Annotated in this window: 43 protein-coding genes and 1 pseudogene (1 of these 44 running past the window's edge); 18 read left to right on the forward strand and 26 right to left on the reverse strand. The window is 72.3% G+C overall.

Annotation, left to right across the window (positions count from 1 at the left end):
- The 3 genes from RB614_RS21365 to RB614_RS21375 all read right to left on the reverse strand — a co-directional run.
- Positions 1-74: the 5' portion of a phosphoribosyltransferase gene (locus RB614_RS21365; RefSeq protein WP_308714335.1), read on the reverse strand. 616 nt of this gene lie to the left of the window's left edge; only the first 74 of its 690 coding nucleotides appear in the window; it begins with the start codon at positions 72-74; the stop codon falls past the left edge of the window.
- 264 nt (positions 75-338) lie between these two features.
- The gene (locus RB614_RS21370) at positions 339-1,541 is read right to left on the reverse strand and encodes a glycosyltransferase family 87 protein (RefSeq protein ID WP_308714336.1); all 1,203 of its coding nucleotides are present in this window, start codon (positions 1,539-1,541) and stop codon (positions 339-341) included.
- Entirely contained in the window at positions 1,538-4,060 is a 2,523-nt protein-coding gene (locus tag RB614_RS21375) for a putative bifunctional diguanylate cyclase/phosphodiesterase (RefSeq protein WP_308714337.1), read from the reverse strand. Before RB614_RS21375 ends, RB614_RS21370 begins: the two co-directional genes overlap by 4 nt.
- Positions 4,061-4,813: 753 nt before the next feature.
- Here RB614_RS21375 and RB614_RS21380 point away from each other — a divergent pair.
- The 6 genes from RB614_RS21380 to RB614_RS21405 all read left to right on the forward strand — a co-directional run bounded on the left by RB614_RS21380 (position 4,814) and on the right by RB614_RS21405 (position 11,999).
- Complete coding sequence (locus RB614_RS21380; protein WP_346434204.1) at positions 4,814-7,726, forward strand: AfsR/SARP family transcriptional regulator; 2,913 nt, start codon at positions 4,814-4,816, stop codon at positions 7,724-7,726.
- Between the two features lie 132 nt (positions 7,727-7,858).
- Positions 7,859-9,208, forward strand: a complete 1,350-nt coding sequence (locus RB614_RS21385; protein WP_308714339.1) for an ATP-binding protein — start codon at positions 7,859-7,861, stop codon at positions 9,206-9,208.
- Between the two features lie 138 nt (positions 9,209-9,346).
- Entirely contained in the window at positions 9,347-9,838 is a 492-nt protein-coding gene (moaC, locus tag RB614_RS21390) for a cyclic pyranopterin monophosphate synthase MoaC (RefSeq protein ID WP_308714340.1), read from the forward strand.
- Positions 9,835-10,323: a MogA/MoaB family molybdenum cofactor biosynthesis protein gene (locus tag RB614_RS21395; protein WP_308714341.1), complete on the forward strand. Its 489-nt coding sequence runs from the start codon at positions 9,835-9,837 to the stop codon at positions 10,321-10,323. The genes moaC and RB614_RS21395 overlap by 4 nt, the downstream gene beginning before the upstream one ends.
- A gap of 9 nt (positions 10,324-10,332) precedes the next feature.
- Complete coding sequence (locus RB614_RS21400; protein WP_308714342.1) at positions 10,333-11,553, forward strand: molybdopterin molybdotransferase MoeA; 1,221 nt, start codon at positions 10,333-10,335, stop codon at positions 11,551-11,553.
- Positions 11,554-11,573: 20 nt separating this feature from the next.
- On the forward strand, positions 11,574-11,999 hold the full coding sequence (locus RB614_RS21405; RefSeq protein ID WP_308714386.1) for a molybdenum cofactor biosynthesis protein MoaE: 426 nt from the start codon (positions 11,574-11,576) through the stop codon (positions 11,997-11,999).
- On the opposite strand, the gene RB614_RS21410 is transcribed toward RB614_RS21405, so the two are convergent.
- The 9 genes from RB614_RS21410 to RB614_RS21450 all read right to left on the reverse strand — a co-directional run bounded on the left by RB614_RS21410 (position 11,986) and on the right by RB614_RS21450 (position 23,106).
- Positions 11,986-13,506 carry a glycosyltransferase 87 family protein gene (locus tag RB614_RS21410; RefSeq protein ID WP_308714343.1) on the reverse strand — a complete coding sequence of 507 codons (1,521 nt, stop codon included), beginning with the start codon at positions 13,504-13,506 and terminating at the stop codon, positions 11,986-11,988. The two genes, RB614_RS21405 and RB614_RS21410, sit on opposite strands and share 14 nt — an antisense overlap.
- 174 nt (positions 13,507-13,680) lie before the next feature.
- Positions 13,681-14,226, reverse strand: a complete 546-nt coding sequence (locus RB614_RS21415) for a DoxX family protein (protein ID WP_308714344.1) — start codon at positions 14,224-14,226, stop codon at positions 13,681-13,683.
- A 29-nt stretch (positions 14,227-14,255) separates the two neighbouring features.
- Positions 14,256-15,476: an ATP-binding protein gene (locus RB614_RS21420; RefSeq protein ID WP_308714345.1), complete on the reverse strand. Its 1,221-nt coding sequence runs from the start codon at positions 15,474-15,476 to the stop codon at positions 14,256-14,258.
- Positions 15,477-15,614: 138 nt separating this feature from the next.
- Positions 15,615-16,394 (reverse strand): LppU/SCO3897 family protein, encoded by a 780-nt coding sequence (locus RB614_RS21425; protein WP_308714346.1) that lies wholly within the window; start codon positions 16,392-16,394, stop codon positions 15,615-15,617.
- Between the two features lie 100 nt (positions 16,395-16,494).
- Complete coding sequence (locus tag RB614_RS21430; protein ID WP_428983078.1) at positions 16,495-19,671, reverse strand: UvrD-helicase domain-containing protein; 3,177 nt, start codon at positions 19,669-19,671, stop codon at positions 16,495-16,497.
- Positions 19,672-19,730: 59 nt separating this feature from the next.
- On the reverse strand, positions 19,731-20,921 hold the full coding sequence (locus RB614_RS21435; protein WP_308714348.1) for a metallophosphoesterase: 1,191 nt from the start codon (positions 20,919-20,921) through the stop codon (positions 19,731-19,733).
- A gap of 7 nt (positions 20,922-20,928) precedes the next feature.
- A complete protein-coding gene (locus tag RB614_RS21440) occupies positions 20,929-21,183 on the reverse strand; it encodes a MoaD/ThiS family protein (protein WP_308714349.1) in 255 nt (84 codons plus the stop codon).
- Position 21,184: 1 nt separating this feature from the next.
- Positions 21,185-22,201, reverse strand: a complete 1,017-nt coding sequence (gene moaA / locus RB614_RS21445) for a GTP 3',8-cyclase MoaA (RefSeq protein ID WP_308714350.1) — start codon at positions 22,199-22,201, stop codon at positions 21,185-21,187.
- Positions 22,202-22,218: 17 nt separating this feature from the next.
- Positions 22,219-23,106 (reverse strand): fructosamine kinase family protein, encoded by an 888-nt coding sequence (locus RB614_RS21450; protein WP_308714351.1) that lies wholly within the window; start codon positions 23,104-23,106, stop codon positions 22,219-22,221.
- Positions 23,107-23,165: 59 nt separating this feature from the next.
- On the opposite strand from RB614_RS21450, the gene RB614_RS21455 reads away from it, so the two are divergent.
- Together RB614_RS21455 and RB614_RS21460 are read left to right on the forward strand one after the other, a co-directional pair.
- Positions 23,166-23,672: a GNAT family N-acetyltransferase gene (locus RB614_RS21455; protein ID WP_308714352.1), complete on the forward strand. Its 507-nt coding sequence runs from the start codon at positions 23,166-23,168 to the stop codon at positions 23,670-23,672.
- A 67-nt stretch (positions 23,673-23,739) separates the two neighbouring features.
- On the forward strand, positions 23,740-24,780 hold the full coding sequence (locus RB614_RS21460; RefSeq protein WP_428983080.1) for a DUF4192 domain-containing protein: 1,041 nt from the start codon (positions 23,740-23,742) through the stop codon (positions 24,778-24,780).
- Positions 24,781-24,962: 182 nt separating this feature from the next.
- Here RB614_RS21460 and fdhD read toward each other — a convergent pair whose 3' ends face one another.
- Positions 24,963-25,805 (reverse strand): formate dehydrogenase accessory sulfurtransferase FdhD, encoded by an 843-nt coding sequence (gene fdhD / locus RB614_RS21465; RefSeq protein WP_308714354.1) that lies wholly within the window; start codon positions 25,803-25,805, stop codon positions 24,963-24,965.
- Positions 25,806-26,121: 316 nt separating this feature from the next.
- Between fdhD and RB614_RS21470 the strand changes: the two genes are divergently transcribed.
- Complete coding sequence (locus RB614_RS21470) at positions 26,122-27,789, forward strand: DUF4394 domain-containing protein (RefSeq protein ID WP_308714355.1); 1,668 nt, start codon at positions 26,122-26,124, stop codon at positions 27,787-27,789.
- 59 nt (positions 27,790-27,848) lie between these two features.
- On the opposite strand, the gene RB614_RS21475 is transcribed toward RB614_RS21470, so the two are convergent.
- On the reverse strand, positions 27,849-28,022 hold the full coding sequence (locus RB614_RS21475) for a hypothetical protein (protein ID WP_308714356.1): 174 nt from the start codon (positions 28,020-28,022) through the stop codon (positions 27,849-27,851).
- Positions 28,023-28,192: 170 nt separating this feature from the next.
- Here RB614_RS21475 and mobA point away from each other — a divergent pair, with 170 nt between their 5' ends.
- Together mobA and RB614_RS21485 are read left to right on the forward strand one after the other, a co-directional pair.
- Positions 28,193-28,783, forward strand: a complete 591-nt coding sequence (gene mobA / locus RB614_RS21480) for a molybdenum cofactor guanylyltransferase (RefSeq protein ID WP_308714357.1) — start codon at positions 28,193-28,195, stop codon at positions 28,781-28,783.
- On the forward strand, positions 28,780-29,013 hold the full coding sequence (locus tag RB614_RS21485) for a DUF6457 domain-containing protein (protein ID WP_308714358.1): 234 nt from the start codon (positions 28,780-28,782) through the stop codon (positions 29,011-29,013). The genes mobA and RB614_RS21485 overlap by 4 nt, the downstream gene beginning before the upstream one ends.
- A gap of 46 nt (positions 29,014-29,059) precedes the next feature.
- Here RB614_RS21485 and RB614_RS21490 read toward each other — a convergent pair whose 3' ends face one another.
- Complete coding sequence (locus RB614_RS21490) at positions 29,060-31,330, reverse strand: FdhF/YdeP family oxidoreductase (protein WP_308714359.1); 2,271 nt, start codon at positions 31,328-31,330, stop codon at positions 29,060-29,062.
- Between the two features lie 92 nt (positions 31,331-31,422).
- On the opposite strand from RB614_RS21490, the gene RB614_RS21495 reads away from it, so the two are divergent.
- Positions 31,423-32,502, forward strand: a complete 1,080-nt coding sequence (locus RB614_RS21495) for a T3SS (YopN, CesT) and YbjN peptide-binding chaperone 1 (RefSeq protein WP_308714360.1) — start codon at positions 31,423-31,425, stop codon at positions 32,500-32,502.
- A 63-nt stretch (positions 32,503-32,565) separates the two neighbouring features.
- Here RB614_RS21495 and RB614_RS21500 read toward each other — a convergent pair whose 3' ends face one another.
- Genes RB614_RS21500 through RB614_RS21510 form a run of 3 tightly spaced genes read right to left on the reverse strand, consistent with a single transcriptional unit; the run spans position 32,566 to position 35,175 of the window.
- Positions 32,566-32,718, reverse strand: a complete 153-nt coding sequence (locus RB614_RS21500) for a hypothetical protein (protein ID WP_308714361.1) — start codon at positions 32,716-32,718, stop codon at positions 32,566-32,568.
- Between the two features lie 2 nt (positions 32,719-32,720).
- Positions 32,721-34,658, reverse strand: coding sequence for a beta-propeller domain-containing protein (locus RB614_RS21505; RefSeq protein WP_308714363.1), 1,938 nt, complete (start codon positions 34,656-34,658; stop codon positions 32,721-32,723).
- A 58-nt stretch (positions 34,659-34,716) separates the two neighbouring features.
- Entirely contained in the window at positions 34,717-35,175 is a 459-nt protein-coding gene (locus RB614_RS21510; RefSeq protein WP_308714364.1) for an Lrp/AsnC family transcriptional regulator, read from the reverse strand.
- A gap of 66 nt (positions 35,176-35,241) precedes the next feature.
- Between RB614_RS21510 and ddaH the strand changes: the two genes are divergently transcribed.
- Entirely contained in the window at positions 35,242-36,078 is an 837-nt protein-coding gene (gene ddaH, locus RB614_RS21515) for a dimethylargininase (protein WP_346434205.1), read from the forward strand.
- Between the two features lie 6 nt (positions 36,079-36,084).
- Here ddaH and RB614_RS21520 read toward each other — a convergent pair whose 3' ends face one another.
- Both RB614_RS21520 and RB614_RS21525 read right to left on the reverse strand, forming a co-directional pair.
- A complete protein-coding gene (locus tag RB614_RS21520) occupies positions 36,085-37,278 on the reverse strand; it encodes an ABC transporter substrate-binding protein (RefSeq protein WP_308714365.1) in 1,194 nt (397 codons plus the stop codon).
- A 138-nt stretch (positions 37,279-37,416) separates the two neighbouring features.
- Positions 37,417-38,190 carry an alpha/beta hydrolase family protein gene (locus RB614_RS21525; RefSeq protein WP_308714366.1) on the reverse strand — a complete coding sequence of 258 codons (774 nt, stop codon included), beginning with the start codon at positions 38,188-38,190 and terminating at the stop codon, positions 37,417-37,419.
- A gap of 85 nt (positions 38,191-38,275) precedes the next feature.
- On the opposite strand from RB614_RS21525, the gene RB614_RS21530 reads away from it, so the two are divergent.
- Entirely contained in the window at positions 38,276-38,863 is a 588-nt protein-coding gene (locus RB614_RS21530; protein WP_308714367.1) for a bacterial proteasome activator family protein, read from the forward strand.
- A 160-nt stretch (positions 38,864-39,023) separates the two neighbouring features.
- Here the strand turns inward: RB614_RS21530 and RB614_RS21535 are convergent, their stop codons facing one another.
- From RB614_RS21535 to RB614_RS21560, 6 genes are all read right to left on the reverse strand, one after another.
- The gene (locus tag RB614_RS21535; RefSeq protein ID WP_308714368.1) at positions 39,024-39,839 is read right to left on the reverse strand and encodes an HAD family hydrolase; all 816 of its coding nucleotides are present in this window, start codon (positions 39,837-39,839) and stop codon (positions 39,024-39,026) included.
- A complete protein-coding gene (locus tag RB614_RS21540) occupies positions 39,839-40,660 on the reverse strand; it encodes an HAD family hydrolase (protein WP_308714369.1) in 822 nt (273 codons plus the stop codon). The genes RB614_RS21535 and RB614_RS21540 overlap by 1 nt, the downstream gene beginning before the upstream one ends.
- Before the next feature lie 114 nt (positions 40,661-40,774).
- Entirely contained in the window at positions 40,775-42,031 is a 1,257-nt protein-coding gene (gene serS, locus RB614_RS21545) for a serine--tRNA ligase (protein ID WP_308714370.1), read from the reverse strand.
- An 11-nt stretch (positions 42,032-42,042) separates the two neighbouring features.
- Positions 42,043-42,927 (reverse strand): hypothetical protein, encoded by an 885-nt coding sequence (locus RB614_RS21550; protein WP_308714371.1) that lies wholly within the window; start codon positions 42,925-42,927, stop codon positions 42,043-42,045.
- Between the two features lie 2 nt (positions 42,928-42,929).
- Positions 42,930-43,451 carry a Uma2 family endonuclease gene (locus RB614_RS21555; protein ID WP_308714373.1) on the reverse strand — a complete coding sequence of 174 codons (522 nt, stop codon included), beginning with the start codon at positions 43,449-43,451 and terminating at the stop codon, positions 42,930-42,932.
- A 37-nt stretch (positions 43,452-43,488) separates the two neighbouring features.
- Positions 43,489-43,965 carry a hypothetical protein gene (locus tag RB614_RS21560; protein WP_308714374.1) on the reverse strand — a complete coding sequence of 159 codons (477 nt, stop codon included), beginning with the start codon at positions 43,963-43,965 and terminating at the stop codon, positions 43,489-43,491.
- Between the two features lie 46 nt (positions 43,966-44,011).
- Here RB614_RS21560 and RB614_RS21565 point away from each other — a divergent pair, with 46 nt between their 5' ends.
- The 4 genes and pseudogenes from RB614_RS21565 to RB614_RS21580 form a co-directional block, all read left to right on the forward strand.
- Entirely contained in the window at positions 44,012-44,440 is a 429-nt protein-coding gene (locus RB614_RS21565; protein WP_308714375.1) for an OsmC family protein, read from the forward strand.
- 67 nt (positions 44,441-44,507) lie between these two features.
- On the forward strand, positions 44,508-44,870 hold the full coding sequence (locus RB614_RS21570; RefSeq protein ID WP_308714377.1) for a metallopeptidase family protein: 363 nt from the start codon (positions 44,508-44,510) through the stop codon (positions 44,868-44,870).
- 50 nt (positions 44,871-44,920) lie between these two features.
- Positions 44,921-45,643 (forward strand): AIM24 family protein, encoded by a 723-nt coding sequence (locus RB614_RS21575; protein ID WP_308714378.1) that lies wholly within the window; start codon positions 44,921-44,923, stop codon positions 45,641-45,643.
- Positions 45,644-45,898: 255 nt separating this feature from the next.
- Positions 45,899-46,072 (forward strand): annotated as a pseudogene (locus RB614_RS21580) (NF041680 family putative transposase); the annotation flags it as partial.

Below are 46,072 nucleotides of genomic sequence, written 5' to 3' on the forward strand. Positions count from 1 at the left end.
CGGCCGGCGTAGAGCCGCAGCCGGTCGGCGAGCACCGCACCGGCCGCCTGCCGGTCGCGGAAGGCGGCTCCCACACCTCCAAGGTGTACGCCGGTCCCGGCCGCCGCGCCAGGAAAGACCCCGGGCGCGGTGCGGGCGCCGGACGCGAGGAAGGCGCCAGGACCTGGGGGCGGGCGCGCCCGGCGCCAGGGAAGTGGGCCGCCGCGTCAGGTAAAGAGCCCAAAGTCGCGCAAGCGCCCGGCGCCGGGAAGGACCCCAGGCCGTGGAGGCGAGCGCCCGGGAAAGTGAGCCGCCGCGCCCAGAAAGGGCTGGGGTGCGAGGGAAGCGGGCGGCCCGCGCTAGGAAGGGGCCGGGCGGCGGAACGCGGGCGCCCATGCCAGAAAGGCGACCGGATAGAGCAGGTAGCCGAACCGGGTCGAGGGCATGAGCAGGATCGCGGCCAGTAGGCCGTACCCGCAGATGATGGCGGCCGCGGCGGCCGTGCGGGGTGGGCGGCGGGCGAGCCAGACGGCGATCGCGATCGCGGCGGCGGCGAGCAGCGCGCCCGCGATGGCGCGGCCGGCGGGGAGGTTGTCGGCGATCAGGTGGCCGGGAAACGGGGATTGCGCCGGGCTCGTCACCACGCCCTCCCCCAGCGGGAAGCGGATCACGTTGTCGACGAACGCGGTCGCGTCCACCAGGATCGCGGGCAGCAGCGCCGCCGTGGGCAGCCCGATCGCGCCGGCGGCCAGGCGCGCGGCCGGTCGCCGCCCGGCGGTGAGGCCGTGGACCAGCAGCACGGCCGCGACCGGCCAGGCGAAGAGCTTGAGGGCGGCGGCCAGCCCGACCGCGATGCCCGCCGCGCCGTGCCGCCGCGCGGCGCAAAAAGCCAGAGCCAGAAGACAAAGCGCGAGTACGGGTACGTCGTCGCCACCCGTCGCCAGCGTGAGCGGTACGAGCGGGATCACGGTGCTGAGCTGGAGTGCGCGCAGCAGCGCGGGTCCCCGCTCCAGCAGCCGGATCGCGAGTCCCAGCCCGGCGATCGTGGCCAGCGCGAACCAGATCCGCGCGTCCGTCCACCAGGCGTCGCCGGCGATCGCGCGAGGCAGGCCGAAGAGGGCCATCCCCGGCTGGTACGGCAGGTAGCCGAGCAGCTGCTCCCCCGGCGGCAGGGTGGCGATGGTGTCGCTGGAGAGGTAGGGCGTGCCGTGGTCGAGCAGGCGCTGGCCGCCCTGCTCGATGACGATCACTTCCTCCTGTGCCCGGTCGGTGCGCCCATCCGCCCGCTGCACGGCCTGGATCACCATCGGCAGGAGCGCGGTAGTGGCGAAGGCGAAGGCGGCGACGAGCGCGCGTTCCCGGGTACCCGGCCGGTGTGCGACAAGCTGGACCACGACGGCGATGGCCGCGACCGCGTAGCCGGCGGTGGCGACCGCGCCCCAGGCCCGGTGTGGCAGCAGCGTCGAGGTGGCGGCGGTGATCGCGGCGAAGGCCGCGGAGAGGGTGTAGAGGGCGAGGTCGGCGGTGAGCGTTCGGGTTTGGGTGCCTTCCGCGACGCTCACGCGGGCAAGTGTGGCAGGCGATCACCCCGCCCGCGGCTGCCGGGGCGGCGGTTGGGCGAGAGGCGGATGACCGATCCCTCGTCGTGCAGGGCCGGGGCGAGCGTGCCGGGGCGGCCGCCGGAGCCGCGGTGCAGCGCGGCGAGCAGGCGGGCGGAGGGCATCGGGCGGGCGAAGAGGTGGCCCTGGCCGGCGGTGCAGCCCATCTCCCACAGCGCCCGGCGCTGCGGCTCGCTCTCCACGCCCTCGGCGACGACCACGAGGTCGAGGCTGCGCCCGAGGTCTAATGTGGAGCGAATCACGGCGGTGGCCTCGGGCGAGGTCTCCATCTCGTGGACGAAGCCGCGGTCGATCTTCAGCTCGTGTACCGGGATGCGGGAGAGCACCGACAGCGACGAGTAGCCGGTGCCGAAGTCGTCGAGCGCGAGCCGCACACCCGCGTCGCGCAGCTGGCCCAGTACCTGGTCGACGACCTCGAGCTGGCTGATCGTGAGCGTCTCGGTCAGCTCCAGGAAGAGGCGGTCGGGTGGCAGGTCGTGGGCGCGCAGCCGGGCCACGACCGAGCTGGGAAAGCGCGGGTCGAGCAGGCTGCGCGGCGAGACGTTGACGGCGACCGGCAGGTCGAACCCGGCGTCGCGCCAGGCGCCCGCCGCGATCAGCGACTGGTCGAGCACCGCGTCGGCGAACGCCGGGAGCAGGCCGGAGCGCTCGACCGTCTCCAGGAAGCGGCGCGGGTCGAGGCTGCCCCGGTCGGGGTGGTGCCAGCGGGCCAGCGCCTCCGCGCCCACCACCTCGCCGCTGCCCAGGTCGACGATCGGCTGGAAGGTCACGCTGAACTCGTGCTGGGTCAGCGCCCGCGGCAGGTCGCCGCCGAGCGCGAGGCGGCCGACGTCGGCGGTGTCGCGGGCCCGCACGTACGTGGCGGTGCGCTGGCCGGAGCGCTTGGCCTGGTACATGGCGACGTCGGCGCGGCGCAGCAGCTCGGACATCCCGCCGCTGCCCGGCGCGACCGCGATGCCGCCGCTGGCCTCGACGCTGATCCGCATGCCGTCGAGCGACATCGGCTCGTGCAGCGCGGCGAGCAGCCCTTCGGCCCGGTGGGCCGCGATCGCGGGCGCGGGCAGCCCGGTGATCAGCACCGCGAACTCGTCGCCGCCCAGCCGTGCGACCAGGTCGTCGGTGCGGGCCTCCCGGCGCAGGCGGGACGCCACCTCGACCAGTACGCGGTCGCCGGCGGCGTGGCCGAGCGTGTCGTTGATCTCCTTGAAGTGGTTGAGGTCGATCAGTACCAGCGCGGTGACCCCGTCGACGTGGCGGTTGGCGAACAGCTCGGTGCCGTGCTCCAGCAGCTGCCGCCGGTTGGCCAGCCCGGTGAGCGCGTCGTGTGCCGCGGCCCGGGCGTGCTCGGCGGCGACCCGGGTCAGCTCCTCGTATGCCGAGGCGTTGCGGACGGCGGTGCAGAGGGCGGAGGCGAAGGTGCGCAGCGTGTAGCTCTCGCGCTCGGAGAGCTTTACGGCGCCGTGGACGCGCAGCCGCAGCTCGCCGACGTCGGCGCTGCCCTCGTGCCCTTCCAGCGCGCGCGGGATGACCGTGCCGCTGGTGGCCGGCGCGTCCGGCGCGGGTCCGTCGTACGTGATGCCGCCGGCGTTGCCCCGCACCAGCCGCGGCCGGTCGTGCAGCTCCACCTCGACCTCGTCGACCGAGAAGAGCTCGGCGGCACGGATGACCGCGCTGCTCAGTACGGCGTCGAGGTCGACGTCGTTGAGCGCGTCGGTGGCCTGGGCGAGCCGCTGCCACGCATGCCGCTCCTCCCGGCTGCGCACCCGGGCGGAGTAGGCGAGGTGGAGGCTGAGCACCACCGGCGGGATGACGATGAGCAGGCGGCTGTTGACCTGAAGCAGCGCCAGTGTCGCCACGGCGACGACGAAACGGGCGAGGCTGCCGCCGAGGCGAAGGTCCCAGTTTGTGCGGAATCGCTGCTTGACCGAGGTGCGTGAGGCGAGCGCGAGGATCGGGATCGTGAGCAGCTCGTCGAGGATGATCGCCGCGACGTAGCCGACCGCCAAGGCTCCGATCATCTCGGTGGGGCGCTCGGCGGGCTCGTGCCAGTTGAAAGCCAGCACGGAGAGTCCGATGGTGCCGGCGACCAGCGTCTCCTTGCCGACGCCGAACGCCACGCGCAGCGGCGGCACCTTCGTGATGATCCGGATTACCGCTACACCCAGCGCGGTCGCCAGGATCACCCACGGCACCGGCACTACGGCGAAACCGACGATCATGGCGGTCTCGGTCCAGGACACGCCGTGGTTGTTTGCCCGGACCCGGATTCGGACCATCGCGGTGCACGCCAACACCACGAGCAGCAGCACGGCGGCGAGCGTGGTCGGGGAGGCGGTGATGTCGTTGGTGACGATCGCGAACACCGAGATCGATCCGACGGCTCCCGCGACCAGCGCGACGAGACCGACAAGCAGCAACAGCCGCCGATCGGTCTCATTGTCGCGTTGCTCTGTGCGGGTCACGCTCGGTCCCTCGATAAGCCCGCTCATCGTCACCGATGCTCGCCCGCTAGCCTACGGTTGGTCGCCCTATAGCGACAGTGATTCACACCCAGTCGTTGCCGCGCATGACGTCTCCTTCGGCATACACGCACAAGTAGCGAAACTGTTTTAGCCGCTATGTGCCGGTCCAGCCCTCGTCTTACCGAGAAGGAGCCTAAGGGAAGCGTCGCGCAGTTAGCACTAATAAGTGCCTTAATGCGCAGTATCAGCAAGTATGGCCCGGATTGTCACGCCCTGTCCTTAAGCGTGAACGGAGTGCAATCGTCGTCCTATCAGAAGCGTTTCCGCTCCATCTACAGTTACTCGTTTTGTAGTCTTACGGAAGAGTCGATCTTGTAGATCGCCTGATCACGTGCTGTGGTGCAAAGCGCCATAACCTTAGCGGCTCGTCCGATACGTACGTTGTGGCCAGGGTCTCATATGCGGATGCAAGGTCGCTTCGCCCGCCTATTTGATCAGATCGATTAGCCCTTCATCCGCTATATGGCAAGAGCCTGTCAAAGGCCCGACTGCAACCGGACGGAAACGCAACCCGCCGCTTCGGGACCGTTCCTGAGGCCGGTTACCCTGCATGGTCGGTGGTCCGACACTATATCGATCCTTCTCTCTGGGAGACAAACGGTGTTGGAGGTGCGGGTCCTAGGGCCGTTGGAGGTCCGAGTCAACGGTGTGGCATTGCCGTTGGGCACGCGGAAGCAGCAGACGGTTCTGGCGATGTTGGCGGTCCAATCCGGGCGGGTGGTGGGTCTCGATGAGCTGATCGACGAGCTGTGGCCGGCCGATCCGCCAGCGTCCGCCGTACCCAACGCGCGCACGTACGCGGCCAACCTCCGCCGCCTCTTCGACGCCGCCGAGCCGACCCGCGGCCTGATCAGCCGGCAGGGCGACGGCTACCTGTTGCAGGCGGATCGGTCCGACATCGACCTGCCCGCCTTCCTCGACGACTGCCAGGGCGCCCGCGAGCTGCGCGCCAGCGGCGAACCGGCCAAGGCGGCCACCCTGCTCGCCGGCGCGCTCGCCCGGTGGCGCGGTCCGATGCTCGCCGGAGTGACGCAGGGCCCGGTGCTCGCCGGCCGCGCGGCGGCGCTGGAGGAGGAGCGGCTGGTCGCCACCGAGGACCTCGCCGAGCTCTACCTGGAGCTGGGCCAGCCGGCCGAAGCGGCCCGGCTCATGCGCGACCACACCCACGCGCACCCGCTGCGCGAGCGGGCGTACGGGCTGCTCATGCGCGCCCGGGTGGCGATGGACGACGTTGCCGGCGCGCTGAGCGCCTACGCCGCGGCCCGCCGGACGCTCGGCGAGGAACTCGGCATCGAGCCCGGCCCGGAGCTGCGCCGGCTGCACCGGGCCGCGCTGAAGCCCGCCGCCGAGCCGGCCCCGGCCGTCCCCGCCGAGGCACCGCCGCCGGTGCCGCGCTGGTTGCCCCGCCGGGTCGCCGACTTCACCGGCCGGGCGGACCTGGTGGCCCGCCTGCTGCGCGCCGGGCGGGAGGCGGGTGCCGACCCGGTCATCAAAGTGATCGACGGGATGGCCGGCAGCGGAAAGACGACGCTGGCCGTACACGTCGCGCACCAGCTCGCCGAGCACTACCCGGACGCGCAGCTCTTCATCGACCTGCAGGGCCACGGCGAGAGCAGCCCGGTCGAGCCCGCCGCGGCGCTGGGCACCCTGCTCCGGCAGCTCGGCGTGCCGGCCGAGCGGATTCCGGCCGACGTCTACGACCGGGTCGCGCTCTGGCGCAACGAGCTGGCCCGGCGCCGCGCGGTCGTCGTACTCGACAACGCGGCCAGCACCGACCAGGTCACCCCGCTGCTGCCCACGGCGCCGGCGGCGGTGGTCCTGGTGACCAGCCGGCGACGCCTCGCCGCGATGGAGGGCGGGCATCCGGAGTCGCTTCCGGTGCTCTCGCCGGACGAGGCCATCGACCTGCTGGCCAACGTGGTGGGGCCGGAGCGGGTCCGGGCCGAGCCCGAGGCGGCCGGCCGGGTGGCGGCGCGCTGCGGCTACCTGCCGCTCGCGATCCGGCTGGCCGGCGCGCGGCTCGCCCACCGGACCGGCTGGCGCCTGGCCGACCTCGCCGAGCGGCTCGGGCACCAGGCGTCCGTGCTCGACGAGCTGACCGCGGAGAACCGCTCGATCGCCAGCGCGTTCGGCCTCTCCTACACTCCCCTGCGCGAGCCGACAAAGCGGATGTTTCGGCTCCTCGGCCTCTGGCCGGGCGAGCACTTTCCGGTCGAAGCGGCGGCGGCGCTGAGCGGGCTCCCCCTCCCGGAGGCCGTGCTGGCGATCGACGAGCTGGTCGACCGCCACCTCGTGGAGGAGCCGGACGCGGGCCGCTTTCGCCTGCACGACCTGATGGCCGAGTACGCACACGCGCTGGCGGTGGCCGTCGACCCTCCTGCCGAGCGCGAAGCCGCCATCCGTGGCCTGCTCGACCACTACCTGTACTCCGTCGCGGCGGTGACGGAGCCGATGGAGCCGGCCGCGCTCCGCCGCCACCTCGCGCTGGGCCGGCCCGCGCGCCCGGACCTCATCGAGGGGCAGGGACCGGTGGACAGCGACTGGCTGGAGCGTGAGAACGCTAACGTCCGGGCCCTGGTGCGCCACGCCGCGCAAGCCGGGCACGACGGGTACGCCTGGCGGCTGGCCCGCGCGCCCTGGCGCTTCCACTACCTGCGGGGCTACCTGGACGACATCGTCGAGCTGCACGAGTGCGGTCTGCGCGCTGCCGAGCGGCTCGAAGACGACACCGCCATCGCCTCGATGCACAACTACCTCGCCTCCGGCTACCAGCGGGTCGGCCGTTCCCAGGAGGCGGTGCACCACCTCGAGATCGCCATCAGGCTCCGCGAGCAGGCCGGCGACCTGGGCGGTGCCGGCCAGAGCCGGGTGAACGCGGCGAGCGTCTACTGGCTGCTCGGGCGGTTCGAGGAGGCCGCCTCGATCAACCTCAAGGCGCTGGCCGAGAGCCGGCGGTCCGGCGGGCTCTCCGTCCTGCTCCTCCTGCCCAACCTCGGCATACCGCTGATGTACCTCGGGCGGCTGGACGAGGCGCTCCGGGCGCACCGCTGGCACCTGTTCATGGCCCGGCAGAGCGGCGACTACTACCACCTGGCGCAGGCGCTCGGCCACATCGGCGCGGTACGCGTGCGCATGGGCGAGCCGCGCGCCGCAATCCGGGTCGTCAACGCGTCGGTCGCACTCAAGAAGCGGATCGGCATCCGGCTAGGGGTCGCCGAGTCCCTCAACGACCTGGGCTGCGCGTACCGGCATCTCGGGCACCTGGCCGAGGCGGAGCGGCTGCACCGGCTGGCGCTGGCCGAGTCGGCGGCGGTGGGACACCGGAGCATCGACGTCGTCGCCCTGAACGACCTTGGCGCGACGCTCGCGCTCGCCGGCCGGCCCGACGCGGCGATCCAGACGCACGAGCAGGCGCTGGCGCTGGCCACCCGGATCGCCAACCCGTACGAGCAGGCGCGGGCGCTCGCCGGTATCGCCGCCCAGCGGGTGGAGGACGACCCGGCCGAGGCGCGGCGGCTGTGGGAGCGGGCGCTGGTCCTGTTTCGCCAGATGAACGTGCCGGAGCGGTACGAGGTGGCGGAGCGCCTCGTCGAGCTGCTGCCCTGACCGGCAAGCACGTATCGCCGTTTTATCGATTCCTTGTCGATCTCCTGCGCGCCGCCCCCGTACGGTCCGCTGGTGCCCGTGGCAAAGGCGCACAGCTCGTGCCCGTTTTGGGCACACAGGGAGGCGTAAGAGATGGGGCGGCCAGAGCGCGGGCTCGACACTGTCGACGGGCCCGTGGAGCGTTTCGTCGCCGAGCTTCGTGACCTGCGCAGGAGCGCGGGCAACCCGAGCTACCGCGAGTTGGCCAAGCGGGCACACTACGCACCGACGACGTTCTCCTCGGCGGTGTCCGGCTACCGGCTGCCGACCCTTGAGGTGACGCTCGCGTTCGTCACCGCGTGCGAGGGCGACGTGGGCCGGTGGGAGGAGCGCTGGCGGCAGGCGGACAGCCAGGCGCGGGCCACGTCCACCCGCTCCACCGAGGGGGTGGGCCGCGCGCCGTACCGCGGGCTCGGCCCCTACCAGCCGCACCACGCGGAGTGGTTCTTCGGCCGCGACCGCCTGGTCAACCGCCTGACCGCGATGCTGGCCGTGCGCCGGGTGGTGGTCGTCTCCGGCCCCAGCGGCACCGGCAAGTCGTCGCTGCTGCGGGCGGGTCTGATCCCGCGCCTGGCCGCCGGGCCGGCGCGACCGGCGTGGCTGCCGATCCTCATGACCCCGGGCCGCCGCCCGGCCGCCGAGCTGGCGCGCCGCCTGGCTGAGGTCGCCGCCCGTACCCCGCACGAGGTGGCCCTGGCGGTCGTCGTCGACCAGTTCGACGAGCTCTTCACCCGCGGGGTCGGCGAGGCGGAGCAGGCGGAGTTCCTCGCCAGGCTGCGGGCGCTCGTCCGGGCGCCGGACAGCCGGCACCGGGCGGTCGTGGGGGTGCGCGCCGAGTACAGCGCGCGCACCGCCGACCTGCTCTGCGGCGTGGCGAACGGGGTGGGCCGGCTCGGCGTCGAGGAGATGACCGGGCCGGAGCTGCGGGAGTCCATCGTCCGGGCGGCGCGGCAGGCCGGGCTCGCCGTCGAGCGTTCGCTGGTCGCCCGCATCGCGGCCGGCGCGCCGGGTACCCCACACGCGCTTCCGCGCATCTCGCACGCGCTCCTGGAGGCCTGGCGCCGCCGCCGCGGCGTGATCGTCACGCTCGCCGGGTACGAGGCCGCCGGCGGGATCTCCGGCGCGGTCGAGCAGACGGCCGAGAGCGTGCACGCCGCCCTCAGCGCGTCCGAGCGGCAGGCCCTGCGCTCGACGCTGCAACGGCTGGCGCGGCTGGACAGCGCGGGCAACGTGTCGCTGCTGGAGCGCGTACCGATCGGCGGTCACGCCGCCGCGGTCGGTCGCATGGCCGCCGCCGGCCTGCTCGCGACCACATCGGACACCGTGGAGATCCCGCACGCGGCGCTGGTGACGGCCTGGCCCCGGCTGCGGGCGTGGCTCCGCGACGACCCGTCCAAGCCGCGTATCGCGGACTTGTCGAGTTCGTATCGACCAGCCTCCTAACATCGGCCGCCGCGAGGAGCCGGCCACCGGCGGCCCCCGCCTGAGAAAGGAGCGCCACGGGGGCGCTCCCTTCTCCAGGCCCTGCTTCGAGAGGGCCTGTTTGGAAGCAGGGCCCGGGCCGGCGCATAAGCTCGCCTGGTGACGGACTCCACCCATCTCACCCACGTCGACGCCGCCGGCGCGGCCCGCATGGTGGACGTGTCGGCCAAGACGGTCTCCGTGCGCCGCGCTGTCGCCGCCGGCCGCCTGCACACCACCGCCGAGGTCGTCGACCTGCTCCGCCGCGACGGCCTGCCGAAGGGCGACGCGCTCGCCGTGGCCCGGGTCGCCGGGATCATGGGCGCCAAGCGCACGCCCGACATCGTCCCGCTCTGCCACCCGATCGCGCTGCACGGCGTCACGGTCGACTTCGAGCTGACCGGCGAGACCGTGGAGATCACCGCGAGCGCCAAGACCGCCGACCGCACGGGCGTGGAGATGGAGGCGTTGACCGCCGTGGCCGCCGCCGGGCTCGCCCTGGTCGACATGGTCAAGGCCGTCGACCCGGCCGCCTCCATCGAGGGGGTACGGGTGCTGAGCAAGGAGGGCGGCAAGACCGGCGACTGGATCCGCCCCGGGGACCGGTCGTGATCAGGGCGCGCGTGGTGGTCGCCTCCAACCGGGCGGCCGCCGGCGTGTACGCGGACACGAGCGGCCCCCTGCTCGTCGAGGGCCTGCGCGGGCTCGGCTGCGAGGTGGATGGGCCGGTGGTCGTACCGGATGGCGAACCGGTCGCGGCGGAGCTGCGCCGCGCGGTGGCCGACGGGCTCGACGTCGTACTGACCAGTGGAGGCACCGGCATCACGCCGACCGACCGCACCCCCGACGTGACCCGTGAGCTGCTCGACTACGAGGTGCCGGGCATCGCCGAGGCGATCCGCGCGTACGGGCGGGACAAGGTGCCCACCGCGGCGCTCTCCCGCGGGCTGGCCGGCGTCGCCGGGCGTACCCTCGTGGTCAACCTGCCGGGCTCGAAGGGTGGGGCGCGCGACGGCCTGGCCGTGCTCGGGCCGTTGCTGGCGCACGCCGTCGATCAGCTGCGCGGTGGCGACCACGCCAGCCCGGCGCGGGGATAGGCTCGCCTGGTGAGCACTGAGACAGCGCCGGTCTCGTGGGCCCGGGCGCGGTCGCTGGTCTACTCGGCCGGCCTGGCCGCCGCCCATCCGGCGGAGCGCGTGCCGCTGGCCGAGGCCGACGGGCACACGCTCGCCGAGCCGCTGACCACGCTGACCGACCTGCCCGCGTTTCCGACCTCCAGTGTGGACGGCTGGGCCGTGCGCGGCGCCGGGCCGTGGCGGGTGGTCGGCCGGGTGCTCGCCGGCAGCAGCCCGGCGCCGCTCGACACCGACGGCACCACGGTCGAGATCGCCACCGGCGCGATGCTCCCGGAGGGCACCACGGCCGTGCTCCGCGTCGAAGACTCGACGCAGGCACCCGACGGCAAGGTGACCGGCACACCCCGGGCCCAGCCCGAGTGGCGGATGCCAGGCGACGAGGCGCACCGGGGCGAGGTGCTGCTCCCCGCCGGCGCCGCGGTCAACCCCGGTGTGATCGGCCTCGCCGCCTCCTGCGGATACGACACGCTTCCGGTGCGCCGGCCACCCCGCGCCGCCCTGCTGGTCTTCGGCGACGAGCTGCTCACCACCGGCCTGCCGGGCGCCGGCCGGGTGCGTGATGCGCTCGGCGCGCCGGTGCCGGCCTGGCTCCGGCGGTACGGTGCGGAGCCGGGCCTCTTCGTCGGTCCGGTCGAAGACACGCTCGCCGCCCACGTGGCCGCGATCCGCAAGGCGCTCGACGGCGCCGAGCTGGTCTGCACGACCGGCGGCACGATGCGCGGCCCGGTCGACCACCTCCACCCGGCCCTGCGCGAGCTCGGCGGGGAGTACGTGGTGAACACCGTGGCGGTGCGCCCGGGCTTCCCGATGCTGCTGGCCCGCGTCCCCGGGGCGGACGGGCGGTCACGCTTCCTCGCCGGCCTCCCCGGCAACCCCCAGTCCGCGATCGTCGCGCTGGTCTCGCTCGTCGCGCCGCTGATCGCCGGGCTGCAGGGGCGGCCCGAGCCGGCGCTGCCCACGATCACGCTGGCCGAGGCGGTGCCCGGCCGGGGCGACTACACCCACCTGGCGCTCGTCCGGGTCGACCCGGTCGACCACGTCGCGCACCCGGTCCGGCACGTCGGGTCGGCGATGCTGCGCGGCCTGGCGCAGGCCGACGGGTTCGCGGTGATCGAGCCGGGTACGACCGGCGAGCCCGGGGCGGTCGTCCCGTTTGCGCCACTCCCCCTCTTCCTGGGAGAGCGGCCGTGACCGAGCGCAGCGAGGAAACCATGAGCGGCGCGCTCGTCCTGCTCGCGGTCACCGACCAGCCGCTCGACCTGGCCGCGCACGAGGCCGCGGTCGCCGAGCGGCGGGCCGGCGCTGTGGTGTCGTTTCAGGGCGTGGTGCGCGACCACGACGGCGGCCGCGGCGTGACCAAGCTCGAGTACGAAGGGCACCCCACCGCCGAGGCCGTGCTGCGCGAGGTGGCCACCGAGATCGCCGGCGACCCCGAGGTGTACGCGGTGGCGGTCTCGCACCGCATCGGTCCCCTTGAGATCGGCGACGCCGCGCTGGTGGCCGCCGTGAGCACCGCGCACCGGGCCGCGGCGTTCGCCGCCTGCGCCCGCCTCGTCGACGAGGTAAAGGCGCGGCTGCCGATCTGGAAGCACCAGATCTTCACCGACGGCACCGACGAGTGGGTCAACTGCCCCTGAGCGCGTCGTCCGCCTGGCGCGGCTCCTCGGGCCCGCGGGCCGCGCGCCGGGGCGCCTCCTGCGGGCGGCGGGGGCGCAGCACCGTGTTACCCACCGCGTACGCCGGGCCGTAGAACACCGGCTCGGCACCGGGGCGCCAGGGCAGCGCCGCCACCAGCACGATGATCGCCAGCGCCAGGGAGTTTTCCATCAGCGCGCCCCACAGGCCGTCCGCGTAGTGCGAGACCTGGGGCAGGCGGTGCTCATACGGCCAGATGGGTGAGCGCACGAAGAGCAGGAAGAGCGCCACGGCCGCGAGCGCGTGCCGCATGCCGGTGAGCGCCGGGAACCAGACCGGCGTACGCAGTCCGGTGAGCGCGGCGAAGCTGGAAGTGACCGGCCCGGGGCGCCGGATCGGCCCCCGGCTGGCGTCGCGCCGGCGCAGCGTGGCGTCGAACAGGATGACCATCGCCGGGATCACGTAGAGCAGGTGGTGCGACCAGGAGATCGGGCTGATCACATTGGTCGTCAGGCCCACCAGCGTAAACGAGGTCAGCTCGTCACCGTCGGCGTGCGCGTGCGAGGCGCGGGAGAGCCCCACCGCGAGCAGCAGCAGCGAGAACGTGAGCCACAGCAGGGTGGGCGCGGTCACCGAGTCGTACATCCGGGCGAGGACGCCGGCGAGCGACTGGTTGGGCGTCATGTCGGCCTCGCCCACCCGCTCGGTCTGCCACAGCACGCTCGTCCAGTACGTCATCGACTCGCGCCCGGCCACCGCGAAGGTCGCCATCGTCACGCCGACCGCCGTGCCGATCGCGGTGAAGGCGACCCGCCACTGGCGCGTGATCATCAGGTAGACGATGAACAGCGCGGGCGTCAGCTTGATCGAGGTAGCCAGGCCGATGCCGGCACCGGCCCAGGCGCCGCTGGCGAAGAAGCGGGTGAGCTGGCCGCGTCCACTGAGGAGCGGGTTGCCCCGGCCTCGGGACCGCCAGCGCAACGCCACCAGGTCGGCGAAGATCAGCGCGAACAGCAGCAGGTTGACCTGGCCGTACCCGAGGGTTTCGCGGACCGGCTCGGTCGCGGTGAACAGCGCGGTCGCCACCCCCACCACGAACCACAGCGACCAGCCGTAGCGGCGGGTGATCGGTGCTAGCAGCGCGGCCAGCACCACGGCGAGCGCGGCGAGGCTGGCGACGATGTTGACGATGCCGGCCGCCTTGACCGAGAGGGGCGCCATCGGCAGCATCGCGATGCCGGCGAAAGGTGGGTAGGTGTAGCCGAGCGTCGTGTCTGGATGGATGTAGGCGTAGAGATCGTTACCGCCCGCCCACCAGACCACCGCGCCGTGGTAGATCTTCATGTCGAAGAAGTCGTACGGCCGCCCATACGCCTCGATGGCGCGCCACGCGGCGTAGAAGGCCCCGGCCACGATGCCGATCCGTACGACCGTCCACAGGTCGATACCACCAAGCACACGGCGGACTGGGGCGAGGCGGCCCATCCGTCTCCCGACGGTCGCCAGCATGGCGTGGCCACCCCCGTACCGATGTCGTACTTCCCACCCAGGTCCGTCTAGAAGCCTAGAACGGCCTGTCACTCCAGTACCTCCTGCGTTACCCGACCGTGTCCGATCCCACACTGGTTCGCGACATTTCCAACGGGTTAACGTACGGCGTGTAGTTCAGGTGATTCGGGTGAGTTATCCCGGCAGGTGCCGGGCCACCGCCGCCGACTTCACCGCGATCCGCGCGTCCCGCCGAGCGCTCCGGACACCACGCTGTATCAAACGTCGCCGATCCCCTACGAAGCGCCCCGTGCGGTACCGCAGGCTCGGCCGCCCCTCGGTGTCGGCCGCCGCCAGGAGCAGGCCGCCGAGCATACCGACGTTCTTCAGGAAATGGAGTCGCTGGGCCCGCCGCTCCGCCGGGTCATCGCGCTCCCAGAACGCGTGACCGGCCAGCGTCGTCGGCACGAGCGTGCCGGCCAGTACCGCCGCCGCGACGCGGCTGCCCCGCCCGCTGGCCAGCAGCAGCCCGGCCAGAACCTGTACGGCACCGTTGATCCGGACCAGCGTGGCGGCGTCGGACGGCAACTGCACCGGCGCCTTTTCCAGCAGCGGTGAAACCCGGTCCGTCATCCGCTTGGCCCTGGGCACGAGCGGGTCCGGGTTGACCACCGCCTGCGCGCCATTGGCTACGAAGACCGCGCTGAGCATGGCGCGAGCTGCGGTACGAACGGGTCTCATGCGCCCTTCATACCCGGTCGCGGTGCTGCTTATCCCACAGTTCGGAGGTATCGGCCGAAGTGCGGAACGGTGAACGCGACCGTCCCTCGCTCACCGGAGTAGATGAGCCCCTTCTTGATGAGCGCGTCGCGGGCCGGCGAGAGGCTGGCCGGCTTGCGCCCGAGCTGCTTGGCGATCTCGGCGGTCGGCACCGCCGCATCCACGTTTTCGATGGGCTCAGCGTCGCTTGGCTCGACCGCCGACAGCGCCGCCATCGCCCGCATGTACTCCCGCTCGGCCGGGGTGGCCCGCTCGTACCGCGACCCGAAGAAGCCCACGGCCAGCTCGGCCTCGGCCTCCGGTGCGGCCACCCGCACGTCCTCGGCCGTGATCGGCGACCGGGGCGCGTGGTCCCAGGTGGCCTTGCCGTACGCCTGCACGAAGTACGGGTAGCCGCCGGACTTCTCGTAGAGCAGGTCGAGCGCCTTCTGCTCGTACTCGACCTCTTCCCGGGACGCCGGCGCGCCGAGGGCCTGGTCGGCGGAGAGCCGGTCGAGCCGGTCGATCCGCTGGTAGCGGAACAGCCGCTCGGAGTACGACTTCGCGGCGGAGAGCACGGCCGGCAGGTGCGGCAGCCCGGCACCGACCACGATCAGCGGCGCGCCGAGCTGGGAGAGCTCGTGGCAGGCGGCGCAGAGTGCGGAGATGTCCTCCGGCCCGAGGTCCTGCATCTCGTCGATGAAGAGCGCGATGCCGGTGCCCACGTCGGTCGCCACGCTGGCCGCGTCGGTGAAGAGCTCGACCAGGTCGATCTCGATGTCGCCGGAGTCGGCCCGCCCGGCGCGGGCCGGGCCGTCGATCCCCGGCTGCCACCGGTCGCGGAGCTTGGCGTTGGCCGCGTTGGCACGCAGTGCGAACGCCTTGAGTACGCCGAGGAAGTCATCGATCCGGTCGGGCGCCCGGTGGTGCGGGGCCAGCTCGCGGACCGCCATGTGCAGGGCCGCGCTGACCGGCCGGCGCAGCGACTGGTCCGGCCGGGCCTCGATCTTGCCGGTGCCCCACAGCCGGCCGATGGCCTGCGAGCGGAGCGTGTTGAGCAGCACGGTCTTGCCGACGCCGCGCAGCCCGGTGAGCATCAGGCTGCGCTCGGGGCGGCCGCGGGCCACCCGCTCGAGCACGACGTCGAAGACCTCCAGCTCGCGATCGCGGCCGGCGAGCTCGGGCGGGCGCTGCCCGGCGCCCGGCGCGTAGGGGTTGCGGACCGGATCCACGTATCGCACCGTATCGGCCCGTCTATGGCAAAACCTAGAATGCCGTATAGGCGTGTCGAGGATTTGTCGATATGAAAATAGCGCCGTCTAGCGATCATGCTAGACGGCGCTACAGACGGCTAGAGTCCGATACAGGCCCTAGCGCTGCTTGAGGCAGAGCACGAAGTCGAGCGGGTTGAGCTCGCTGTCGAAGAAGTAGTGGAACTGGTAGCCCTGCACGTCCTTGCACTTCGTCTCGAAGTCGATCGTGCCGTCGAAGCGGGCCAGCACCTCGAACGTCTTCGCGCCGCACTCCACGATCTTGAGCTCGGGCTTGTCGTTGGAGCCCTCGTTCACCACGCACTGGCCGGCCTTGACAAAGCGGGCGTCGGTGGAGTTTTCCGGCGCGGTGCTCGCGTCCTGCGAGGGGTCCGCCCCGCCGCTCGGCTCGGTGGCCTCCTGGGAGGCGGTCGGCGGCGCGGTGACCGGGTCCTCGCCGGAGCCCCCCAGCTTGACCATGGCCGCCACACCCCCGGCGACCACGAGCAGTGCCAGCGCCACGATCACGACGATCAGCGTCCGGCTGCCACCCTTGCGCGGCGGCGGTGCCACGGGCTGGCCCCACACCGGCTCGGTCGACGGCATCGACGAGTAGCCGGGCTGCTCGTACTGGCGGGTGGCGCCGTAGCCCGGACCCTGCTCGTACCCCTGGTCGTAGCCACCGCCGCCCTGCTGGTAACCGCCCTGGTCATAGCCGCCCTGGTCGTAACCGGGGTAGCCGCCCGGGGACGTGGGACCGGCCGGTGGCGTCGATGCGGGCGTACCACCCCACGGGTCCGGCTGCCCACCCCACGGGTCGGACGGCTGCCCGTACGGCTCCTGCGGCTGCCTCCCCCAAGGCTCCTGCGGCGGGCCAGGATATGACCCGTAGTTAGACATGTGACAGCCCCTCCCGACACTGCGATGCTCCCGGTCACCGTAGCGTGGCGACCCCCTCGCCATACCTCCCGGAAGCGCGCCAATCTCCGCGGTCAGCCTCTCAGAGCAGGCGCAGCTGGCGGTCCTTGGGGCGGCGCGGGCCGGCGTCGCCGAGGCGCTCGAAAAGCCCGCCGTCGATGGCGGCCAGGAACGGCGTCGGCCGGGTCTCACGCTCGGTGCCGAAGCGGGTACGGCGGGCGGCGTGGCTGATGTACAGCCGGTCCTGCGCCCGGGTGACGCCGACGAAGAAGAGGCGCCGCTCCTCGGCCAGCTCCTCCTCGGCCGGTGGCCGGCCGGGCAGCCGCAGCGGCAGCAGCCCGTCTTCGCAGCCGACCAGGAAGACGACCGGAAACTCCAGGCCCTTCGCGGCGTGCAGGGTCAGCAGCGTGACCGCCTCCGCGCGCGGGTCGAGCGCGTCCACCTCCGCGCCGGTGGCCAGCTGCGACAGGAAGAGCTCCAGGTCGTCGCCGCACCGCTGGGCGAGCGGGGTGAGCACCTCGACCGCCGCCCAGATGTCCTCGGGACTGTGGCCGGCGGGCCCGTCCAGCGTCGGCGCGGTGAAGCGCTGGGCCAGCACCTGGCCGGCCAGCCGCACCCGGGCCGCGATCGAGCCGCCCAGCCCGCCGGCGTGGCGCAGCTCGCGGGCGATCGCGCCGACACCGGACCGGTCGCGCAGCCGGTTGTGCGAGCGCTTCTGCACCGGGATGCCGGCACGGGAGAGCGCCTCGATGATCGGGGCGGCCTGGGCGTCGGTGCGGTAGAGCACCGCGACGTCGGAGAAGCCGATCGTTGAGGCGCGCCCGTCGATCCGGCCGGAGTCGAGCGAGCGGTGCGAGACGCCGCCGACCAGCTCGTCGACCGTACGGCGGACGAAGTCGGCCTCGTCGGCGGCCGAGCCCGCGGGGTACAGGCCGACGAGCGGTGCCTCCGGGTCGAGCCGGGCCGGGTCGAGCCGCCTACCCCGGACCAGCGTGGACGGTGCGATCGCCTGTACCGCGGCCGCGACAATCGGCGCGGCCGAGCGGTAGTTGCGGGTCAGCCGTACCAGCCGGGCGTCGGTGAAGTCCTGGGAGAAGCGCAGGAAGTAGGTGACGTCGGCGCCGCGGAACGAGTAGATCGCCTGGTCCGGGTCGCCGATCGCGCACAGGTTGCCGTCGGCCGGGCTGAGCAGCCGGAGCAGCTCGTACTGGGTGGCGTCGACGTCCTGGTACTCGTCGACGAAGATCCACCGCCACCGCGCCCGGTAGCTCTCGACCAGCTCGGGATCCTCGCGCAGCAGCGCCACGGGCAGCTCGACCAGCTCGTCGAGGTCGACCAGGTTGTGCTGCCGGAGCACCTTGACGTACGCGTCCTGGTCGTCGCCCGCCTCGGCCCGCGCCTCCGCCCGCTGGGTGTCGTCGGCCACCCCGAAGCCGTCTGCGAGCCCGGCCGCCGCCGCGTGCTCGCGCAGGATCGCGAGGCCGAGCGAGTGGAAGGTGGCCACCGTGACGTCTTCGGCGACCGGGCCGAGCAGGCCGTCGAGCCGATCGCGCAGCTCCTCGGCCGCCCGCCGGGTGAATGTGATCGCCAGGCAGTGCTCGGGGTAGACGTTCAGCTCCGCGCAGAGGTACGCGATGCGGTGCGTGAGCGTACGGGTCTTGCCCGTACCCGGTCCGGCCACGATCAGCAGCGGCCCGCCCGGCGCGGACGCGGCCACCCGCTGCAGCGCGTCGAGCCGGTCGAGCAGCCCGGTGCCGACCTCCTCCATGCCGGAGAGCATCGGCTCGAACGGCTCGTGCGGCGAGGGCGGCGGCGGGATCGGCGGGGCGGCCTTCGGCGGGCGCGGGGCCTTCGCCGCCTCCACCTTGCGCCGGGGCGCGGGCTCGGCCGGGCGCCGCTGGGCCGGTACGGGCATGTCGAAGAGCGTGTCCGCCTGGTGGTGCCGGCCGGCCCTGGGCAGCTCGTCCGGCTGGAAGACGGTGATCACGCCGTACTCGCCGTCGTACCCGGGGATGCGCCGCACCTGCCCGCGGCGAAGGCGCCCGACGGCCTCGGCGAGCAGCTCGCCGCCGGCCTGGCCGATGTCGCCCAGCGGCGTCTGGGTGAGGATCCGCAGCTCCGGGCCGAGCGCCGCGACCAGCGTGTTGACCTGCCCGTCGACGGTCTTGGAGCGCGGGCCGACCCCGTGGATCTCGCCGACGATCTGCGGCAGCGAGAGCAGGTGGGTGACCTGTTTGGCGCCGGGGCGCGCCTCCGTGCGGTCGGCCAGGTCTTCGACTCGGCTCAGCACGCCCACGGTCAGCGGCTTGCCGCACTCGGGGCAGAGGCCGCCGGCCGCCCGGGTCTGGTCGGGCTGCCAGTTGACGCCGCAGGCGCGGTGGCCGTCGGCGTGGTACTTGCCCTCCTCCGGGAAGAACTCGATCGTGCCGTGCAGCCCGTCGCCGGTGCGCAGCGCCTCCCGGATCCCGAAGTAGTCGCGCCGCGCGGTCAACACCGTCGCCTCGCGGGCCAGCGCCGGCGGCGAGTGGGCGTCCGAGTTGGAGACCAGCTGGTAGCGGTCGAGGCTGGACACCCGCCAGTTCATCTCGGGGTCGGAGGAGAGCCCGGTCTCGACGGCGAAGATGTGGTCGGCCAGGTCGGCGTAGCAGTCGGCGATCGCGTCGAAGCCCGACTTCGAGCCGAGCGCGGAGAACCACGGCGTCCAGATGTGTGCCGGCACCAGGTACCCGTCTGGGCTCGCCTCCAGCGTGATCTCCAGCAGGTCACGCGAGTCGAGGCCGAGGATCGGCCGGCCGTCGGCGCCGAGGTTGCCGATCCGCCCGAGCGCGGTGTTGAAGCGCGTCACCGCGTCGAGGTCGGGCAGGTAGATCAGGTGGTGCACCTTGCGGGTACGGTCGTCGCGCTTGTAGATCGTGGAGATCTCCACGCTCAGCATGAACCGCACCGGGTCGGCCTCGGCCGCGCTGGCCAGCCGGGGCGGCAGCCGGCGGGCGATGTCACGCTCCGTCTCGGGGCTGAGCCGGTAGAGGCCCGGCTCGGCCGGGTGCAGCGTCTCGCGTAGGTGGTCGTGCCAGGCCGGGTGCGTGAAGTCGCCGGTGCCGAGCACGCTCACGCCCTTGCGCCGGGCCCACCAGGCGAGGTTGGGGAGGTTCAGGTCACGACTGCAGGCGCGGGAGTACTTGGAGTGGATGTGCAGGTCAACGACGTAAGGTTCGCTGCCGGTCGAGCTGTCCTGAGGTGCAACGCTGAACGGAGGCACGCCGCATAGTGCCATGCCCGCGTCGTCTGGCGCGCGTTGCCACGCGCGCGTGACGCCCACTACTGGCTGTTCAGCTCGACGAGGGTGACCTGTGGGGGTGCACCGACGCGTACGGGTGGACCCCAGAATCCGGCACCGTTCGTGACGTACACCTTGGTGCCGTCGACCGTGCCGAGGCCGGAGACGACCGGCTGCTCGAGGCGGACCATGAGGCTCCACGGCACCATCTGGCCGCCGTGGGTGTGGCCGGAGAGCTGGAGGTCCACGCCGTACTTCGCGGCCTCGCGCGCCTGCACGGGCTGGTGCGCCAGCAGCACGACCGGCCGGCTCGGGTCGCGCCCGTCGAACGTCTTCGCGAAGTCCGGACCATCCTGGTGCGCCTCTCCGGCCAAGTCGTTGACGCCGGCGAGGTCGAGCCCCTCGATCTCCAGCCGCTCGTTGCGCAGCGGGCGCAGGCCCAGGCGGGCCACCTCGTCCACCCACTGCTGGTACCCGGAGAAGTACTCGTGGTTACCGGTGACGAAGTACGCGCCGCGGCGCGAGCGGAGCCGCTCCAATGGTGCGGCGGCCACGCCGAGCTCCTCCACGCTGCCGTCGACCAGGTCGCCGACGACCGCCACGACGTCCGCGTCCATGTCGTTGATCATCTGGACGATCCGCTCGGTGTGGGCGCGGCCACGCAGCGGGCCGAGGTGAATGTCGGAGACCAGCGCGATGCGCAGGCCGTCCATCGTGCGCGGCAGCCGGGCGAGCGGGATCGTGACCCGGTCGAGCTGGGGCGGGCCGAGGGCGGTGCGGATGCCGTACCCGGAGATGCCCGCGGCGGTGAGCCCGGCGAAGATGGCCGCCCCGCGGGCGAGGAGCAACCGCCGATCGGGCTGGTGATCGAGTGTCGGCGGCTCGACCGGCGGACCGCCGGCGCCGACGAGGACCGGGACCGGCGCGGACGCCCGCTTGCGGCGGAGCGCCAGCTTGGCGACCAGCATCGGGACCTCAAGGACGACCAGCACGATGATCAGGTAGAACATGACGGCCAGCCAGAGGTAGCCGGGCCAGGCCAGCCACCACTGCCCCACGCGGGTGCCGATCAGGGTGGCCGGCACCAGCACGCCCAGTACGAGCGCGGCTATCGTGCCGGCCCGGCGCCAGGGGCCCGGTCGGGTGGTGTCGCGGACCAGCCGCTTCCACAGGTAGAGGTGGATCAGCCCGACCACGGCGAAGGCGAACACCACGAACACGATCACGCCCACGCTTGGCTCAACCTCCGGCGAACGGTGGAAGGACGTCGACGGTCACCCCGCCGGGCAGGGCCGCCCGGCGGTCGTGGCAGGCCACGCCGTCGACCAGGAAGCTGGCCGCCTTGAGCACCGCGCCGAGCCGCTCGCCGTGGCGGGTGGAGAGCTCGGCCGCCAGGTCGTCGAGGCAGAGGCCGGCCGGTGCCGGCTCCTCGTGCACCCCGGCGGCGGCCCGCGCGCCGGCGAAGTAGCGCACGGTGATCGAGTCCGAGGCCACCTCAGCCGCCGATCGCGGACATCGGCCGGGCCGGCTGGAGGAACTTCGGGTCGTCGATGCCGTGCCCGGCCCGCTTGGTCCACATCGCCGCGCGCCAGCGATCGGCGATCTCCTCGTCGGTGGCGCCGCCGCGCAGCGCGCCCCGCAGGTCGGACTCCTCCCTGGCGAACAGGCAGTTGCGCACCTGGCCGTCGGCGGTCAGCCGGGTGCGGTCGCAGTCGCCGCAGAACGGCCGGGTGACGCTGCCGATCACACCGACCTTGGCCGGTGAGCCGTCCGGCTCGGTAAACCCGTCGACCAGCCAGGTCTCGGCCGGCGCGCCGCCCCGCTCGGCCGGGTCGGGCAGCAGCTTGAACTCCGCCTCCAGGCCGGCCAGGATCTCCGCCGCCGTGATCATGCGGGTGCGGTCCCAGGCGTGCTGGGCGTCCAGCGGCATCTGCTCGATGAACCGCAGCTGGTACCCCTCCGCGAGGGCGAACCGCAGCAGCGCCGGCGCCTCGTCCGCGTTGATGTCGCGCATCAGCACCGAATTGATCTTGACGGGCGTGAGCCCGGCGGCCCGCGCGGCGGAGAGGCCGGCCAGCACGTCGGGCAGCCGGCGCCGGTGGGCCAGCCGCTCGAACCGCTCGCCGTCGAGCGTGTCCAGCGAGACGTTGACCCGGTCGAGGCCGGCCTCGCGCAAGGGGCGGGCCAGCCGGTCGAGGCCGATGCCGTTGGTGGTCAGCGAGAGGCGGGGGCGCGGGCTCAGCTCGGCGGCGGCCGCCACGATCTTGACGAGCCCGGGGCGGATCAGCGGCTCACCGCCGGTGAAGCGCACCTCGTCGACACCGAGCCGCTCGACCGCCACCCGGACCAGGCGGATCACCTCGTCGTCGGTGAGCACGACCGAGCTGGGCAGCCAGGGCAGCCCTTCGACCGGCATGCAGTAGTTGCACCGTAGGTTGCACCGGTCGGTGAGCGAGACCCGCAGGTCCGTCGCCACCCTTCCGTACCGGTCGGCGAGGCCCGCGGTGGTCATCTCTTGACGTTACCGCGTCAAGCGCGCAGTGCGGCCTCAGCCGCCGTCCGTACGGCCGATCGATACGCCCCGCCGAAGAGCGCGGTGTGCACGAGCATCAGGTGGAGCTGGTGCACCGGCACCCGGGCCGGCCAGCCCTCGGCGAGCGGCCACGCCTCCCGGTACGCGGCGAGCACCCGGTCCAGGTGCGGCACGCCGCCGAAGAGCGCGAGCTGGGCGAGGTCGGTCTCGCGGTGGCCGCCGTGCGCCGCGGGGTCGACGAGCCAGGCCCGCCCGTCGGCCGCCCACAGCACGTTGCCCGGCCACAGGTCACCGTGGATGCGGGCCGGCGGCTCGCTCCCGCCGTACCCGTCGATGCGGTTGACCACGTGCTCGACCAGGGCGACCTCGGGCGCGGAGAGCGCGCCGTTGTCGGCCGACATCCGCAGGTAGGGGACGAGCCGGTGCGCGGCGAACCAGCCCGGCCACGGGCCGGGCGAGGGGGTGTTGTCCGCGGGCAGCGCGCCGATGAAGCCCGGCCACTGCGCGCCGAAGGCCGCCGCACCGGCCCGGTGGGTGGTGGCCAGGTCGCGCCCGAGACGCTCCGCCGCCCGCGGCGTCGCCGCGCCGGGCTCCACCCACTCCAGCGCCAGCAGGTCGGGCAGCGCGACCACGACCTCCGGCACGGGCGCTCCGCTGGCGTCGCGCAGCCACCGCAGCCCCGCGGCCTCCGTTTCGAAAAACCCATCTGGTACGGGCTGTGTGGCCCCGCCCCACGACTTGGCGAACAGGGACGCGCCGTCGTCGAGCGTGAGCCGGGAGGCGGTGCAGATGCTCCCACCGGGCACCGGCGTCTCCCTGATCCGCTGGTGGGTCAGGAAGGCGGGGAGGTGCTCTGGATGCGCCCGGAGGTACGCGAGGTCCATGCCGACCACTCTTACCAAGTGGGTGTCGCCCACGCCGTAACCGGGGTAAGCATGACGTCATGGCGGTGACGATCCGGTCGTACCGGCCCGGCGACCACAGCGCCGGCCGGCGGTTGTGGGTCGAGTTGGCCGAGCGGCACCGGGCGCTCTACGACGACCCCGGCTTCGGCGGTGCCGATCCCGGCGCGGCGTTCGAGGACTACCTGACCCGGCTCGACCTTTCCGGCATGTGGGTGGCCGACCACGGCGAAGACGGCGTGGTGGGGCTGGTCGGCCTGATCATGAAGGGCCGGGCGGGCGAGGTGGAGCCGGTCGTGGTCACCGAGTCCCATCGTGGCCAGGGCATCGGCCGGGCGCTGCTGGGCCACGTCGCCGACGAGGCCCGCCGGCGCGGGCTCTCCTATCTGACGATCTCGCCCGAGTCGCGCAACGTGGACGCGATCCGGAGCCTGCACGCGGCCGGATACGACGTGCTCTCCGCGCTCCAGCTCACGCTCGATCTCGGCCGCCGGGAGCACGCCGGACACCAGGACATCGACATTCACGAGCTTCGGTTCAAGTCCTGAGCTGGTTCGCTACGGAGCGTGCCTGTGGATAACCCGAGTGTCGTCCACAGGGTCTTCTGATCTCACCCTGGTCACCGCCAGGCTCCCCGGCATGACTCCGCTCGCCCTCCGGACGCCGGCCGATCTGCTCGGCGCCATCCCGTTCCTGCTCGGCTTCCACCCGAGCGACAGCGTCGTGGTGGTGGGGCTCCGCGCCCGCCACGTGGTCTTCGCCGCCCGGGGCGACCTGGGCGAGCCGCCCGGCTTCGTGGAGTACGTGACGTCGGTCGTCATGCGGCAAGACGTCGACTGCGCCGCCGTGGTGGGCTACGGGTCGGACGAGCGGGCCCGCGAGCCGGTCACCGCCATCCGCGCGGCCCTGGAGCGGCACGGCGTGGGCGTGCTCGACACGCTGCGCGTGGCCGGCGGCCGCTACTGGTCCTACGCGTGTCCCGGCGACGGCTGCTGCCCGCCGGAGGGCACCGCGTTCGACCCGGTGGCCAGCCCGGTGGCGGCGGCCGCCACCCACGCCGGCCACGTGGCACTCCCCGACCGCGACGCGCTCGTGCGGCAGATCGAGCCGGTCGGCGGCCTCACCCGCGAGTCGATGCGCCAGGCGACCGAGCGCGCTGCCACGCGCCTCGCCCGCCACCTCGCCTCGTCGCGCCCCGGCGACCTGCTGGGCAGCCGGGCGGTGCGCCGGCTGGGCGTCGCCGCCGTGCGCGAGGCGATGCGCCGCCACCGCGAGGGCGGCCACCTCACCGACGACGAGGTGGCCTGGCTGACCGTGCTGCTGGTGCACCTGCCGATCCGCGACTACGCGTGGGAGCGCGTCGGCGCCGACGACTGGCACCTGGAGCTCTGGGCCGATGTGCTGCGCCGGGCCGAGCCCCACCTGGTGCCGGCACCGGCGAGCCTGCTCGCGTTCGCGGCCTGGCGCTGCGGGCAGGGCGCGCTCGCGCTGGCCGCGGTGGAGCGGGCCAAGCGCTCCGACCCGGCCTACTCGATGGCCCGCCTCCTCGACGACGTGCTGCACCGCGGCATCCCACCGTCCACCCTGGAGGCGTTCCCGATGCCGCCGCACGCCCGAGCCGGCGGCGGCCGCCCCCGCCGCCGCGCCAAAGCCTGACCGCCGCCGGGCCCGCGTTTTCGCGGGGCTCGGGGTTGTGTGACAGCGGAGGGTGACGCTGCGGGAACGCACCCCAAGAAAGCGCTCCGCTGCGCTCCACGTTTCCCCGGGGGCCCCGCGCAACGGTCCGGACCACCACGGACGTCGCGGTAGCTCGCCTCCGCCTCTCGAAACGGGGTCCGCTAGTGCCTGATCCGCTCGTGGCTGGTGTAGACGTTCATCGTGCCGCCGCGCAGAAAGCCGACCAGCGTGATGCCGGCCTCGGCGGCCAGGTCACCGGCGAGCGTGCTGGGCGCGGAGACGGCCGCGAGCATCGGCAGGCCGGCCATCCACGCCTTCTGGGTCAGCTCAAAGCTGGCCCGGCCGGAGACCAGCAGCACGTGGCCGCGGAGCGGCAGCCGGCCCTCCCGGGTGGCCCAGCCGATCAGCTTGTCGACCGCGTTGTGCCGGCCCACGTCTTCGCGGAGCACGACGAGATCGCCCGAGGGGGTGAAGAGGCCGGCAGCGTGCAGCCCGCCGGTGCGCTCGAAGACCCGCTGGGCCGCGCGCAGCCGGTCCGGCAGGGCGGCCAGCACCCGCGCCTCGACCTCGATCGGGTCGCCGGCCACGTCAAACCGCGACCGGGTGCGGATCGCGTCGATGCTGGCCTTGCCACACACGCCGCAGGAGCTGGTGGTGTAGAAGTTGCGGGCCGGGTCGGTCTCCGGCGGCGGGACGTGGTCGGCGAGCACCACGTCCACGACGTTGTACGTGTTGGGGGTGTCGGTGCCCGCGCAGAGCTGGGCGGTCACCACGTCGCCGGCTTCCCGGATCACGCCCTCGGTGAGCAGAAACCCGACTGCCAGGTCGATGTCGTCACCGGGCGTGCGCATCGTCACCGCGAGCGGGCGCCGCCGCGCCGGTCCGGCCGGCCCCACCCGGATCTCCAGCGGCTCCTCCGCGGCCAGCGTGTCCCGCCGCCGCACGGTGCCCCGCCCAGCCGTGTCGATCGTGAGGACCGCGCGCCGGTCTGTCGCCCTGCCCATCCACCCATCTTCCTAACACCGGTATGCGACCTTCCGCCCGGCGTCCCTGGACCGCCTCCTGGACCTCGCCTCGCACCCACAAGATCCACCAGATAGGCCCTAGGGTCTGCCCGGTGGGTCTCGCGGACGCGGGCGCCCAGTGCGGTCACCGCACCAGGCCGGCGGAGACCTGCCAGAAAGACGCTACTCCCCAATTCGTGCCACCCGTCCGTCGACGGCCCATCGGCGGGCCGGCGGCCTCCGAAGCCCTCTACAGAAGCCGGCCTTCAAGCCGGGTCACGAGGGAGGAAACCCGATGGGTTCGAGGAAAGGAACGGTGCGGCGGGTATCGGTCACCGCGACCGCGCTGACCGCTGGCCTCGCCGGGGCGGCGCTGGTGGCGGTGGCCACCGGCATGGTCTCGATCGGCACGTGGGTGCCGGGCAGCGGCGGTGACGACGCGCAGGCCGAGCTCGCCGGTTCGCGGAGCCGGGCCGGCGACGGGTACGGCGACCGGGGTGACCTCTTCGTCGTCACCCAGGACAACCGCCTGTACCGGTTCGACAACCTGGGCAGCGGCCGGCAGGAGCTGAGCGTGGCCGTCACCGGACTGGCCGCCGGCGAAAAGCTCGTGGGCATCGACACGCGCCCCGCCAACGGCCAGCTGTACGCGGTGGGCAGCACCGGCCGCCTGTACGTGGTCGACCCGGCCACCGGTGCCGCGGCGCCGGTCGGCACGGCGTTCGCGCTCTCCGGCAAGCGGTTCGGCGTCGACTTCAACCCGACCGTCGACCGGCTCCGCGTCATCAGCGACACCGGGCAAAACCTGCGGATCGACCCCACCACCGGGGCCGTGGCCGGCACCGACACGACGCTCAACCGCAAGGGCGTGACCGCGGCGGCGTACACGAACAGCGTGGCGGGCGCGACCTCCACCGCGCTGTACGACATCGACAGCAACAAGGACGTCCTGGTGCTCCAGGGCACCAAGCCCGGCGTGACGCCGCCGGTCTCCCCCAACACCGGCCAACTCTTCCCGGTCGGCCGCCTCGGCGTCGACGTGCTGGGGCTCGACGGCTTCGACATCGCGGGCGCGGTGAAGGGTGACAGGTTCGACGAGGGCGACTACACGGCGCTGGCCGCCGTGCGGGTCAAGGGCGACGGCGACACCGGCCGCCTGGTCCGCGTCGACCTGCGCACCGGCAAGGCGAGCGCCCGGGGCAAGCTGCCCAAGGGCGTCGTGGGCATCACCGTCTCGGCCGGTGGCCCGACCACCGTGTACGCCACGACGGCCCGCAACGACCTGGTCCGCTTCGACCGCGACTCGCTGCGGATCCGCTCGCAGCAGCCCATCACCGGCCTCGCTCCGGGCGAAAAGGTGCTCGGCATCGACGTGCGCCCGGCCAACGGCCAGCTCTACGCGCTCGGCAGCACCAACCAGATCTACACGGTCAACCCGCGTACGGCCGCCGCGACCGCGGTGGGCACGCCGTTCAGCCCGGCCGTCTACGGCAGCGCGGTCGGCTTCGACGTCAACCCGACCGTCGACCGGCTCCGCGTGGTCACCTCGTCCGGGCAAAACCTGCGCATCGTCCCCGACACCGGGGCGGTCGCGGGTGTGGACAAGCCGCTCGCGTACGCCGCCGACGACCGCAACGCCAAGGCGAAGGCCAAGGTGGCGCACGCCGGCTACACCAACAGCTTCGCTGGCGCGACGGCCACGACGCTGTACGACATCGACACCGGCATCGACGTGCTGGCCGTGCAGGCCCCGCCAAACGACGGCGTGCTGCGTACGACCGGCAAGCTCACGCTCAACGTCGACTCGGCCGGCGGCTTCGACATCGCCGCCGACGGTGAGGCGATCGCCGCGCTCTCCCGCTCCGGCGGCAGCCGCATCTACGCGATCGACCTGCGCTCCGGCAAGGCCCGACTGATCGGCAAGCTGGGTCGGGGCAGCATCCTGACCGGCCTCGCGGTCGCTCCGCGCGGCGTACTGGCATAACTCGCACAGACCGCCCCGGTCCTATCGTGGGAGGGCCGGGGCGGGTGCGTGTGTGGGGCTCAGTAGTCGGGCCAGAACTCGCCCCACACCTCGACCGCCGGGATCGGGTCCCAGGGGTACACGGTGGAGCGGCACTCGGCCGTAGACATGCGGAAGTAGTCCATCTCCTCAGCGAAGCCGCGGACGGTACTGCCGTCGGAGCAGCGCGCCACCGCCTGGTGCAGCCCGTGCATCCTGGTGCAGTAGGTCTGCGAGGCGTACGTGAAGCCCTGGTGCTCGTACGTGTAGAGGTAGCAGCCCTCGGGTGGGGTGGTCGTGAAGTAGGGGTCCGCCCGGGCGCGGTCAATGGTCGGGTTTCGCGCCGGGCGCTACATCAGGCGTGCCGCCGGCTACGGTCTGAGGTGTGTCGGGACTAGCGGCGATCGTGCTGGCCGGCGGTGCTGGGCGCCGCCTCGGCGGACCCAGCAAGCCCGCGCTGCCGGTCGCCGGCCACAGCATGCTCGACCGCGTGCTCGGTGCGGTGCGAGACGCGGCACCGGTCGTCGTGGTCGGGAGCCTGCCGGTGCCCGCGGGAGTCCTCAGCACGGTCGAAGACCCGCCCGGCTCCGGCCCGGTCGCCGCGACCGCCGCCGGGTTCGCCCTCCTCCCCCGCGACGTGACCGAGGTCGCCCTTCTCGCCGCCGACCTGCCCTTGCTGACGCCAGCCGCGATCACCCACCTCCGGCACCAACTGGAGGCGTCTACAGTGGACGGCGCGCTCTACGTCGACGTCGACGGCCGCCGCCAGTTCCTCTGCGGGGTCTGGCGCGCCGCTGCCCTGCGTTCGGCGCTGCACCGCCTCGCCGCCGGGCGCGGCTTGCCGGGTGCTTCGATGCGGGCGCTGCTGGCAGAGGTGGAGGTGCGCGAGGTCGCCTGGACGGAGCCCGGCCCGCCACCCTGGTTCGACTGCGACACCGACGACGACCTGCGGCAAGCGGAGGAGTGGGCCCGATGACCCTGGACGAGTGGACCGCGGCGGCCTGCGCCGAGCTTGGTCTGGATCCGGCCGACGCCAACACCAAGCTGGTGCTCGACCTCGCCCGCGACGTCGCGCACAACGTGGTGCGGCCGGCCGCGCCCGTCTCCGCGTACCTGCTGGGAGTGGCCGTGGGACGCGGCGCCGACCCGGCCGATGCCGCCGCGCGCCTGACCGCCCTGGCCGAGCGCGCCGGCGAGGGCCGGTGATCGAAGCTCCCCTCAAGTCGTTCTAGCGACGTGGCGGGAGCTTTGATCACAGAGCAGGTTCCAGGCGGATGACGATCTGCTTTGACGTCGGGGTGTTGGAGCCCTCGGCCGTGGAGTCGAGCGGGACCAGCACGTTCGCCTCGGGGAAGTACGCGGCGGCGCAGCCGCGGGCGGTGGGATAGGCGACCGCGCGGAAGGACTTCGCCCGGCGCTCCACGCCATCGGTCCACTCGGAGACCAGGTCGACCATGTCGCCGTCGGCCATGCCCAGCGCGGCCAGGTCATCCGGGTTGACGAAGACCACGCGCCGGCCCGCGTGCACGCCGCGGTAGCGGTCGTCCAGGCCGTAGATCGTGGTGTTGTACTGGTCGTGGCTGCGTACGGTCTGCAGCAGCAGCCGACCCTCCGGCACCCGGATCACCGAGAGCGGCCCGGCCGTGAAGTGTGCCTTGCCGCTCGGCGTCGGAAACTCCAGCCGGTCGCGGGGCGGGTGCGGCAGCGTGAAGCCGGCCGGATCGCCGACCTTCGCCTCGAAGTCGTCGAAGCCGGGCACCACCGCCGCGATCACCTCGCGGATCCTGCGGTAGTCGGCCTCGTACTCGCCCCACGGCACCGGCGATTCGGGCATCAGCGCGCGGGCCAGGCGGCTGACGATCGCGACCTCGGAGAGCAGGTCGGGCGAGGCGGGTGCCAGCCGGCCACGCGAGGCGTGCACCGACGACATCGAGTCTTCGACCGTCACGAACTGCTCGCCGGACTCCTGCCGATCGCGCTCGGTGCGGCCCAGGCAGGGCAGGATCAGGCTGGTCGTGCCGGGCACCACGTGTGAGCGGTTGAGCTTCGTCGACACGTGTACCGTCAGCGCGCACGAGCGCAGCGCCGCCTCGGTCACCGCCGTGTCGGGCGTGGCCGCCGCGAAGTTGCCGCCCAGCGCCATAAACACCCGCACCCGGCCGTCGCGCATCGCGCGGAGGGCATCCACCGTGTCGTACCCGCGGCGGGTCGGCATGGGCACGCCGAGCAGGTCGCCGGCGGCGGCCGACCACGGCGGCGGCTCGTGCCAGATGCCCATCGTGCGGTCACCCTGCACATTGGAGTGACCGCGCACCGGGCAGAGGCCGGCGCCCGGCTTGCCGAGCATGCCGCGCAGCAGTTGCACGTCGACGATCTCGCGGATGGTGGCGACCGACTCGCGCTGCTGGGTCAGCCCCATCGCCCAACAGACGATCGTCGCCTCCGACGACGCGAACATCCGGGCCGCCGCCCCGATCTCGTCGCGGGACAGGCCGGTCGCCGCCGCCACGTCGTCCCAGTCGAGGGTACGCAGAGCGGCGGTGTATGCGTCGAACCCGGTCGTGTACCGGTCTACAAAGGACTGATCCACCGCGGCCCACTCGACCAGCAGCGCGGCGATCGCGCGGAAGAGCGCCTGGTCGCCGCCGACCTTGATCTGCAGGAACCGGTCGGCCAGCGGCGTGCCCTTGCCCACGAGGCCGCGCGGCTTTTGCGGGTTGCGGAAGTTGATGAGTCCGGCCTCGGGCATCGGGTTGACGACCAGTATCTTTGCGCCCCGGCGCTTTGCCTCTTCGAGCGCGATGAGCATGCGCGGGTGGTTGGTGCCGGGGTTTTGCCCCACGACGACGATCAGCTCGGCACGGTGGATGTCGTCGAGCGTCACCGAGCCCTTGCCGATGCCGATCGTGCCGGCGAGGGCGACGCCGGACGACTCGTGGCACATGTTGGAGCAGTCGGGCATGTTGTTGGTGCCGTACGCCCGGGCGAGCAGCTGGTACAGGAACGCCGCCTCGTTGGAGGTGCGGCCGGAGGTGTAGAAGACCGCCTCGTCCGGCTCGGCCCCGCTCAGGTGGGTGGCGGTCAGCGCGAACGCCTCGTCCCACGAGATGGGCACGTAGTGGTCGGAGCCGGGGCGCCGCACCACCGGCGTGGTGAGCCGGCCCTGCTGTCCCAACCAGTGGTCGGACCGCTCGGCCAGCTCCGAGATCGGGTGCGCGGCGAAGAACTCGGGCGTGATCCGCCTCAGCGTGGCCTCTTCGGCGACCGCCTTGGCACCGTTTTCGCAGAACTCCGTGTGCGAGCGTGCACCCGGCCCCGGCTCGGGCCAGGCACAGCCCGGACAGTCGAAGCCGCCTGGCTGGTTGACGCGCAGCAGCGTGAGCGCGGTGCGCCGGACACCCATCTGGGCCAGCCCCGCGCCCAGCGCGTGCGTGACGCCCGGCAGCCCGGCCGCCGTACGTTTCGGCGTCTCGATCCGCAGGTCGCGGTCACCCGCATCGTCGTGCGGCGCCCCTTTCGCCATAGCTGCACAATAACTCCGTACCCGATGGATGACCGGTGGCGAGTTCGTGCCCCGACCGCTCGGTAGGGTGTGGCTGACGGACGGAGGCGATCATGACCGAGGACCAGGGCAGAGCCGGCGTAGGCGGCGAGCAGTCCCAGGAGACCATCCTGCTCGACGAGCCGACGACGGCCGACCTGCGCTCCAAGGTGACCGAGGCGTGGCGGGAGTTTGCCGCGGCGCTGGCGGCCATGCTCGCCAAGCTGCCCGCCGGTGCCAACGTGGAGCTGACCCTCGACCCGACCGCGTCCGGCACCGGCGACGCCGTGTACTCGGTAAACCTCTCCGTGGGCGACGAAGGCCAGATCAACGCGCTGGCGGTGGGCAACGCGAGCCTCCCGGCCGGATACCGGATGGACCGTGCGGCGGTCGCCGACCTCGTGGCGCTCGGGTGGTCGCCACCCGGCGTGGTCGAAGGCTCGGGCGAGCAGTTCGGCCTCCGGTCGAGCACCGCCGAGACCGGCCGCCTCGCCACCACGATCTCCCGGACCCTGCGCGACGTGTACGGCGCACCGCACCCCGCGTTCCTCGTCTACCTCGTGCACGACGCCGAGGACGAGCCGCTGCCGGTCGAACCGCTCGGCACCGCGCGCCCCGAGGCCCTGCTCGACGAAGACGAGGCCGAGCTTGCCGAGCGGGTGGTCCGCGGCGCCGAGTCCGAAGAGCTGATCGCGCTCGACGAGCAGGTACGCATGGTCGTGGCCGCGATGATGAAGAGCGCGCCCGACCAGCTCCAGGTCGACTCCGACGGCGACATCGGCATCCGCGCCGGCTCGGCGATGGTGTTCGTCCGGGTCCGCGACAATCCGCCGCTGGTCGACGTCTTCTCGCCGGTGCTCACCGAGGTGGAGCCGACCGAGCAGCTCTACGTCAAGCTCTCCGAGCTCACCAACCGCATGCCGATCGGCCGGCTCTACTGCACCAACGACACGGTGTGGGCGTCGATCCCGGTGTTCGGCCGCAACTTCCAGGCCACCCACCTGATGCTCGCCGTCCAGGTGATGACCGGCCTCGCCGACGAGCTGGACGACCGGCTGCACGGCGAGTTTGGCGGCAAGCGCTTCTTCGGCGAGGGCGACAAGCCCACCCACCGCGGCCCGGACGACGACCACCGCACCGGCATGTACCTCTAGAGCCCCCACGTCCGTGATCGAAGCTCCCGTCAAGTCGCTAGAGCGACTTCAAAGGAGCTTCGATCACAGCCCGTCTGCCCGAAAGCGCTTCTCCCGGCGGCAGCGGTCGTCGCCCTCGGGCTCGGGGGCGCGGTCGCGCGCCGAGCGGGCCGGAAGGTGCGTGACCGTCCATCCGAGACGGTGGTCGGTGGGGTCGATTCCCAGTGGTGCTGCCATCACTAACTCCAACTGAGCCAGGCTTGAGTGTCCAAGGTGGACATGTTGGTCGCCATGAGTCCGCTGTCCGAGACGGTCCAGAGGTCGTCGCCGATGACCAGGGAACGGCGGATCAGGCCGACGCCGGGCTGGCCGACCTTGGATTCGTGCGAGATCGTGCCGACCTCGGAGATCGCCGTATCACCGATGCGCAGCACCAGCGCGCCGTTGCCGCCCCGGTCCCGTTCCCACACCGACAGCGGCATCACCAGCAGCCGGTCTTCGGGCCAGTAGAGGAACGCGTGCGGGTCGTACTCGGCTTCCGAGTGGGCCGACTTGACGTGGTGCTGGGCGAGGCGGGCCGGACTGTCGAGATTGGACACGTCGAAGAGCGAGACCTGGGTGCCCTGTGTACGGCCCCGCTCCGAGGCCTCCTGGCCGACGCCGATCACGCGTCCCGGCTCGGCCGGATGCAGGTACGCGGAGTAGCCCGTGATCTTCAGCTCGCCCGCCACCCGTGGCTTGGCCGGGTTGGCGAGGTCCACTGTATACAGTGGGTCGGTCTGGCGGAACGTCACCACGTAACCGGTGGTGCCGGCGAAGCGTACGGCGTAGATGCGCTCGCCCTTGCCCAGCCCGGCAACCTTGCCGACCTCCGGCATCGAGTCGCCGGCCAGCCGCAGCACGTACACGGTGGAGCTGGACTTCGGCGCTTCGCCCCAGGTGCGGCCGCTGGTGGTGGCCACGCGCAGGTGACCGTCCCATTCGGACATCGCGTACTGGTTGATCAGCCAGCCGCGCACCGAGCCGGAGCCGACGTACGCCGGGCGGCCGGGCCGCGAGATGTCGAAGCGGTAGATCTCGGTGACCTCGTCCTCCGGCTTGGGCTCACCGTTGGTCCGCTCCAGCCAGCCCATGACGCGCCACCGCTGGTCGTTGGCGACGTAGAGGCTGGAGCCGTTGCTGTAGACGGTGTCGCCGTCGGCCACCACACCGACCGGGTCGCCGTCGCCGAGGCCGTCCGCGCCGAGTGTGAAGCTGAGCACCGTGACCATCGAAGTGCCCGAGTACGTGGCCGGGCGCGAGTAGCGCTCGCAGCCGAGCACCCCCTTGGCGGTGGTGCCGCCGGTGGTGACCGCGTAGCGCGGAAACCAGTCTTCGGCCGTCGCCTTGTCGATGACCCGCTTGTTGGCGGCCACCTGCTGCTTTTCGGTGCCGTGCTCGCGGTACGGGAAGTCGAGGCGCGGCGACGAGCGCACCACTACACGGGCGGTGTCGCCGACCTGCCGCGCGTCGACAAGCTCGCCGTCCACCTCGTACTCGCTGATCTTCTTCGGCGCCCCGGAGATGTCCAGGAGCATGAGCCGCGCGCTGGCCAAGCCGGCCGGGCGGGCGAAGTCTTTGGCGGTGTGCCAGCCGCCGCGGACCAGCACCAGTGCGCGGTCGCCGTGCAGCAGCAGGCTGCCCTCACCCCAGCGGACCGGATCGTCGCCGTCCGTGGCCAGGTCGAGCTCGCCGGTCAGCTTGCGGGAGGCGGCGTCGACCACGCGCACGGTGCCCTGCTGGACCGTCACGATCCGCCGGCCGTCGGTCTTGACCAGGTCCGGCTCGTCGACGCCGGCCTCATGCGTGTTGGTACCCGAGTAGCTGGGCGCCTTTTCCCGAGAGCTGGAGCCGGCGGCCGAGTCCTCCGCGGCACCCGCCGCTGCCCGCGCACCGCCGGCGAGGGGGATCGCGCCGCCGCCGAAGCCGTACGGCCCCACGTACTCCTTGGCGGCGTTCTTCATCAGCGCCAGCCCGTTGGCGCACGAGTCGAACGCGACGAGCCGGAACTGCCCGGCCGGCACGCCGGGGTCGTGCGGGGCGGGCGGGCTCGGCGGCTCCGGTGTGGAGGTACACCCGGCGAGAGCGACCAGCAGGGCGAGCGGCACGCCCGCGGCGACCGCGAGTCTCGGTGTCATGCCGGCTTTGACGCCGCGCCCCCGAAAGCCGTTCCCAGCGTCCCGGTGCCGATATCCGTCAGGTCGGCGCGGCCACCACCGTGGGGGAGTCGACCAGCCGGGAGAGCACGATCGTGCTGCGCGTCGAGGTCACGAAGGGTTGGGCGCGCAGCCGTTCGAGCGCGTCCTCCAGGTGGGCGATGTCCGCCGCGCGCAGGTGGACCAGCGCGTCCGCCTCGCCGGAGACCGTGTACGCCCCGACCACCTCGGGCAGGCGCCGCACCGCGACCGCGATCTGGGCCGGCGTGGTGCGGCCGGCGCAGAAGAGCTCCACGAACGCCTCGGTCGTCCAACCGACCGCGGCCGGGTCGATGACGGCCGTGAATCCCCGGATGACCCCGGCCGCGCGCAGCCGGTCGACCCGCCGCTTGACGGCCGGCGCGGAGAGGGAGACACGGGCGCCGATCTCCGCGTACGAAGCGCGGGCGTCGGCGACGAGCGACGCAATGATTCGCTGGTCTACGTCGTCGATCTGCAACGGTTCGCCCCTCTGACGCAAGATTTCCGGCTGTCACCGACCATGCAGCGTACCTACTCTTCTTGCGTGAGCCAGCAGCGCATGCCGCGAAACCGGACATATCTCATGTGCCCGCCCGAGCACTACGAGGTGGCGTACGCGATCAACCCGTGGATGGACACCAGCACCCCGGTCGACAGCGAGCTGGCGCTCAAGCAGTGGGAGCGGCTCCGGGAGACCCTGAGCGGCCTCGGGCACACGGTCCACGTGCTCGCGCCCGCGCCGTACCTGCCCGACATGGTGTATGCGGCCAACGGCGCTCTCACCGTCGACGGCGTCGCGTACGGGGCCCGCTTCAAGTACGCCCAGCGGACCGCCGAGGCCGCCGCGCACCGGGCGTTCTACGAGGCCGGCGGCTGGGAGTTCCGGGCGCCGGCGCAGACCAACGAGGGCGAAGGCGACTTCGCGTACCTGCCGGCGGCGTACGGCGGGCTGATCCTCGCCGGGTACGGCTTCCGCACCGAGCCGGCGGCGCACGCCGAGGCGCAGGACGTGCTCGGCCGCCCGGTGGTCTCACTGCGCCTCGTCGACCCGCGCTTCTACCACCTCGACACCGCGCTCGCCCCGCTCGACGACCGAGCCGTCGCGTACTACCCGGGCGCCTTCTCGGCGGCCTCCCAGCGGGTGCTGCGGCAGCTCTTCCCGGACGCGGTGCTGGCCGACGAGGCGGACGCGTACGCGTTCGGCCTCAACCTGGTCAGCGACGGCCGCAACGTCGTGCTCAACAGCGAGGCCACCGGGATGGCCCGCAAGGTCGAGGCGGCCGGATACGCCCCGGTGCTGGTCGAGCTCTCCGAGCTGAAGAAGGGCGGCGGCAGCGTCAAGTGCTGCGTGGCCGAGCTCCGCCCGCTCCGGCGCGGCTGAGCGGCCTCAGCCGAGCGTCGCCAGCTCGCTGAGCAGCACGTTCGACAGGACCTGGCCGTCCGGCCGCACCTGGCGCAGGTACCACTTCTGCTGCGGGGTGCGCGGCTGGTTGAACTGCCACGTGCCGCGCGGGCTGTCGATCTGGCCGACCCGGCCGAGCATCAGGTTGACCTGCTGGGCGGTCGGGCGCCCGCCGCACAGCCGGATCGCCCGGTCGAGCACCTGCGCCGCGTCGTACGACGCCATGGCGGACGCCGAAGGCAGCAGGTCGTGCTCGCGCTGGTACGCCGTCGCGAAGAGGCGGTTGGCCGCGTTGTTGAGGTCGGCCGAGTAGTTCATGGCGGTGAAGATGCCCGCGGCCTCCTCGCCCATGTCTTCCAGCGCGGTGCCTTCGGTGAAGCCGCCGGGAGCGTAGATGGTCGCCTTCAGCCCCTCGGACCGGTACTGCTTCACGAACTCGACCGCCGCCGGGCCGGTGTAGAACGCGTACACCACGTTGGCGCCGCTCGTCCGCAGCTGTCCCAGGGTCGGCCGGAAGAAGTCCTTGTCGGGCGCGACGGTCGCCTCGGTCCAGAACGTCTCGATCAGCCGCGCGTCGGTGGCGCCGAACGTCTGCCGGAACTTGTCCACCGCGTCCCGGCCGGTGTCGTCGGTGGGCGCGACCATGGCCACCCGCTGGCCACGGCCGACGACGCCGGTCAGGTAGCCACCCAGCGCCTGGCTGGGGTCGCTTTCGACGAACGAGGCGGACCAGATGTAGAGCACGCCCTGCAGGCTCCCAGGCACGCCGTTGGTGGCGATCAGCGGCACGGTGGCGCCCTCGATCGTGTCGCGCAGGCTGGCGAGCGCGGCCGAGTTTGCCACCCCCGTGAGCGCGAGCGCGCCCTGCTGGAGGAGCGAGTCGACGGCGGCTTTGGCGGACTTGGCGTCGGCGCCCTCGTCGGCGGTCACCAGCTGGACGGGGTGGCCGCCGAGCCGGTTCTGGTTGAGCTGGAGGTAGAGCTGGAAGCCGTTGACGAGGTCGTCGCCGATCACCTTCAGCGGGCCGGTCTGCGGCGCCACCAGCCCGATCCGGACCGGGTCGTCGCTGAGCTGCGGCTCGTTGTCGGCGCCGTCGTCCGAGGCGCACGCGGCGGCGAATCCAGTCGCGCCGAGCGCCGCGAAGAGTTTCAGCGCCTGACGGCGGTCTATCTGGGGCACGGTCACCCTTTCCCAAGGTCGGGGGCCGGATCGCGGCCCATCCGGCTGTCTACCCGGTTCGCGACGCTGCGTCAATGAACCTTTTTCAACCTGGGACCCAGGGTGTCTCAGCTAGAGATCAATACGGCCACGGTCTGGTTACGGGTGCATCGATTGCAGCGTGCTCTTCACGACCGGCCAGGCGCTCGACTGTGGGTCGATAAGGGCGAAATGCTCTGATTCGGGCAGTTCGATAAGTGAAACGTCTCCACCTTCGGCGCGGGCCGTCGCCGTGTACTTGCGACTGATCTCCACGGGAACGTGGCGGTCTCGGGCGCCGTGGATGATCACACTCCGTACACCCGGTGGTGTGCGAGCGGAGGGATCCGCCTCGGCGTACCGGTCGGGCACCTCGGTCGGTCCGCCGCCGAGCAGCGCGGCCACGGCGCCCTGGTCGAGGTCGAGCCGATGCGCCTCGGCCAGGTCGGCGACCGGCGCGAGCGCCACCACACCCAGCACCGGCGCGGGGCCGGCCAGCGCGTACCAGAGCGCGAGGTGGCCGCCCGCGGAGTGGCCGAGTAGCAGCGGCGGCGCCCACCCGAGCCCCATCAGTTGCGGGATCGCCGTCACGCCGGCCACGACGTCGGCGAACGTGCCGGGCCAGCCACCGCCCGGCTGCCCGGTCCGCCGGTACTCGAGCTGGGCCACGGGGTACCCGGCGGCGGCCAGGGCGGCGGCGAGCGGCGAGATGTGTGATCGATCCCACTCCGCCCGCCAGAAGCCACCGTGCACCACGATCACCAGTGGGCGGGCCTTGGCCCGCGGCGGAGGCATCCGCACGTCGGCGATCTGGTCAGGATGGTCGCCGTACCGCACTGTGGCGTCCGGCGGCGGGGTCGGGCGATGGAGGACGCCACGGGGGTCGCTGGACATGCCGGAGACGCTATCCCGCGGCGGTCTGGCGCTGTTGCCCCCACCGGTGGCCACCGGCCCGGACCCCTGAGCGAAGATGGACGGCATGACCGAAGCACCCCGCAAGCCGGAAGAGCCCGGCCCTGGTCCGGGCACCGTCGTGGTGGTCGGTCCGGACGGACGTCCGGTCGGCACCGTCGATACCGACGCGCAGGCCGAGGGCGAGGACCCGTCGCGTCTGATCGAGCAGCCGGCCAAGGTCATGCGCATCGGCAGCATGATCAAGCAGCTCCTCGAAGAGGTGAAGGCCGCGCCGCTCGACGAGGCCAGCCGCAGCCGCCTTCGCGAGATCCACAAGCGTTCGATCACGGAGCTCGAAGACGGCCTCGCGCCCGAGCTGCGCGAGGAGCTGGAGCGCCTGTCGCTCCCGTTCGAAGACGGCGCGACCCCGAGCGAGGGCGAGCTGCGGGTCGCCCAGGCGCAGCTGGTCGGCTGGCTGGAGGGCCTCTTCCACGGCATCCAGGCGGCGCTGGTGGCACAGCAGATGGCCGCCCGCCTCCAGCTCGAGCAGATGCGCGGCGGCGGTGGCCGACCCGCACTGCCCGCCGTGCCTGGCGGCCTGATGCCCGGCATGCCCGGCGGCGCCCAGCAGCCCCAGCCGGGCGAAGGCGGCCGCACCGGCCAGTACCTGTAGCGAGCCCGCAGGGATCCAATTTCAAGGGATGGGCTACCGCGATGTCCGTTGTGGTCCAGACCGTTGCTCCCGCGGCCTCACCCTCCGCGACCGCGTCCGGCATCGAGATCGTGGTACCTGGGTGCCCCCATCGGGGCACTGGAATACCACGATCACAATGCTAGCTATCCAGGTCGAAGAGCTTTTCGAGGTACGCGGCGACGCCGTCCTCGTCGTTCGAGAGCGTCACGTCATTGGCGATCTCGCGTACGGCGGGGTGGGCGTTCGCGACCGCGACGGCGTTGCCGGCCCAGGTCAGCATCGGTACGTCGTTGGGCATGTCGCCGAACGCCACCACCTCGGCCGGCGCGATGCCGCGCTGCTCGCAAAACCAGGCGAGGCCGGCCGCCTTGGTCACGCCGGCCGCGGAGATCTCGACGAGCCCCGAGTACGACGAGTGGGTCGCCTCGGCCAGCCCCTCGATCGCCGCGGCGACGATCCGGACGAACGTGTCCGGGTCGCGCTTACCGGCCCGGACCAGCAGCTTGACCGCCGGCACCGAGGCCACCTCCTCGGGCGTGGAGAGCACCCGGATCGTGGGGTCGCCGGCGTCCCAGAGCGTCGGCCACTCGGCGTCGTGGCGCAGCTCGCGCCCGTCCGCCACCTCGACGGCGAAGACCGCGCCGGGCACCTCCGCCCGCAGCCGCCGGGTCACCTCGGCGAGCAGTTCGGGGGCGAGCGGATCGGCGCGCAGGATGCGATCGGCGTCCGGGTCGTAGACGACCGCGCCGTTGGCACAGACCGCGGGGAGCGGCTCGTGCAGCTGGTCGTACACCTGGCTGAGCCACCGCACCGGACGGCCGGTGACCAGCACGACCACCGTGCCCCGCGCGGCGATCCGGGCCAGCACCCCGGCGGTGCGCGGGCTGAGCGAGCGGTCCTGCCGCACCAGCGTCCCGTCGAGATCCGTGGCGACCAGGCGCGGCGACTCTCCCATCAACGGGACAGTAGTCGATCGAGGTAGACCGCTACACCGTCGTCGTCGTTGCGCAAGGTCACCTCGTCGGCCAGCAGCCGGATGGTGGGGTGGGCGTTGGAGACCGCGACCCGGCCCCAGCCGGCCCACTCGAACATCGGGACGTCGTTGGGCATGTCGCCGAAGACCAGCACCTCGGCCGGGTCGACGCCGAGCAGGTCGGCCACGACGGTCAGGCCGGTGGCCTTGTCGACCCCGGGCGGGCAGATCTCCACGAAGCCGAGCCCGGCCTGGGTCACCGACGCCTGGTCCGGCCGTACGACCTCGCGGGCGGTGGCCAGCAGCGTGTCGACGTCGTGGTCGGCGGTACGCGCGAACGCCTTGATCACGTCACCGCTCAGGCACTCGGCCCGGGCCCGGCGCTCGAACCGGTCGGGGTAGCGCCAGGACGGGTCGAAGTCGCCCCACAGCGGTGCGCCCGGGCCGTCCAGCGCCTCCACCATCACCGTGAGCGGGCCGACCTTCGCCTCAAGATCGCTGATCAGCTGGGCCAGCACCACACCGGAGAGGCGCTCGTCCCGCAGCACGACCGGGCCGATCGGGTCGGTCTGGTCGATCACCCGGCCGCCACCGGCCATCACCAGGTAGTCGGCGGCCCGGATGTCGTTGCGGGTGAGCTCGGTCAGGCGCGGTCCACGCCCGGTCGCACCCACGATCGGGATGCCAGCCCCCCGGACCCGGTCGAGCACCTCATGGGTGAACTCGGACACGGTGTCGTCGCTGCGTACCAGCGTGCCGTCGAGGTCGGTGGCGATGAGTTTCGGCAGTCCCGGGCGGGGCATGGTTCCTCCTCACCCGGCCGGGACCGGGGCGGCGAATCCGCTTCCGGCACCGGCGGGGCAGCAACCGTACCTCACCGACCGCTACTCATCCATGACTTTCGTGCGACGTGAAGGTCACGCGGGCTCTAACACGTCTCGCCCGCCGAGGTACGGCTGGAGGGCCTTGGGCACGCGCACCGAGCCGTCCGGCTGCTGGTGGTTTTCCAGGATCGGGATGAGCCACCGGGTGGTGGCGAGCGTGCCGTTGAGCGTGGCGGCCATCTGGGTCTTGCCGTCCGCGTCGCGGTACCGGATGCCGAGGCGGCGAGCCTGGAACGTCGTGCAGTTGGAGGTCGAGGTGACCTCCCGGTAGCGGCCCTGTGACGGAACCCACGCCTCGCAGTCGTACTTGCGGGCCGCGCTCGACCCCAGGTCGCCGGCGGCCACGTCGATCACCCGGTACGGCACCTCGGCCTTGGCCAGCATCTCCTCCTGCCAGGCCAGCAGCCGCAGGTGCTCGTCGTGCGCCTCCTCCGGCCGGCAGTAGGAGAACATCTCCACCTTGTCGAACTGGTGCACCCGCAGGATCCCGCGTACGTCCTTGCCGTGCGAGCCGGCCTCGCGGCGGAAGCAGGTCGACCACCCCGCGTACCGGATGGGGCGCTCCAGGTCGAGGATCTCCCCCGAGTGGTACGCGGCCAGCGGCGCCTCGCTCGTGCCGACCAGGAAGAGGTCGTCTGCCTCCAGCCGGTAGACCTCGCTGGCGTGCGCGCCGAGAAAGCCGGTGCCCTCCATCGACTCCGGCTTGAGCAGCACCGGCGGGATGGCCGGCGTGAAGCCGTACTCGACCGCCTGGGCGATCGCGAGCTGGAGCAGGCCGAGCTCGAGCAGCGCGCCCACGCCGGTGAGGAAGTAGAAGCGGCTGCCGGAGACCTTCGCGCCGCGTTCCATGTCGATCGCGCGCAGCGCCTCACCCAGCTCCAGGTGGTCGCGCGGGCTGGCGAGGTCGGGCTTCTGGCCGACCTCGCGCAACACCACGAAGTCTTCCTCGCCGCCGGGCGGCGCGCCCTCCTCCACGACGTTGGAGACGGCCAGGTGCGCCTGGCGCAGTGCCGTCTCGGCCTGGGTGGCGGCCGTTTCGGCCGCCTTCACCTCGGCTGCCAGATCCTTGGTACGGGACAGCAGGGCGGCCTTTTCCTCACCCTTTGCCTGGGAGACCTGCTTGCCCAGCGCCTTTTGCTCGGCCCGCAGCACCTCGAAGGCCTGCACCGCCGCGCGGCGCTGCTCGTCGGCGCGGAGCAGCTCGTCGACCACGGACTCGGACTCGACCCGGGCTCGCTGGCTGGCACGCACGGTGTCGGGGTCGTCGCGAAGCAGGCGGAGGTCAATCACGACATAAAAGCCTACGTGCTTGGAGCATCCCGTTTTCCGTCGGGCGTGCCGGGTCTCGCATCCGGTGTGCCCGTCCTGCCGTCCGGTGCGCTGCCCCTCCGGTCTGCCGTGCTGGTCCTCCCGTCCTGCATCGGGACGAACGGCGCGGTGGGCGCGACCGTGAGGTCGGCCGGTGGCGGGAGGTCGCTGTCGAGGTCGTCTGCCGCCCGCGGCCGCCGCCACGGCCAGTCCAACTGCTCGGTCGCCTCGGGCGCGGGCCCCGCGCCGCCGTCCGCCCCGGGCACAGCCGGCTGGGCGGGTGGCGCCGGCATGAGGCGGCCGGCGAGGTACAGGGCGAGCGCGAACCCGGCGACCCCGAGGAAGGCCATGGTCACCCCGCGCCCGTACGCCAGCTCGTAGGACGGCCCCTGCGGTCCGACGAGGAAGTCGGCCGAGGCGAGCGCCGCGCTGTTGCCGTCGAGCCAGGCGGTGATGCCGACCAGGATCGCGGCGGACACGCCGGCGGCGGCCAGCCCGACGATCCGCACCTGGTCGCGGAGCGCGGGGCGGCCGAAGAGGACCAGGCTCAGGCACCCCACCATCACGAAGATCCCGATGAGGTATCCGGTGCCGAAGCCACCCAGGTCGACAAGGCCGGCGGTGACCGGCGGCGTCGGCCCGGGGCCGAACATGTCCTCCTGGGTGAACGTGATGGTCTGCCACTCCCCGACGATCGAGGCGAAGACGGCGACCGCGCTCAACCCGGCGATGACCGGCACCAGCCGCCAGTCGCGGCGCACGGCCTTGAATACCTGGGCGGCGCTCGGCCGCTTGCGGGCCGGCTCGTCGGCGCCGAACTCCACGACCGCCGGCTCGTCCAGCCGCGCGCCGATGTCCGCCTGTGGCTCCTGCGACACCGCTACAGGCTCTCTTTTTCCAATGTGCTCAGCAGCACGACGCGCGCCTCCGCATAGCGCGCGACCCCGGCCTCACGGACCAGCCGATGCTGGTAAACCACGGCCTCGCCGTCGTCGTCCTCCTCGACCCGCCAGTACTCCGGGATACCAGCGTCTGCATACTTCAGCGGCTTGGTGATGCGGTCGGCGGTCCGCGAGTCAGGCGAGACGATCTCTACGACAAGCTCGAACTCCCGCGCCGGGTGGTAGGCGATCTGCGGTGCGGATGGGTCGCGCAGCACCCCGACGTCGGGCGAATACACCTCGCCCGGCCCTACGACCAGTCCAGTTTCCGGATATGCCTCCAGGCCCTGGGCGGTGAGTAGGTGCAAGACGCGGTACAGCGTCCGCCCATGCCATGCACGCATCGCTGCTGCCGCCATGATCAGCCTTCCCTCAATCACTTCATATCGATACTCGCGAGGGAGGCTTTCCAGCATCTCCGGTGTCCACTCCATCGTCACCGGCAGCTCGATCGTCCGCATCGCGCACCTCCTGGCTAGCCCTCAACCAGGATAGGCATCAGTTTTGCTGGGTGCGGACTGACAACAGGGCGCCACCGAGCGCCAACACCAGGGGGGCCGCGATGCCGTACCCGACGCCGGGACCGCGCGCGGCGCGGACGTCGACCATCGCGAGCCCGCTCACGACGGTGTCCACCGAGGCGCCCGCCGCCCGCGCCCCGACCAGGCTGGCCAGCAGCATGCAGAGCACGCCCACCGCGAGCCCGGCCACCCCGGCCGCACGAGCCGAACCGCCGGTGGCCGCCGCCGCGCCGGCGACGAGGCCGAGCACCCCGAAGAGGGCGAGCACATACCACCAGCCGAGCTCCAGCTGAAACACGGCGATGCCACCAGAGTGCTGCAGATCCGAACCTTCGACGGGCACGTCCACCGCGAGCCGGTAGTGCGCCCAGGGGACCGCGAGCGCCAGCAGCGCGAGCACGAAACCGGCCGCCACGAGGGCGCCGCCACCCACCAACGCCACCCTCCGGGTCATAGCGGGATCGTCGCATCGCGGTGCCGATTGGGCTAGCGTCGGGTTCATGCCTATCCGCACCGCATCTGCCCGCTGGCAGGGCAATCTCACCGAGGGTTCCGGCCGTATCCGCACTGGTAAGGGCGGATACGAGGGGAACTATTCGTTCAAGTCCCGCTTCGAAGAGGGCGAGGGGACCAACCCCGAGGAGCTCATCGGCGCCGCCCACGCCGGCTGTTTCTCGATGGCCTTCTCCAAGGGTCTCGCCGACGCCGGCTTCACGCCCGACTCGGTCGAGACGACCGCCAAGGTGCACCTGGACAAGACCGACGCCGGCTTCACCATTACCCGCATCGACCTGGAGACGGTCGGCCAGGTGCCGGGCATCGACGAGGCCGAGTTCCTCAAGATTGCCGAGGGTGCCAAGGCAAACTGCCCGATCTCCCGGCTGCTCTCGCCCGGCGCCGAGATCACGCTCAACGCTCAGCTGGCCTGACCTCCCCGTCTTTCCCCGACGGCGCCGGGGTCTCCGGCGCCGTCGGTGAGCCCTGCGTTCGGGCACAATGACGGGTGTGCCCGTCGAGATGAGCCGGCAGCGCTTCGAAGAGCTGGTCAGCGAGGCCCTCGACGAGGTGCCCGAGGAGTTGCTCGGCCTGATGAGCAATGTGGTGATCCTGGTCGAAGACGACTCACCGCCCGGCGAGCCGGAGCTGCTCGGTGTGTACGAGGGGTACGCGCTCACCCAGCGCGGATGGGACTACGGCGGCGTGCTGCCCGACCGGATCACCATCTACCGCAACCCGACGCTGCGCATCTGCGACACCGAGGACGACGTGGTCGAAGAGGTGGCGATCACCGTGGTCCACGAGATCGCCCACCATTTCGGCATCGACGACGAACGTCTGCACGAGCTGGGCTGGGGTTAGGCCTGAACGGCCTAGGTCAACTCTTGCTGACGCCGCCTACTCTCCGAGGCATGCGTAGCGCGTTGTTCTCTGCGGAGAACCTCGAAAAGGAGTCGGCGCAGCCCGGCATGCGGCTGCAAAACTCCAAGATGTTGAAGATCGAGCTCAATGGCGAGTGCATGGCCCGCACCGGTGCCATGGTCGCCTACCAGGGCCAGGTCCAGTTTCAGGCGCTCGGCTCGGGCGGCATCGGCAAGTTTCTCAAGCAGAAGCTGACCGGTGAGGGCGTTCCGCTGATGAAGATGACCGGCCGCGGCGACGTCTTCCTCGCCGACCTCGCGTCGGACGTGCACCTCATCGACCTGGAGCCGGGCGACGCCCTGTCCATCAACGGCTCCAGCGTGCTGGCCTTCGACTCGACGCTCCAGTACGACATCAAGATGGTGCAGGGCATGGGCATGCTCTCCGCCGCCGGCCTGTTCAACTGCGTCTTCTCCGGGCAGGGCCGGATCGCGGTGACCACCAAGGGCACCCCGGTCGTGCTCAACGTCGACCAGCCCACGTTCGTCGACCCGCAGGCCGCGGTCTGCTGGTCGGCAAACCTGCAGACCGGCTACCACCGGGCCGAGCAGCTCGGCCTCGGCACGCTGATCGGGCGGCGCACGGGCGAGGCGTTCACCATGAGCTTCGCCGGCCAGGGCTTCGTCGTCGTGCAGCCCTCCGAGGAGCCTCCGGTGCAGGGGAGCGGCCAGCAGCAGAGCAGCGGCGGCCTGGGCGGCCTGCTCGGCGGCTAGCCCTTTCCAGACCGGAAATTCTGAGCTACCGCGACGTCCGTTGTGGCCCGGACCGTTGCGCGGGTGCGTTCCCGCGGCCTCACCGTTCGCGTGTTTAGCCTCCGGCGGGAGCGCTCCGGGCCATGACGACGGCGCTGGGCCTAGCTTGATCTTTAACCTTGACGGTCGGGTGTGGACCCCGGTCGATCATGTGGACAGCCCTTGGTTGATCATTCTTCTTGTCGAGGGAAGAACGTCAACATCCAAGGGCTGTCTGTGGTCAGTGTGCATGATCGACGTCCGGGTGACGCGGTCGGGGACCTGTCGTGGTTTCGGCAGGAGTTGCTGGGCTGTATGTCGCGGCGTGCGGATGCGTTGTTCGAGTTGTGTGACGCGGTGCTGTGCGCCGATGGGCCGGTCCGCTCGTTGGTGGGGTTGTCGTTGGTGGCC

Origin of the sequence: Phytohabitans maris (genome assembly GCF_031085175.1) — a bacterium.
Classification (GTDB): domain Bacteria; phylum Actinomycetota; class Actinomycetes; order Mycobacteriales; family Micromonosporaceae; genus Phytohabitans; species Phytohabitans maris.

What these genes read in the sequence shown, in the direction of transcription:
- RB614_RS21380 (WP_346434204.1), top strand. Translation starts at nt 4,814, where the DNA reads ATGTTGGCGGTCCAATCCGGGCGGGTGGTGGGTCTCGATGAGCTGATC.
- RB614_RS21385 (WP_308714339.1), top strand. Translation starts at nt 7,859, where the DNA reads ATGGGGCGGCCAGAGCGCGGGCTCGACACTGTCGACGGGCCCGTGGAG.
- RB614_RS21405 (WP_308714386.1), top strand. Translation starts at nt 11,574, where the DNA reads ATGAGCGGCGCGCTCGTCCTGCTCGCGGTCACCGACCAGCCGCTCGAC.
- RB614_RS21410 (WP_308714343.1), bottom strand. Translation starts at nt 13,506, where the DNA reads ATGCTGGCGACCGTCGGGAGACGGATGGGCCGCCTCGCCCCAGTCCGC.
- RB614_RS21415 (WP_308714344.1), bottom strand. Translation starts at nt 14,226, where the DNA reads ATGAGACCCGTTCGTACCGCAGCTCGCGCCATGCTCAGCGCGGTCTTC.
- RB614_RS21425 (WP_308714346.1), bottom strand. Translation starts at nt 16,394, where the DNA reads ATGTCTAACTACGGGTCATATCCTGGCCCGCCGCAGGAGCCTTGGGGG.
- moaA (WP_308714350.1), bottom strand. Translation starts at nt 22,201, where the DNA reads ATGACCACCGCGGGCCTCGCCGACCGGTACGGAAGGGTGGCGACGGAC.
- RB614_RS21450 (WP_308714351.1), bottom strand. Translation starts at nt 23,106, where the DNA reads ATGGACCTCGCGTACCTCCGGGCGCATCCAGAGCACCTCCCCGCCTTC.
- RB614_RS21455 (WP_308714352.1), top strand. Translation starts at nt 23,166, where the DNA reads ATGGCGGTGACGATCCGGTCGTACCGGCCCGGCGACCACAGCGCCGGC.
- fdhD (WP_308714354.1), bottom strand. Translation starts at nt 25,805, where the DNA reads ATGGGCAGGGCGACAGACCGGCGCGCGGTCCTCACGATCGACACGGCT.
- RB614_RS21475 (WP_308714356.1), bottom strand. Translation starts at nt 28,022, where the DNA reads ATGCACGGGCTGCACCAGGCGGTGGCGCGCTGCTCCGACGGCAGTACC.
- RB614_RS21485 (WP_308714358.1), top strand. Translation starts at nt 28,780, where the DNA reads ATGACCCTGGACGAGTGGACCGCGGCGGCCTGCGCCGAGCTTGGTCTG.
- RB614_RS21490 (WP_308714359.1), bottom strand. Translation starts at nt 31,330, where the DNA reads ATGGCGAAAGGGGCGCCGCACGACGATGCGGGTGACCGCGACCTGCGG.
- RB614_RS21495 (WP_308714360.1), top strand. Translation starts at nt 31,423, where the DNA reads ATGACCGAGGACCAGGGCAGAGCCGGCGTAGGCGGCGAGCAGTCCCAG.
- RB614_RS21500 (WP_308714361.1), bottom strand. Translation starts at nt 32,718, where the DNA reads ATGGCAGCACCACTGGGAATCGACCCCACCGACCACCGTCTCGGATGG.
- RB614_RS21505 (WP_308714363.1), bottom strand. Translation starts at nt 34,658, where the DNA reads ATGACACCGAGACTCGCGGTCGCCGCGGGCGTGCCGCTCGCCCTGCTG.
- RB614_RS21525 (WP_308714366.1), bottom strand. Translation starts at nt 38,190, where the DNA reads ATGTCCAGCGACCCCCGTGGCGTCCTCCATCGCCCGACCCCGCCGCCG.
- RB614_RS21530 (WP_308714367.1), top strand. Translation starts at nt 38,276, where the DNA reads ATGACCGAAGCACCCCGCAAGCCGGAAGAGCCCGGCCCTGGTCCGGGC.
- RB614_RS21535 (WP_308714368.1), bottom strand. Translation starts at nt 39,839, where the DNA reads ATGGGAGAGTCGCCGCGCCTGGTCGCCACGGATCTCGACGGGACGCTG.
- RB614_RS21540 (WP_308714369.1), bottom strand. Translation starts at nt 40,660, where the DNA reads ATGCCCCGCCCGGGACTGCCGAAACTCATCGCCACCGACCTCGACGGC.
- RB614_RS21555 (WP_308714373.1), bottom strand. Translation starts at nt 43,451, where the DNA reads ATGCGGACGATCGAGCTGCCGGTGACGATGGAGTGGACACCGGAGATG.
- RB614_RS21560 (WP_308714374.1), bottom strand. Translation starts at nt 43,965, where the DNA reads ATGACCCGGAGGGTGGCGTTGGTGGGTGGCGGCGCCCTCGTGGCGGCC.
- RB614_RS21565 (WP_308714375.1), top strand. Translation starts at nt 44,012, where the DNA reads ATGCCTATCCGCACCGCATCTGCCCGCTGGCAGGGCAATCTCACCGAG.
- RB614_RS21570 (WP_308714377.1), top strand. Translation starts at nt 44,508, where the DNA reads ATGACGGGTGTGCCCGTCGAGATGAGCCGGCAGCGCTTCGAAGAGCTG.
- RB614_RS21575 (WP_308714378.1), top strand. Translation starts at nt 44,921, where the DNA reads ATGCGTAGCGCGTTGTTCTCTGCGGAGAACCTCGAAAAGGAGTCGGCG.